Origin of the sequence: Bifidobacterium sp. A11 (genome assembly GCF_000499185.1) — a bacterium.
In the GTDB taxonomy this organism is placed as follows: domain Bacteria; phylum Actinomycetota; class Actinomycetes; order Actinomycetales; family Bifidobacteriaceae; genus Bombiscardovia; species Bombiscardovia mizhiensis.
This window is the reverse complement of the sequence record NZ_AWUO01000010.1, coordinates 1-57671: the sequence shown is the minus strand read 5'-3', so window position 1 is coordinate 57671 and position 57671 is coordinate 1. Positions and strand designations below refer to the sequence as shown.

Genomic DNA, 57671 nt, shown 5'->3' with positions numbered 1-57671 from the left:
CTTCTCGACATCCCCCGCCTTTCACCCTACCACCCAGCCAGCAAAGAACACACGAGATGCAAATGCACGGCGGTGGGCCTTAAGCAACAACTGATCCCATCTTGCCTGGCAGATAGAATGAACAGACAACACGTCACGGCCGCTGATCGGCCGATAAGGAGCATGACTATATGACCGGAAACGTTACCGACACCGTCATCACCCTCAACAATGGGGTCAGCATCCCCCAGCTGGGTCTCGGAGTCTTCCAAACACCTGATGGCGAGGCCACCAGCCAGGCCGTCACCTGGGCCCTGCAGGCGGGCTATCGCCACATCGACACAGCCATGATCTACGGCAACGAGCAGTCCGTGGGGGAGGGGCTGCGCCGCTCCGGGGTTGACCGGCGGGATGTCTTTTTGACCACCAAGCTCTGGAATGACGACATCCGTGCAGGGCGGGCCAAGGAAGCCTTCAAGGAGAGCCTGGACCGGCTGGGAGTGGACTACCTGGACCTCTACCTGATCCACTGGCCCGCCAAGGGCTGGCAGCAGGCCTGGGAGGACATGGAGGAGCTCTACACCCAGCGGCGGGTGCGGGCCATCGGGGTCTGCAACTTCCAGAAGCACCACCTGGACGAGCTGCACACCATCAGCGGCACCAAGCCGGCGGTCGACCAGATCGAGTCCTCGCCCCAGTTCGTCAACGACGACCTGATCGACTACTGCCATGGCACCCTGCGTGTGGACGTGGAGGCCTACAGCCCCCTGGGCGGCACCGGCGGCAACCTGCTGGCCGACCCCAGGCTCAAGGCCATGGCCGAGCGCTACGACCGCTCCCCGGCACAGATCGTGCTGCGCTGGCACCTGCAGCGCGGGGTCATCGTCATCCCCAAGTCCACCCACAAGGAGCGGATCGAGCAGAACGCGCAGGTCTTCGACTTCGAGCTGAGCGATGAGGACATGAAGGCCATCACCGCCATGAACAGGGACGAGCGCACCGGCGCGGATCCCGACAACTTCGACTTCTGAGGGATGGTGGTACAGGAGGAGACCCGACCTTGAAGGCGGGGCCTCCTCCTGGGACCCGGCGGAAGCCCCAACCCTTCCACCTGGCCTGGTCTCTATGGTAAAGGATTTGTGACGATTCAGCTAATCGGCATTGCCGCTGATGGCTTCGTCGTCGGCCTCCTGCTCCTGGGGCGAACCTGAGATGTCGCGGTGGATGGACTGCATCTGCACCTCGATGTTCTGCAGGGAGCGGGCGCAGTCCAGCAGGGTCTGCGAATGCTCGGCCAGGCGGGCGTCGGGCAGGTCGGACTTGTAGCGCAGCTGGTGCTCCAGGGAGGCCCAGTAGTCCATGGCGATGGTGCGGAACTGCACCTCGACCGGCGTGTAGTGGGGGCCCGAGGTCAGGAAGACCGGCACGGCGTAGATGACGTGCAGGCTGCGGTAGCCGTTCATCTTGGGGTTGCGTATGTAGTCCTTGACCCTCAGCACCTGGATGTCCGACTGGTCGGAGAGGTAGCGGGAGACCGAGTAGACGTCGTCCCGGTAGTTGCAGATGACGCGCACGCCGGCCACGTCGAAGATGTGATCGCGCACCGAGGGGATGGTGACGGGCAGGTTCTTGCGGTGCAGCTTGCCGATCAGGGAGTCCACGCTCTTGAGCCGGCGCTCCATGTGGTGGATGGGGTTGTGGCTGAACCGGACCTGGAATTCCGTGTCCAGCACGTCCAGCTTGGTCGAAATCTCGTACATGGCCCCCTCGTAGGTCTGCATGAGATTGACGAATTCCGTTATCTCGTCGATGTCCAGCTTGGGACGGTCCTTTTCGTCCAAGTCCGACAGTCGCTGCTTCATTTCGGATGCGCTCATGGCACTGTTACGGTCGAGTATCACATGAACCTCCCATGCCGCCGTTCGTAACCATGACTCATGGTACGCACAGGCCCCGATGGCCGCGGGACCCGACCTGCGCATACAATCATGGCTTATGGAAGCAGGCGAGGGCATGAGCGCGACCGCTCAGCGTAAGGACAGCAGGGGCGTCTACTATGTGCGGACCCTGGGCTGCCAGATGAACGAGCATGATTCCGAGCGGATCGCCGGGGTGCTCCGGGCCAAGGGCTACCAGCAGGCCACGCCCGAGCAGGTCCGCGCGCGCGAGGTGGACGTGATGGTGCTCAACACCTGCGCCGTGCGCGACAACGCCACCCAGCGCATGTACGGGACCATCGGGCGCTGGCACAGGTTCAAGCAGCACAAGCCCGACACGCGCATCGCTGTGGGCGGCTGCATGGCCCAGAAGGACCGGGAGCGGATTGTGAAGGCGGCGCCCTGGGTGGATGCGGTCTTCGGCACCAGGGACATCGGCTCGCTGCCCGGGCTTTTGGACAAGGCCCGCAAGGACGGGCGGCCCCAGGTGGGGGTTACGCAGGAGCTGCGGGATCTGCCCGGGCGGCTGCCGGCGGTCAGGGCCTCGCGCTCGCAGGCCTGGGTGTCCATATCGGTCGGCTGCAACAACACCTGCACCTTCTGCATCGTGCCCTCGGTGCGCGGACGGGAGCGGGACCGGTCCATGGAAGACATCCTGCAGGAGGTTGAGGACTGCGTGCGCTCCGGGGCCCGCCAGGTGACCCTGCTGGGGCAGAATGTCAACTCCTACGGCTGGTCCACGGGGGACCGCTACGCCTTCGCCCGGCTCCTGCGTGCCTGCGGCCGGGTGCCCGGGCTGGAGCGGATCCGCTTCACCTCGCCCCATCCGGCGGCCTTCACCGACGATGTGATCGCCGCCATGGCCGAGACGCCCACGGTCATGCACCAGCTGCACATGCCCCTGCAGTCGGGCTCCGACCGGATTCTGCGGGCCATGAGGCGCTCCTACCGGTCCCAGCGCTTTCTGCAGATCCTGGACAAGGTGCGGGCCGCCATGCCCGATGCCCTCATTACCACCGACATCATCGTGGGATTCCCCGGGGAGACCGAGGAGGACTTCCAGGCCACCATGGACGTGGTGCGCCGGGCGCGCTTCTCGTCGGCCTTCATCTTTGAGTATTCGCCCAGGCCCGGCACCCCGGCCGCCCGCATGCCCCAGCTGCCCAAGGCCGTGGTCCAGGACCGGTTCGAGCGGCTGCAGGCCCTGCAGGAGTCCATCACCATGGAGCATATGCAGGACTTTCTGGGCAAAGAGGTGGAGGTGCTGATCGGCGACGGGCACGGCCGGCATGACGGCAGCACCCACCGGGTGACCGGGCACGAGCGCACCGGGGTGCTGGTCCACGTGGGTGTGCCCCAGGGGATGCCTGCGCCAAAGCCCGGGGATCTCGTGACCTGCACCGTCACCCAGGCCGGGCCCCACTATTTGATCGCTGACCCGGATCCCCGGGCGGGGCAGGTCTATGACATCCGCTGAACCCCGCATCATCTCCATCGTGGGTCCCACAGCCTCGGGCAAGACCGCCCTGGGCGTGGCCCTGGCACAGGCTCTCCAAGCCCGCGGGCAGGAGGCTCATATCGTCAATGCCGATGCCTACCAGATGTACCGGGGGATGGACGTGGGCACGGCCAAGCCTTCGGCAGGGGAGCGGCAGGCGGTGGTCCACCACCTGATCGACATCATCGAGCCGGAGGAGGCCATGAGCGTGGCCCGCTTCCAGGCCATGGCCCGGTCCCTGATAGCCGACCTGCGGGCGCAGGGAATCCGGCCGATCTTGGTCGGCGGCTCCGGGCTCTATACCCGGGCGGTCATCGACGATCTGTCCTTCCCCGGCACCGACCCGGCGGTCAGGGCCAGGCTGGAGGAGCGGGCCCAGGAGGAGGGACCCGGGCTGCTCTTCCGCCAGCTGCAGGAGCGGGACCCGGAGGCTGCGGCCCGGATGGATCCCCGGAATGTGCGGCGGACCGTGCGGGCTCTGGAGGTCATGGAGATCACCGGACGGCCCTATTCGGCCAGCCTGCCCCGATACCGCTACCTGCTGCCCGCCCTGCAGCTGGGGCTGGACCTGCCCCGGGAGGAGCTGGATCGCAGAATCGACCGACGCACCCAGGCCATGCGCGACCAGGGGTTGGTCGATGAGGTGAGCCGGTTGCGCAACCGCCTGGGGACCACGGCCTCACGCGCCCTGGGCTATCAACAGATTCTGGACTACCTGGACGGCCGCACCGACCTGGATGCCGCCTTCGAACTGATAGCGCAGAAGACCAAGCGCCTGGCCCGCAAGCAGATGGGCTGGTTCGGCCGGGATCCGCGCATCCACTGGCTGAATGCCCTGGCTCCGGACCTGGCCCGGCAGGCCCTGGACCTGGTGGACCAGGCCGACCAAGGCTGCTTCGACCAGGCGGACGCCCAGGCCGACCAGTCGGACCAGGGGAGGGTGACCAGACACCATTTGGGCGCGCTTTGACTTCAAGTACTTGAAGTTCCTAGGCTGGACGGGTATGACCACCATCATGCAGCCCCAGGCTGAAACCCAGACCGACCAAACCCAGACCGCCCAGGAATCCGGGCCCTGGTACACCATCCGCCAGGCCTCGCTCATGTCGGGGATGCCGGAGACCACCCTGCGCTATTACGAGACCATCGGCATCATTCCGCCCATCGCCAGGGACCCCTCGAGCGGCCACCGCTGCTACAGCCAGGAGGATCTGGACCTGCTGGAGACCATCTCCTGCCTGAGCGCCACGGGCATGTCCCTGGAGCACATGCGGGAGTATCTGGGCAACCGTGCCGCGGGAGCCCAGGCCGCCGGACGGCAGATCGAACTCCTGGACGAGCAGGGGCGGCGGCTGGACCAGCGGATGGCCGACCTGCAGGCGCGGAAGCGCTATGTGCAGCTCAAAATACAATACTGGGGTCACGTCCGCGACCACGACCAGGCCGGGGCGACAGAACTGATCAACCAGAGTGCCCAGATCATCGAGGCCGCCAAGCGCAGCGGCAACGAGCGGCTGCTGGGCTGAGGCTGCTGGGCTGAGGGTGTCGGCTCAGTGGGCTGGGCCCTGGTCCCAACCGGCGATCAGAAATATTCGGGTTGGGTTGACCGGGCGGACCATGCCCGCGATCAGGGCCTGCAGGTCGTCGATGTTGCCCCGAAGCGCTTGCTGGAGGACCCGGCGGTGGGCGGTCGGATCAGCCCGTCCCCAGTCCAGGTCCCAGCCGGCATCGTGGGACAGGCGTGACAGGAAGATGCGCAGGGTCATGCCGTCACAGTCGGTAAAGGGATGCAGGTAGGAGAGCTCGTCGTAATAGTGGGCCAGGCGTTCCACGAAGACCGGACGGTCCAGGCTGGCCAGGTTGCGTTCGGCCGCCAGCTCCTGGCCGATGGCTGCCGCTCCCTGCTCCAGCATGGCCGCCGGGTACAGGCTGGCGTCGTCCTCTGGTTGAGGTCGGCGCAGCGCTCGCTCTTCCGGCAGGCTGGGCAGCAGCCGGCGGTGGATGGCCCGCAGCTCTGCAAGATCGCCCTCGGTCGCCCAAGGCCGCTGACAGACCAGGATGGTTCGCAGAAAGAGGGCATCCACATTGGCGTTCGTACTATTGCTCTGGGCTTCCAAGCGTCGGGCTGTGTCGGCCAGTGCCTCAGTCTGCTTCCTGCCGGCCATGAAGTCGCTGGCTGCCTGCAGGGCTGAAGGACCGGGATGACGGTCATCCAGAAGCAGGTTGCGCAAGGCGAAGGCCACAGCGCTCTGACGTTCGGCTGGTGTCATGCCAACGATGCTAGCCCTGGCGGCCCCCCGTCTGAAAGAGTTGTGCACACTGACCCGGCGGGCCCGATGCGGACCGGGGTTCTGGGTAGGCTGAAAGGGTTATGACACGTAAGCAGCAAGCAGACGCACGCGGTCGCGGCCGGACCGCATCCAAGGACAGCCAGGACCCGGAACCTTTCTGGCACAAGGCCTTGCTGGCCCTGCCCCGGGGCCTGGGGTCCCTGGTGCGCGCCGTGGCCGGCAAGAACGGCGACAACTCCGCCTACCGCAAGGACGGGCTCTGCTTTGTGCTGGTCATTCTGGCCGTGCTCTTCTGCGCCAGTGAATGGTTCCGAGTGAACGGCTTCCTGGGACGGGGACTGCATGCCCTGGCTGCGGGCGTTCTGGGCCTCTGCAGCATCATCCTGCCGGTGGTCCTGCTCTTCGCGGCCTTCCGGCTGGTCTGCTACACCGGGCGCGAGGCGGGCAACCTGCCTGTGGTGGGCGGCCTCATGGTGGTGCTCTGGTCGGTCTGCTCCATTCTGGATGTGCTCATGGCTTCGGACCATCGTGGTTTCGACATGAGGGCCATCAGCGGCTCAGGCGGCCTTCTGGGGTTCTTCCTGGGTTCGCCTCTGGCCTGGGGGCTGTCCAAGGTCTTCGCCGTCATCATTTTCGTCCTCGTGGCTATTTTCGGCCTCTTCATCACCTTCAGATTCCATATGAGCGACCTGGTTGCCTTGCTGCGCGGCAAGAGGACCCAAGCCTCGGGCTCGGCTCAGGCGCAGACCGCTCCCAACGAGGTCAGGCTGGGCGATGACACCCTGCCCCTGGCGCCCGGCGTGCCCACCCACGAGGAGCAGGATCAGGAGGATGCCCAGGATTCCGGCCGAGGCGGGGTGGCCGGCTGGTTCAGTCGCTTGCTGCATGGCCGCATCGGCAAGGACACGGACACCCATCTTGAGCGTTACGAGGCTGACGAGCCCTTCTCCCAGGCGGCTTCGCTGGAGGGGGCTGACCAGGCCGACCAGGGTGATCAGGTGTCCACGCAGAACATGCCCGCGGTGGAGGCCCCGGCCACGGCCGCCCTTCTGGATGCCAGGGAGCAGGGGCACCCCAAGGTGGATCCGGCTGCCCTGTCCGGCGTGGGGGCCTCGGATCCTTGGGCCGCTGCCGCTGCTGCGGCCGACACCGTGCAGATGGATGCCCAGCCCGCTCCGGCCGCAGGGAACGAGGCTGCTGGCGCTCAGGCTGCAGAAGCGTCAGGTTCCTCAAACGACCGCCAGGTGGACGAAAGCCGGCCCTACGTGCTGCCCAGCACGGACCTGCTGGTCAAGGGCAAGCCCCATGCGGTCAGGACCTCGGCCAACGACGCGGTCATCAAGGCCCTGCAATCGACCTTCCAGCAGTTCGACGTGGACGCCAAGGTGGTCGGTTTCCTGCGCGGCCCCTCGGTCACCCAGTACGAGGTGGAGCTGGGCCCGGGCGTCAAGGTGGAGAAGGTCACCAACCTTCAGCGCAACATCGCCTACGCGGTGGCCAGCTCGGACGTGCGCATCCTGTCGCCCATCCCGGGCAAGTCGGCCATCGGCATCGAAATTCCCAACGTGGACCGCGAGATCGTCCACCTGGGCGACGTGCTGCGCTCCGACAAGGCCAAGCAGGACGACAACCCCATGATGACCGCCGTGGGCAAGGACGTGGAGGGCCACTATGTGACCGCCGACCTGACCAAGATGCCCCACCTGCTGGTGGCCGGCGCCACGGGTTCGGGCAAGTCCAGCTTCATCAACTCCATGCTGGTTTCGCTGATCATGCGGGCCACGCCGGAACAGGTCCGCCTGATCATGGTGGACCCCAAGCGCGTGGAGCTGAGCGCCTACGCCGGCATTCCCCACCTGCTCACGCCCATCATCACCGAACCCAAGAAGGCCGCCCAGGCCCTGGAATGGGTGGTCAAGGAGATGGACGCCCGCTACGACGACCTGCAGTTCTTCGGATTCCGGCACATCAAGGACTTCAACAAGGCTGTCCGCGAGGGCAAGGTCCACGCCCCCGCCGGCTCCAACCGCAAGGTGGCCCCCTACCCCTACCTGGTCGTGGTGGTCGACGAGATGGCCGACCTGATGATGGTGGCCAAGAATGACGTCGAGAGCTCCATTCAGCGGATCACCCAGCTGGCGCGTGCCGCCGGCGTCCACCTGGTCCTGGCCACCCAGCGGCCCTCGGTGGATGTGGTCACCGGCCTGATCAAGGCCAACATTCCCTCCAGGCTGGCCTTCGCCACATCGTCCTCAACGGATTCCCGGGTCATTCTGGATGCCACCGGCGCCGAGACCCTGATCGGCCAGGGCGACGCCCTCTTCCTGCCCATGGGCCAGGCCAAACCCACCCGCGTTCAGGGAGCCTGGGTTTCCGAGTCCGAGATCCGCAAGGCGGTGGATTATGTGCGCACCCAGCGCAAGCCCCACTACCGTGAGGACATCGAGCAGATGGCCGACAAGGCCGACCACAAGAACGAGATCCAGGAGGAGATCGGCGACGATATGGACGAGCTGCTCCAGGCGGCCGAGCTGGTGGTGACCACCCAGTTCGGATCCACCTCCATGCTCCAGCGCAAGCTGCGTGTGGGCTTCGCCAGGGCGGGGAGGCTGATGGACCTGCTGGAGTCGAGGGGAATCGTAGGGCCATCGGAGGGTTCCAAGGCCCGCGAGGTGCTCATCCAGCCGCCGCAGCTGCAGCAGGCCCTGGCCTTCATCCGAGGCGACGCCCCCTCCATGGATCCCGCCCCGGATGAGCAAGCGCAGGGCTGAACATCGGCCCAAAAAACTGGGCCTGGTCTACCGTTATGATGAAACTGCCGCCCGGCATCTCTTGCTGGACGGCCCGAGCGCACGAGTATCGCGTATAAGGAGTGGCAATGCAGGAGCATGCCGAGTCAGAGACCGGTCGTGAGAGGCGCAGGCTTCTCGAAGGATGGAATTCACCCCCAAACCTGGTCACTTACACCCGTATCCTCCTGGTCCTGGTCTTCATCGCCCTGGATCTGATGGCCGGTCCCTGGGGCGAGCGCAGGCCTGGCATGCGGTGGACCGCCGCTGTGCTCTTCATCCTCGCCGCCTCGACCGACAAGCTGGACGGGTGGCTGGCCCGCCGGTACAACCAGGTGACCGAGCTGGGCAAGCTCATGGATCCCATCGCCGACAAGCTGCTGATCTGTTCGGCGCTGATCGTGGCCTCCGTCTTCGGTGAGCTCTGGTGGTGGGTCACCGTGCTCTTCCTGGTGCGCGAGCTGGGCATCACCCTGCTGCGGGTCCTGGTCATCAACAAGCAAGGGCGGGTCATCGCCGCCTCCCAGGCTGGCAAGTACAAGACCCTGTTTGAATGCATCGGCCTGGGCATGCTCATGATGCCCCTGTCGGCCGTCTGGCCCTGGTACCTGGTGGCCACCCGTGTGGTCATTCTGGTGGCCCTGGCCCTCTGCCTCTACTCGGGAGCGGAATACGTGATGGGGATGCGGCGATGATCGGCAAGAGCGTGCAGGGACGTTGCGACGACCTGGCTGGACGGATCATCGACACCTGCCGTGACTCGGGCCTGCTGCTGGCCGCCGCCGAATCGCTGACCGGTGGGCTGCTGGCCGATGCCTTCGTCAGGATTCCCGGGGCCTCAGACGTCTTTCTTGGGTCGGCCGTCACCTACGACATCGCCGCCAAGGCCGCCATCCTCAAGGTGGACCAGGACCTGCTGGCCACCCAGGGTGCGGTCCATCCACGGGTCGCCCAGGAGATGGCCGAGGGCACGGCCAGGCTCTACACCAGGTCGGGGCACGAGGATACGGTCATTGGCATGGCCACTACAGGCGTGGCCGGCCCGGGCCCTGACGGGGACGATCCTGCCGGGCTGGTCTACATCGGTCTGGCCCTGCCCGTCCGGGTGATGGGTCGACGCATAGAGACCGGCCTGCAGTCCCACGCCTACCGGACCTATGCCTACGAGCTGCACCTGGATGGCGACCGCGAACAGGTGCGCCGGGGCACGGTCATGCGGATTCTGGACCAGCTGGATCGGGCCCTGCACTCGCGCGGCTGACGGCCTGATGTTCACAAGCCGATGCCGGACCTCGTGCATACGTGACCTTGGTCACAAAGCAAGCCTTTCGGGTTCCTCCCCTGGAATAATCCACCGGCTCGTCTGTTGGTCAGTGTGTAAGAAGTTGAACACGATAATGGCGAAAGGGGCTGCTATGGCCAGCACCGAGACCGTGATGACTCGAACCAACGATACCTATGATGTCAAGCCGGCCGCACCCGGAGTGGAGCGCAATGCGCGGGTTCGTGATCTGACGCCCGCCCAGCGTCGTGCCGTCGTCTTCGCCCAGCAGCAGGTGATCCGTGCCAAGGCTGCCAAGAAGGCCAAGGAGGAGCGCCAGGCCAACCTGAACAAGATGTGGATGGAGGAGGACGGCATGGAAGCTAGCCGTCAGCGGGCAGCCTCCAACAATGACGGCCGGGCCGTCACCCATACCGTCTCCCTGCGCGAGGCCCTGGGCCACGTGCTGCGCGAGCTGAGGACCAACGATCACAAGACCCTGCGTGAGGTCAGCGAGAAGGCCGGCGTGTCCCTGGGCTACCTGTCCGAGGTGGAACGCGGCCAGAAGGAGGCCAGCTCCGAACTGCTGAGCTCCATCGCCGACGCACTGGGTCTGGGTGTGCCACAGACCCTGCGGATGGTGGCGGACTACCTGGAGTCCACCCAGGAGTAAGCATGTCAGGTCCGGTCGGCTGACCCGGCGGACCGTTCTTGAGGGCGTCCGGTTCTGAGGAACCAGGCGCCCTCTTCTGCTGACTGTCGGTTGCTACCGTAGAAGGGTTGTGACAGGGTGGGTCTTGGACGAAAGGTGATGTCGGGTGCGTGAACGGGAATTCTGGCAGCTGCTGGAGGAGGTCTTCGGCCGGGTCTACGGACGCAGTCTGGCCCGTGATCAAAGGCTGACCGCCTTGGATGCCATGACCGTAATAGAGGCCCTGGATGCGGGTGTGGAGCCGCGCGTGGTCTGGAATGTGCTCTGCGATCAGATGGAGATTCCCGACTCCCGGCGCTGGGGGAAGGACCACAATGCGCCGCCCCTGCCGGCAGCCTGATCAGCGGGTTTTATCCTCCGCGAATTTATTTTCCATTCCAGGCGATTTTCGAACATTTGTTCGCATGGTCGGGTATACTGATACCCATGGTCCGGTGACCATCGGCACGTTCGACCACATCGGGCGCCGGGACCGCAGACAGGTTCCGACGGCGGATAGGCTGTCAATCGTGAGGTCGTCAATCAGGATGTCGTCATCGTGAGGTCGGTTACGAAGAAGGAGAGCCATATGGCACGTCAGAGCAACAGTGGCAAGGCGAAGAAGGAAGAAGAGGGCGGGATCGACCCCCGTCGCCAGGCAGCCTTGAACACGGCCCTCGCGCAGGTGGAGAAGAGCTTCGGCAAAGGTTCGGCCATGCGTCTGGGCGACAAGCCTGCCCAGGATGTGGAGGTCATTCCCACCGGGTCCCTGGCCTTGGACATGGCCCTGGGCATCGGCGGACTGCCCCGCGGCCGCATCGTCGAGATCTATGGTCCCGAATCCTCGGGCAAGACCACCCTGGCCCTGCACGCGGTGGCCAATGCACAGGCCGGCGGTGGAGTGGCGGCCTTCATCGATGCCGAGCACGCTCTGGATCCCGAGTACGCCAAGAAGCTGGGCGTGGACACGGACTCCCTGATCGTTTCCCAGCCGGACAACGGCGAGCAGGCGCTGGAGATCGCCGACATGCTGATCCGGTCGGGCGCCCTGGATGTCATCGTCATCGACTCGGTGGCCGCCCTGGTGCCCAAGGCCGAGATCGAGGGCGACATGGGCGACAGCCATGTGGGTCTGCAGGCCAGGCTGATGAGCCAGGCCCTGCGCAAGATGACCGGCGCCCTGTCCCAGGCCAACACCACAGCCATCTTCATCAACCAGCTCAGGGAGAAGATCGGCGTCTTCTTCGGCAGCCCGGAGACCACCACTGGCGGCAAGGCCCTGAAGTTCTACGCCTCGGTCCGCCTGGACATCCGCCGCATCCAGACGCTGAAGAACGGCGACGAGGCAGTGGGCAACCGCACCAAGGTCAAGGTGGTCAAGAACAAGATGGCCCCGCCCTTCAAGGTGGCCGAATTCGACATTCTCTACGGAGAGGGCATCTCCAAGGAGGGTTCGGTTCTGGACATGGCCCTGCAGACCAACATCGTCAAGAAGTCGGGATCCTGGTTCACCTACGAGGGCGATCAGCTGGGTCAGGGCAGGGAGAACGTCCGTCAGTTCCTCAAGGACAACCCCGGCCTGACCAAGGAGATCGAAGATAAGGTCAAGGTCGCCTTCGGCCTTATTCCTGCTCCTTCCGAGGACGACAAGGCCGATCAGGCTGATGCTGACCAAGGCAGCAAGGAAGACGATTCTGCTCCTGTCGACGTCAACACCACTGTGCCCACGGCCCAGGCTGCATGACCCGATGATCTCGGCCGAGGACTTCCTCAAGGAAAATCCGGTCCGACTGGCGCAGACCGAGGATCCTGCCGACTCCAGCACAGAGTCGAAGAATCCTCGGTCGGACCAGTTGCAGCCAGACCCCGCAGCTGCGCCTGCTTCATCAGATTCGGTGTCAGTCCTCGATCCTGCTCCTGAGCAGAAAGATGACAGCTTCAAGGAGGACAGCCGCCCAGTGCAGTCTCCTGTCCTGGGTCTTGGGCATGGCGCCCGATTCGGAGGCAGTCTGGAAGATGCAGACAGTGCTGCCAATGCCGATATGGGTGATGAATCCCTGGCAGGTCGCCATTCTCGTGGTCACCGTTCTGCTCGTGGTTCCGATAGAAGAACCCGCCGCCGTAGCCGTCGCCCACGTGCCGGCGGCTTTGGCGGCGGGTCCGCGCCTGCAGCTCCGCGAGCAGATGCCGATGATGCGGATGCTTGCCGGGAGGCTGCTCTGACCCTTTTGGATGCGGCAGCGCGTTCAAGCGGGGCTCTGGCCCGTCGCCTGGTCGACAAGGGGTTTGATACGAACGTGGTCGATCAAGTGATCGACAGGCTGACCAAGTTGGGTCTGGTGGATGACCGGGCCTATGCCCAGGATCTTCTGCGTTCCTGTCTGCATCGCACCATGGGGGAGCGGGGTGTGCTCTCGGAGATGACCCGCAAGGGTTTGGATCGGGGGCTGGCTGCGCAGGTGGTGGCCCAGGCCTCCCGTGAGGGGTTCTTCGTCGACTCCGCCTACGAGCTCGGTCGCAAGGTGGCCCGCAAAACAGCGGGACTTGATCTTAAAGTGCGCAAACGGCGATTCTGGAGTGCTGGATCCCGCAAGGGCCACTCTCCCGGCCTCCTCAACCAGGTGGCAGCCGACCTTTTCGTCTCTGACGACCCTCTCGATTGAGGTGTGTCATGGACTTATCGGTATCCAGAATGAAAGCATGCAAGGCAATATGCGGCTATGGCTGTTTCCCTGAACTGCTGCTCTTGTTCTAGATCTGTTAGAAGGTGAAAGTGTCGGATGCTCAAAAAGAGTGAACTTCTGCAGGAAAATGCAGCACTGATAGCCCTTCTTAGAACCATTGGCAAATCTCATGACACCTGGAGCTCCATCGCTGAAAAGGTTGCACGTCAGGGTAGTGCTATCCAGGTCTTTGAACATGAGCTTGACCCGCAGCATCATCGGCTGGATGACCCCGACGAGGATGACGAATATGGCGACCGCACTCAGATGATGCTGTTGGGAGAGGATGACGTACCGGTTACCACGCAACGTCGTGTACAGCTCCTGCAGGCCCACAAAGAGGCAGAAGCCTTGGTTCACAACTGGGAAAAGCATGGTTTGGATATGGTGTCGGTCCTCGACGAACGGTATCCGTTGAGCCTGCGTGAAGTCGTCGATATGCCTCCGTTTCTGTTTTCCAAGGGGCGTTTCCTCAGCCCCAATCAACAGGATTTAGGTGTCAGCGTCGTCGGTTCGCGCAATGCAGGACCGGAGGCCTTGCACTTCGCTTCTGATGTCGCAACAATGCTCGTGAGTAAAGGTCTGACTGTCATCGCCGGCCTGGCCCTGGGTGTGGATGCTGAGGCCCATCATCGTGCTCTGCAGGAGCATGGCCGTACGGTGGCTTTCATCGGTACGGGCATAGGGAAGTACTATCCTGCAAAAAATCGCCAATTGCAGGATCTTATCGGACGTAAAGGGCAGGTGTTTTCGCAATTTTGGCCTTGGCAGGAGCCTGCAAAGTGGACCTTTCCTGCGCGTAATGCCACTATGAGCGGCTACGGTATCGCTACGGTCATTGTTGAAGCCCATGAGTATTCCGGCACCCGTGTTCAGGCTCGGCAGGCTCAGCATCATGGCCGGCCGATCATAATTCGCGACGTTGTAGTTGACCATACGGAATGGGGCAATCGTTTGGCCCATAAGCCCAATGTTTATGTCGTATCCAACGTTGATGATGTGGCCAGGGCCATCAACTCGATACAGAGGGTCAATGGTGAGTTACGAGACGCAATCAAAGGTCTAATTGCCCAAGCCAGTGACTATGCCAAACGTGTCTTATTGGTCTGACTACAGCCGACCTTTAATAATCGCAAGCATCAAAGCAGCTGAGGGGAAGAAGATGAGACCTCTCATATACCCCGGGTTCTGTCATCGGCCGGATGAAAATCCGGACGACGGATGGCCATCCATCTCGACCTGACGTTGCCGCCAGGCTCTAGCGGCCTACCCGAAGGCGGGACGAGCAGCCCCTGAATGCCTTCTGCTTGGCCTTGCTCCCGATGAGGCTTGCCATGCGGTCGGCGTTACCGTCGACCCGGTGGTCTCTTACACCGCCGTTTCACCCTTGCCCGCCTTTAGAAGGCGAGCGGTCTGTTCTCTGTTGCGCTATCTCTCAGGTCGCCCTGGGCGGACGTTATCCGCCATCGTGCTCTGTGGAGCCCGGAAGTTCCTCAGCCCTTCCCAGGAGGAGGGGCCGCGGCCATCCGAGAGGTCTCGGGGATTCAGCATAGCGGAACTGAACGACCTGACCAACGGCCAGGATCCCGCTCTGGCCTCAAGCTCAATCAGTGAGTCAGCCCCGCTCTTCGGATACAATCGGAAGCACAGTCGATGGTGACCAAGTCCGCCATCGCACCAGCGGTTCGTCCGCTCACAAGTGCAAGGAGATTCCCATGGAGATCGTCATTACCGGTCGACATACCCAAATCAAGCAGCGGTTCCGCGATGTTGTGGACAGCAAGATGAACAGGGTGACGGCCATCGCCCCCGATGCCCAGCGCATCCAGGTCGTTCTGACACATGAAGGCAATCCCCGCCAGGCTGACAGCGCCAAGAGGGTGGAGCTCACGGTTCAGGCCGGCAAGACCGTGATTCGCGCCGAGGCCTCCAGCGCCGACGAGTTCAGCGCACTGGACATGGCCCTGGACAAGCTGACCCAGCGTCTGCGCCGGGTTCGCGACCGCCGCAAGGACCACCGCCGCGGACTGGAGCATCCGCCCCTGCCCGCCGATCTGCCCGTGGATGACCAGCCAGGCGATGAGGGCGATCAGGGAGACCAGGGCCAGGAGTCCAATCCCGACAACAGCGCCCAGAGCGCCGTGGCCTCGGACCTGGCTCCGGGCCAGTCGGTCGAGGTGCAGGTGGGGGACACCCCCATCGTCATCCGCCGCAAGCTGCACATCGCCGAGCCCATGAGCATCGACGAGGCCCTCTACGAGATGGAGCTGATCGGCCACGACTTCTTCCTCTTCGTCAACAAGGAGACCCAGCGGCCGTCGGTGGTCTATCGCCGGCACGGATGGAGCTACGGCGTCTTCGAGATCGATACGCCTGAGCATGTAGGCCAGAAGAAGTAACAGCAAAACGGATAGACGAGCGGATATTGAACTGTGGGGCGATTCCCCGGCGGCAAATTGGCCTGACGCGCGGAGAATCGCCCTTCTTCAATGCCCTGTCCGGCTGCCAAGGCCGCAGTTGGGTTTATGGAATAATCGGTTTCGAGAAAATCGGTGCATTCGCGTAAGATAATCAAGGTCTGGGCCTACGTCAGCTGAGGGCGTGCGAAGGCCATAAAAGAACGGTAGGGAGCGCAACGTGGTAGCAGTCTTGGACAAGGTCCTCCGTATGGGCGAGGGTCGTCAGATTCGCAAGCTTCAGGGGGTGGCCAAGGCGACCAACGCCTTCGAGGATCAGATCTCGGCCATGTCCGATGAGGAGCTCAAGGCGCAGACGCCTAAGTTCAAGCAGCGACTGGAGAACGGCGAATCCCTCGATTCCCTGATGCCCGAAGCCTTCGCCACGGTTCGCGAGGTTTCCAAGCGCACTCTGGGCCAGCGGCACTTCGACGTCCAGCTGATGGGCGGCGCGGCCCTGCACTGGGGCAACATCGCCGAGATGAAGACCGGCGAGGGCAAGACCCTGGTGGCCACCCTGCCCAGCTATCTGAATGCCCTGGAGGGCAAGGGCGTGCACGTGGTCACGGTCAACGACTACCTGGCCTCCTACCAGAGCGAGCTCATGGGGCGCATCTTCCGCTTCCTGGGCATGAGCGTGGGCTGCATCATCACCGACCAGCGCCCCAACGAGCGTCGCAAGCAGTACCAGGCGGACATCACCTACGGCACCAACAACGAATTCGGCTTCGACTACCTGCGCGACAACATGGCCTGGGACAAGGACGAGCTGGTCCAGCGCGGCCACCATTTCGCCATCGTGGACGAGGTGGATTCCATCCTGATCGACGAGGCACGAACTCCTCTGATCATCTCCGGACCCGCCGAGGGCGATGTGACCCGATGGTACCGGCAGTTCGCCAAGCTGGTTCCCAAGCTGACCCGGGACGAGGACTACGAGGTCGACGAGAAGAAGAAGGTCGTCGGCATTCTGGACCCCGGCATCACCAAGGTGGAGGACTACCTGGGCATCGACAACCTCTACGAGCCCGCCAACACCGCCCTGATCGGGTACCTGAACAACGCCATCAAGGCCAAGGAGCTCTTCCTGCGCGACCGCGACTACGTGGTCCAGAACGGCGAGGTCCTGATCGTGGACGAGCACACCGGCCGTCTGCTCAAGGGCCGCCGCTACAACGAGGGCCTCCACCAGGCCATCGAGGCCAAGGAGGGTGTGGAGGTCAAGGCCGAGAACCAGACCTTCGCCACCATCACCCTGCAGAACTACTTCCGCATGTACGACAAGCTGGCGGGCATGACCGGAACGGCCGAGACCGAGGCCGCCGAGTTCATGAACACCTACAAGCTGGGCGTGCTGCCCATCCCCACCAACAAGCCCATGATCCGCAAGGATCAGGACGATCTGATCTACCGCTCCAAGAAGGAGAAGCTGGCCGCCATCGTCCGGGATGTAGCCAAGCGGCATGCCAAGGGCCAGCCCATCCTGCTGGGCACCGCATCCGTGGAGTCCTCCGAGGTGGTCTCCTCCCTGCTGGACGTGGCCGGCATCGACCACCAGGTGCTCAACGCCAAGCAGCATGCGCGCGAGGCTGCGGTCGTAGCCGTGGCAGGGCGCAAGGGCGCCGTGACCGTGGCCACCAACATGGCCGGGCGCGGCACTGACATCATGCTGGGCGGGAACGTGGAGTTCCTTGCCGATCAGAAGCTCAAGGAGCAGGGCTACTCGCCCGACGACACCCCCGAGGAGTATGAGAAGCGCTGGCCCAAGATGCTGGATTCCGTCAAGGAACAGGTCAAGGATGAGCACGAGGAAGTCGTCAAGCTGGGCGGCCTCTACGTGCTGGGCACCGAACGGCACGAGTCCCGCCGCATCGACAACCAGCTGCGCGGCCGTTCCGGCCGTCAGGGCGACCCCGGTGAGTCCAGGTTCTACCTGAGCCTGGAGGATGACCTGATGCGCCTGTTCAACACCCAGCTGGTGGCTCGCATGATGTCCTCCAAGAGCCTGCCCGAAGGTCAACCCATCGGTACCAAGAGCGTCTCCAAGGGTGTGCGCAATGCGCAGAAGTCCGTTGAATCCCGCAACTACGAGATCCGCAAGAACGTGCTCAAGTACGACGATGTGATGAACAAGCAGCGTCAGGTCATCTACGGCGAGCGTCAGGCCGTGCTCAAGGGCGAGGACATCCACCAGGACATCCTCCGCTTCATCCGTGAGACCGTGACTTCATACATCCATGGGGCGCAGAACGGCTCGGACAAGCCTCAGGAATGGGATGCCGACGGGCTCTGGAAGGCGCTGGCCTCCGTCTATCCGATCAGTCTCGACCAGGATGAGAGCATGGACTCCCTGGAGGGTCTGAAGGGTGACAAGGCCGTCAAGGCCCTGGCGGACAAGATCGTGGAGGATGCTGAGTCCATCTACCAGAAGCGCGAGGATGAACTGGGCGAGAAGGGCTCAAGGCAGCTGGAGCGCCAGGTGGTCCTCTCCGTCCTGGACAGCAAGTGGCGCGAGCACCTCTACGAGATGGACTACCTCAAGGACGGCATCGGCCTGCGCGGCATGGGTCAGCGCGACCCCCTGGTCGAGTACCAGCGCGAGGGCTACCAGATGTACAACTCCATGATCGACGCCATCAAGGAGCAGACCGTGCAGCTGCTCTTCAACGTGGACCTCAAGCAAATTGCAGCCAGCCAGGAGAACGAGCGGCGGGCCCGCGAAGAACGCGAGGAAAACGAGGGGAGCCAGTCCGAAGAGGTCAACTACCAGGCGCCTGAAGAGCCTGATGCCGAGGATGAGACCACCGATATCGACGAGACGGCCGAGGAGCGTGATGAGGATGCCCCGGCGGGCAGCGTCCAGGAGGACTCGGACGAGGATGTCGCTGACGCGCAGTCGGGTCTGAGCACGTCCGCCGAGGACTCGGAGGCTCCTGACGCTTCGACCCCGGCTCCGGTCGGGCCTGCGCCCATCAGCCATGCCGAGGGCAAGGTTCCTGCCAATAAGAGGCCCAAGGCCGTAGAGGATCACTCGCCTTGGGCCGATGGCCGCACCTTCCCGGGCACACCTCGCAACGCCCCTTGCCCCTGCGGTTCCGGACGCAAGTACAAGATGTGCCACGGTCAGAACGAGAAGAAATGACAGGTACGCGTAAGCATTAGCGGCTTCTGCAGATAGGGTTGCTGATCTGGTTGACGGCCATCGCTCGCAAGGGCGGTGGCCGCTTTCATATATTGGATTGCCAATTTCCATATATTGGTAGCAAAGTGACCAAAATATGGGATGGCCTTGTGCAGGGGAGGGGCAGGGCAGTAAACCTAGAGCAAACAGCGGGGCATCCGGCCCCGCTTCTTCAAAGGGAAAAGAGTCATCATGCGGCCACTTAGCTGGAAATCCGTCCTGAACTCCTTGGTGTCCGGTCGACACCTGAGCGCGGATGAGGCCGAGTGGTGCATGAACGACCTGATGGACGGCAATGCCGACCCGGTGCAGGTGGGCGCTGCCCTGTCCATGCAGTCCACCTTGGGGCTGACCAGCCCTGAGGTCGAAGGGGCCGCCAAGGCCATGGTGGGCCATGCGGTGCCGCTGAAGGTCAGGGGTGACGTGACCGACATCGTCGGCACCGGCGGCGATGGGGCAGCGACGGTCAACCTGTCGACCATGGGCGCCATTGTGGCTGCCGCAGCAGGGGTCAGAATCGTCAAGCACGGCAACCGGGCCGCATCCAGCAAGAGCGGCACCGCCGACTGCCTGGAGCAGCTGGGTCTGCCCTTGGATCTGCCGCCGCAGGAGGTGGCTGCCATGGCTGACCGCTACGGCATCACCTTCGTCTTCGCCAAGACCTTCCACCCTGCCATGCGGTTTGCTGGGCCTGTTCGCTCGTCGCTGGGCATCCCGACCGTCTTCAACCTGCTGGGTCCCCTGACCAACCCGGTCAACCCGCGCTATGTGGCCATCGGATGTGCGCAACGTCAGCTGAGCCCCATGATGGCCCAGGTCTATGCCTCACGCGGCCAGGAGGGCATGGTCTACACCTCGGTCGAGGGCCTGGACGAGATGGCCCCGACCGGTCCGGTCTCCATCTGGGAGATTCACCAGGGCAAGGTGGAGGAACGCTCCTTCGACCCGACTCGTGAACTGGGCCTCGACCCGGTGGACTTGGATGACCTGCGCGGCGGCGATCCGGCCTTCAACGCCAGTGTCGTCAGGGACTTCCTGGCTGGAAAGTCGGTTCCTTCGCGTTCCACGGCCCTGCTCAATGCGGCCTCGGCCATCGTGGCTGACGGCACGCAGATCGACGCCGGTCCCGAGGCCGACCTGAACGTGCGGTTTGCCCAGGCCTATCAACTGGCCACCGAGGTTGTGGACCAGGGCAGGGCCGCCGACCTGCTGGCAGCCTGGATCCACGGAGCCCAGGAAGCGCAGTCCCGCTGCCAGCAAGAGAATCGGGCATCCCGTCCGGTCTTAGTCTAGGTTCGCGGCTGCCAAGCCTGTTCGGGCCTCGCCGGCTGATCTCTCTGCCAGCGAGGCCCGAACTGTTTTGGAGGCTTGTATACGGCGGCACACGGCATTATCGCCGGTAGTGCCGTTGGTCGTCATCGAAGAGCCCGCTTGAATCGTCGCGGAAATTCTTCCGGTCGATGATCAGTCCTGCGATGCCTATCAGCAGGAGCAGGCCCGCCAGCAGGCCGGTCAATCCGGACCAGCGGGGGATGAAGATGGTCAGGAAGAAGCAGACCAGGCCCAGCGCCGTCATGATCATGAAGGCCACCCGCCTTCTGCCCAGGTCGCTCAGGTCGGGGTTGGGCGGCACAAAGTTCGACGACTGATCCATGACCTCGTCGGTGTCCAGCCAGCTCCTGCCTTGGAAATCGCGCGGTCCTGAGCCGCCGACGAAGGAGTCGCGCTTCAGGTCCTCTGCCCTCAGTGCCGCCTTCTTCTCGGACTTTCGAGCCTTCTTTTCAAATTCCTTGGCCGTCCTGGACGATTCCAGGGAACCCAGCTCGTCAGCGTGCGAGTTCAGGAAGTCCGCCCACTCTTCGTCCCCCTGTGGGGAGCCGGTTCCCGCCTCGCTGTTATACTGTTTCCCGGCGTCGTTATGCTTGTGCTCGGTCATAGAACCATCGTAACCTCGGCCACACGCATTCGCTACCAAGGAGTCTCTGTGCTGTACTGGTTCTTCGTCAAACTGCTCGGTCCGTTGGCGCGTACCTGGTTCAAACCGACCGTTGAGGGCACGGAGAACATTCCCAAGCAGGGGGCTGCCATCATCGCCTCCAACCATCTGGCCGTCATCGACGACGCCCTCCTGCCCATCACCTGCCCTCGGATGATCCACTTTATGGGCAAGGCCGAGTATTTCAACGGCAAGGGGATAAAGGGCAAGTTCAAGAAGTGGTGGTTCAGCTCGGTCGGAGTCTTCCCCGTGGACAGATCAGGCGGCTCCAAGTCGCTGGGAGCCATGGAAACGGCGCGTTCCATCCTTGAGCACGGGCACATCTTCGGCATCCATCCGGAGGGGACGCGCAGCCCGGACGGCAGGCTCTATAGGGGGCACACCGGGGCGGCGCGGCTGGCCTTTGAGACCGGGACGACGGTGGTGCCGGCAGCCATCATCGGCACCAGGCAGCTTCAGGAGCCCGGCCATGTGCTTCCGCATAAGGGTAGAACCAAGGTCATCTACGGCAAGCCCATCACGGTGCCCTATGTGCCGGTCAACAGCCTCACCCATGAGGAGATCCGCAACCTGACCGACCGGATCATGCAGGAGATCCAGGAGATGAGCGGGCAACGATACGTGGACGTGTATGCCCAGGTCATCAAGGCGCATGACAACCACGAGAACACTCAGGAGCTGGACTGACTTCCCAAGGGTTCAGACCACGGTCAGGGTCACGACGGCCGGCGAGCCGTCATCGTTGAGCACCTTGACCTGACTGCCGGGATTGGGGTCCTGGATGCGCACCGTATGGGTCAGGTTGCCCAGCGGAGCGGAAATGTTGACCTTGAGCCCGTATCCCTCCAGAATCCGGGTGGCCTCGTCCTGGCTCTTGCCTTTCACATCGGGCATGGTGATGGACTGTGGACCCTTGGAGATCACCACATTGACAGCATCGCCCCAATGGAGCTGCTCCTGGGCCTGGTGGGAAGCGGAGATCACCTGGTTGCGTGGCACCTTGTCGGACCAGTCCTCACTGTAGCTGACCTTGAGCCGGAGGGCTTCCAGGGCCGCCTTGGCCTCATCCCTGGCCTTGCCGACGATATCGGGCATGGCCACAGGCATCCGACCCTTGGACAGGACCAGGCTGACCTTGGCATCGTGACGGGTCTTGGTTCCCGGGGCCGGGTCCACTGAAATGGCCGCTCCTTCGGGGATGTCCATGGAGTATTGGTCCCTGGACGTGTCGTGGTCGATCCTGTCGAACCCGGCTGCCTTCAGAGCCTGCACCGGATCCTTGCCGTTGGATGTTTCCGGCATGAGGATGTCCTTGGGCACCGTGGCCTGACGCACTCCCTTGGAGACGGTCAATTTGAGCCTACCGCCCCTCTTGCTGATATGGGCTCCGACAGTATCGGGATCCGCGGCCATGACGGCTCCCTTGGTCACCTGGTCGCTGAAGTCGTAGGCGGTGTCGACCTCGATGCCGGCGACCTTGAGTGTGCGGGCGTACTTGGCGAAGTCGGCGCCGACGACCTTGCACTCCTGGTTCTTGGAGCAGGAGACGTCATCCGGCTTGGGCAGGGCAACATAGCTGCCCGGGCCCAGGAAGTACCACCAGGCGCCACCGCCGCCTCCGGCCAGGGCCAGCACCAGCAGGACTACAAGCGTGATGATCAAGCCCCGATGCCTGTGCTTGGGTTGAGCCGCTTCTGCGCCTTCCTGCACGGTCTTTGCATCGGCTGAAAGTGCTGTCGGATTCTGAGGCTGCAGAACGGTCGTGGTCTCGGCTCGGGAGGGGGTGTCCACGTCGTTGAGCCGATAGCGTCTGGTCGCTGCGTCCGCATCGGTTTCGGGCGGGGCGGGCACAGACGGAACCGTGTCCGAATTCTCCGGGCCTGTTGCTGCAGCTTCGTCGTCGCTGGGTGCCGTAGTCTCCTGCTCAGAGGTTCCGGCGATGGCGGACGCGGGCTGTTCGCTTGCTGCAGGCAGCACGTAGTCCAAGGCTTGCCGGTCCAGTCCCTTGACCACCTTCCTCAGGCTTTCCAGGGCCTTACCGGCGTCATCCGGGCGATTTTCGGGGGAGCGGTCGGTCATCGCGGAGACCAGGGCGGCCACAGATGGATCGATTCCGGGGCAGACCCTGGCCAGGGAGGGGACATCCTCGTGGACGTGCTTGAAGACGATGGTCACCGGATTGTCACTGGCGAAGGGGACCGTGCCGGTCAGCATCTCGTAGGCGATAATCCCCACGGCGTAGAGGTCGCTCTGGGGTGAGGCCTCATTGTTTTCGATGGTCTCGGGGGCCAGGTAGGCGGCCGTGCCCATGAGCATGCCCGTCGAGGACAGGGTGGCCTGGGCGGCGGCGCGGGCCAGACCGAAGTCGGTGATCTCCACATGGCCGCGGTCGTTGATGAGGATGTTTTCCGGTTTGATGTCGCGGTGGATGACGCCGGCTCGGTGGGCGGAGGCCAGGCCGTCCAGGATCTCGCCCAAGATGCGCAGGGTCTCCTTCAGGGGGTAGACGCCCTGCCGGGCCATGTCCCGTCTCAGGCTGATGCCGTGGACATACTCCATGACCAGGTAATCCAGCCCCTGATCGACACCCGTGTCGTAGACCTGGACGATGTGGGGGTTGGCGATGGCGGCCGCGGATCTGGCCTCCCGACGGAAACGCTCCTCGAACTGGGCCCTGTGCGGTCCCTGGGCCAGCATGGTGTGCATGATCTTGACCGCCACGTGCCTGGACAGCCGCTGGTCCAGGGCCTCGTAGACCGTGGCCATGCCACCCTGTGCGATCTCACGCAGAATGCGGTAGCGCCCGTCGATGATCCGGTCGCTGGTCCTCTCGTCCGCTTCACTCATGCTCGTCTTGTCCGGCCCTCTACACCTCGGAGGCCTGACCGGCCTCGGCATCAATGGAAGATACACGTTCATGATACCCGGCGGTGGTGGCAAGCGGCAGGAAGCGTCGGCAGGCCTCGAGGAATATGGTTCGGCCACTTGCCGGCAGATGCAGATCATCGGCCAGGGCCTGGGCTCGGGCCTGGGCTCGGACGGACAGGTCGGCCATGCGTTGACGGCTGGCCTCTACGGCTCCACAGGACTGCATCAGATCACGGACCATATTCACCTGGCTATCCTTGCGGCGTTCGGCCGGGGAATCGTAGATTCGACGAACCTCTTTGGCCTGATCAGGAGCGGCCATGGCCAGGGTGTCGGCCAGGAGGACGGTCCGCTTGCCCTCGCGGATATCGCCACCCACAGGTTTGCCGGTGCGTCGGTCGTCGCCTGTGACATCCAGCAGATCGTCCGCCAGCTGGTAGGCCAGCCCCAGGTCCAGCCCCAGGGCGCACACCGACTCTTTGTGCTCCTCCATGTCTGCTCCGGCGGCCAGCAGGCCCAGAGCCAGCGGGGTCAGGGTGGTGTAGGAGGCGGTCTTCCAGGCCATGGTGTGCAGGGCCTGGCGGCGCAGGCGTTCCGGATCGTCCAGACAGGCCTCCTCCATGCCCATGTCCAGGACCTGGCCGGTGACCACAGCCGTCTGCATGGCTTGGAAGGTTCTTCCGATGGCCGGTCCCTGAGGCAGGGCGGCAGCCGCCTGGAGGGCCATGTCCGTGCTCAGCGATGCCAGCAGGTCACCGAGCAGGATGCCCAGACCGATGCCGCGGGCATCAGGTCTTGCGGGTGCCCGGCTACTCGAATCGTTTCCGGCAACCGACCGGCTCAGGGCCAGGTGGGCGGCAGGGCGGCCGCGACGACGGGGGGAACCGTCGATGATGTCGTCATGGATCAGCGCGCTGGTCTGATAGACCTCCAAGGCGCAGGCAAGGTCCACCACCGCCTGTTCACGGTCAGGATTCTGCTCGGAATCCAGAGCCCGCCAGACGTCGCAGAGCAGCAGGGCGCGCAGGCGTTTGCCGCCGCGGCCGGCCTCGATTGCCTGGAGGATGACCTCATGCAAAGCCTCCTGGGAGGGGTCCTGGTCCCGGGGGTGGTCCGGTCCGGGTTCTGGAGCAATCAGGTGGTCGCAACGGCGCTGGAGCAGTTCCTCCATGCGCTGTTCGACCCGTGCTGCAGTCACGCTTTCCATGCCTTAGAGCCTATCCGCATATCTGCCCAGCGGACAGGCTGCCGGGACCGTGGTGGATGGATGACATCACTTGACCACATGATCGGTTGCGGCCTTCCTCGCGGTGCCAACTGGATCAGGATGGTGCCAAGGCTCCCGGTTCCCATACCGGGAGCGGATGGGAGGTGCTGCAGGCATGGACGATGCACATGAAAAAGGTATGAAGGAACTGGTAGAGAACTACCGAGAGGGCCGACGACGATGGGGTGTGGAAGAAGCCGACAGACGATGGCTCCAGCAACCGTTGACAGACTGGATCGCTGGTTTGAAAGGGCCGCAGGCGCGCCAGCAGTTGGACTCCGACTCGGCCGACTGCCTGGCCGTGGCCATCAAGGAGACTCTGGCCATACGCGACGGGCTTATTTTGTCAATGCTGGCGCCTGAGCCTGGTCTGGACAGCGATCGGTTGATGGACCTGTGTGTTCGTCCCAACGATCCGTCTAATGTGACGGCGCTCTGCAGCATCCTGGATGCGGTCTTCAAGGACACTGCGACACGGCCGGACCAGCCCCGCTGCCGTGCCGGGCTTGCCATGCTTGAAGCCATGGCGGATCAGGTTCCGCCGGGGTTTCGGTCCCAGCCACTGGCGGTCGCGGCCTATGTCGACTGGTGGAGCGGGGGATCCCGAGCATCGGGGTTTGCAGAAAAAGCCCTGGCAGACGACCGTTCCTGCAGCCTTGCCGCCATCGTCCTGGCCTTGATAGGCCGTGGCATCGATCCGGCTTGGAGGCAATTGAGCTGAATCGGGAATAATCGTCCCCCTGGGGTGGTTCACTGTAATGAGTCTACGATTTGACCTTGCCATAGCTGTGCCCTAAAAGCAGTGTCGGCGGGTGGGATGATCCAGGAGGAGAATTTGGCCACGAAGGACACCAAGTCAGCCAAGACAGCCGCAGTGGATACCGCAAAGGGCCGGAGCAGTTCAACTGCCGGCAGGACCAAGACCACCACCAGGTCCAAGTCCAGCAGCAAGGCGTCCCGCAAGACCACGTCCCGCAAGAGCGCCGCTACTAGCACCTCGGCGACCAAGAGGAACCGCCGTCCGGCCTCCAAGACCACCAAGAAGGTCGAAGAGAAGCCCATCCTGCAGCAGGAGGAGCAGGAGCCCGACGAGGATCTGCTCGAGGATCAGGAGGAGGACGACCAGCTGGAGGACGAGCCCGACGAGGACGACCAGGAGGAGGATGAGGCCTCCCAGGTTCATGATGAGGCCGAGGAGGACCGCAAGGCCGCCCATGCCCTCGCCGCCAAGGTCAAAGGCGCTTTCGTCGTCGACGATTCCGATGACGATGAGAATGTCACCCCCTCTGGCAATCCCAAGCGTCGCGTGGTCACCGCCGGCGCCACTGCCGATCCCGTCAAGGACTACCTCAAGCAGATCGGCCGCGTCAGCCTGCTGAACGCCGAGCAGGAGGTGGATCTCTCGGAGCGTATCGAGGCCGGCCTCTATGCCCAGCATCTGCTGGATACCGAGGGCGAGGGCATGGACTTCAAGCGCCGCCGCGAGCTCAAGTGGGCCGCCAACGACGGGAAGAAGGCCAAGGACCATCTGCTGGAGGCCAACCTGCGACTGGTGGTCTCCCTGGCCAAGCGCTACACGGGCAGGGGCATGCTCTTCCTGGACCTGATCCAGGAAGGCAATCTGGGTCTGATCCGTGCCGTGGAGAAGTTCGACTACACCAAGGGCTACAAGTTCTCCACCTATGCCACCTGGTGGATTCGTCAGGCCATCACCCGCGCCATGGCCGACCAGGCCCGCACCATCCGCGTGCCCGTCCACATGGTCGAGGTCATCAACAAGCTTTCCCGCGTCCAGCGTCAGATGCTGCAGGATCTGGGCCGTGAGCCCACCCCCGACGAGCTGGCCAGGGAGCTGGACATGCCCGTCGAGAAGGTCCAGGAGGTTCAGAAGTACGGACGTGAGCCCATCTCCCTGCACACCCCTCTGGGTGAGGACGGCGACTCGGAGTTCGGCGACCTGATCGAGGACACCGACGCCATCGCCCCCTCGGATGCTGTGGCCTTCTCTCTGCTGCAGGAACAGTTCCAGCAGGTTCTTGAGACCCTGAGCCCCCGTGAGGCCGGCGTCATCAAGATGCGCTATGGCCTGGAGGATGGGCAGCCCAAGACCCTGGACGACATCGGCCGAGTCTACGGGGTCACCCGTGAACGCATCCGCCAGATCGAGTCCAAGACCATGTCCAAGCTGCGGCATCCCTCGCGCTCGCAGACCCTGCGTGACTTCCTGGATCAGTGACCTCTGCGCCCGACGGGGAGGCCCTGACACTGTCGAGGCCTCCTTGCTAGAAATGGTCATCGGTGCGTAAGCGACCGCCCATGTGGGGACTCCTGTCCTCCTGGGCGCCATGAGGTGAACGGCGAGGTAAATGGTGGCGAAAAAGCCTGATAAGGAAAAGTCCTATGGTGCCGGCAGTCTGACGGTTCTGGATGGCTTGGACGCAGTGCGCAAGCGTCCGGGTATGTACATCGGGACCACGGACAGCCAGGGGCTCATGCACTGCCTTTGGGAGATCATCGACAACGCCGTGGACGAGGCCCTGGCCGGCCAGTGCGACCACATCAAGGTCATCCTGCACAGGGACGGCTCCATCGAGGTGGACGACAACGGCCGAGGCATCCCCGTTGATATTGAGCCTCGGACAGGGCTGACCGGCGTGGAGGTGGTTCTGACCAAGCTTCACGCGGGCGCCAAGTTCGGCAACTCTTCATACACGGCTGTTGGCGGCCTGCACGGCGTGGGCTCTTCGGTGGTCAACGCCCTGAGCTCCCGACTGGACGTGGAGGTGGACAGGGACGGCAAGACCCACCGGATGCGCTTCCATCAGGGCCATCCCGGCACCTACCAGGACCCTGATCCGGAGCATCCCTCGCCTGACTCGCCCTTCAAACGCACCAGGAAGAACCGGCCTACGCCCCTGGAGGTGGTGGGCAGTGTGCCCAAGTCCCGGACGGGTACCAGGGTGCGCTACTGGGCCGACCCAGAAATCTTCAACCCCACGGCCCGGTTCAGCTACGCCCAGCTGATCGACCGGGTGCGTCAGACCAGCTTCCTGGTGCCCGGCCTCAAAATCACCGTGATTGACGACCGCATCCCCGCCACAGGAAGTGCCGAGCAGGACCTGCGCCTGGAGGTTGACGGCGAACCTTCCGCGGAGCCGGACAATCAGGACGTTCAGGAGAACCTTCGTGAATCGCCTGACAGCGACGACATCTCTGAAGAAGGTGCCGAAGGCGAACGTGACGAAGACGCGCAGATAGATGATGACGACCTTTCGGCCACCGAGCGGGCCGACCGGGCCATGCTGCAGCCGGAGGACGAATCCGGCCATCAACGGGTGGAGGAGTTCCTGCACACCGGCGGGGTGACGGACTTTGTGGACTTCCTGTCCAAGGGCGAGCCGGTCAGCGACATCTGGCGGATCAGCGGCCAGGACACCTACCAGGAGGAGACCCAGCGGGTGGGCCCCGATGGCGAGCTGCACGCCGAGCAGGTGGAACGTGTCTGCGGGGTGGATATCGCCCTGCGCTGGGTCAATGACTACGATTCAGTCGTCCGCAGCTTCGTCAATGTGGTGGAGACGCCCGGCGGGGGCATGCACGTGGACGGGTTCATGAACGCCATGACCCGTCAGGTGCGCAAGGCCGTGGAGGCCAACGCCCGCCGCCTGAAGGTCAACCTCAAGGACTCCCACACCAAGGTTGAGCGCGACGACGTTCTGGCCGGGCTGGTGGCCGTGGTCACCGTGCGCATCGCCGAGCCGCAGTTCCAGGGCCAGACCAAGGACGTGCTGGGTACGGCCCAGGTCAAGCCCATCGTCACCCGGATGACCGACGACCAGTTCGGCCAGATGATCAGCGGTTCCAAGCGCGGCTTCAAGGAGCAGTCCGGCCAGGTGCTGGAAAAGATCGTGGGCGAGATGCACGCCCGCGTCCAGGCACGCAAGACCAAGGAGGTCACCAGGCGCAAGAACGCCCTGGAATCGGCCTCCATGCCCTCCAAGCTCTCGGATTCCATGCCCGGCAACGACGACATCGCCGAGCTGTTCATCGTCGAGGGCGACTCCGCTCTGGGCACGGCCAAGGCGGCCCGAAACTCCATGTTCCAGGCCCTGCTGCCCATCCGAGGCAAGATCCTCAACGTGCAGAAGGCCTCCCTGTCCCAGATGCTGACCAACAAGGAGTGCGCCTCCATCATCCAGGTGGTCGGCGCGGGCTCGGGAGCCAGCTTCGACATCGACCAGGCCCGCTACAACAAGGTCATCATGATGACCGATGCCGACGTGGACGGTGCCCACATCCGCATCCTGCTGCTGACCCTCTTCTACCGCTACATGCGGCCCCTGATCGAGAACGGGCGGGTCTACGCAGCCGTGCCGCCCCTGCATCGAATCGCCCTGGCAGGCAAGAACAAGGGGAAGTTCATCTACACCTATTCGGACGATGAGCTGGAGGGCAAGCTGGCCGACCTGCAGGCCAAGCACATCGACTACAATCCCGATGTGCAGCGCTACAAGGGTCTGGGCGAGATGGATGCCGACCAGCTGGCCGACACCACCATGGATCCCAGGACCCGCATGCTGCGCCGCATCCGCATGGAGGATGCCGCTCAGGCGGCCGGCATCTTCCCCCTGCTCATGGGGGACGACGTGCCGCCCCGCAAGCAGTTCATCGTGGATAATGCCGACGACTTCGACCGGAGCAAGATCGACACCTGATCTGTCTTCAGCAAGGCCCAAAAGGGTGGGGAGAGGAGCGTAACGCAGATGAGCAGCGATCCCTTGGGTAATTTCTCCCCACAAACGGCCGGCTGGTTTCGTCAGGCCTTCCCCGAGGGTCCCACGCCGACCCAGGTGCAGGCCTGGCCGGCCATCCGTTCAGGCGGCGATGCGCTGATCATTTCGCCCACCGGCTCAGGCAAGACCCTGGCCGCCTTTCTCTGGGCCATCGACGAGCTCATGACTAGACCTCGGAGTTCCAGGAAACCTGGGGTCGCCGTGCTCTACATCTCGCCCATGAAGGCCCTGGGGACGGATGTGGCCCGCAACCTGCAGGCTCCGCTGGAGGGCATCGCCGAGCGCTTTGTACAGCAGGGACGCAAAGCGCCCAAGGTCCGAACGGGCATCCGTACCGGAGACACCGACGCCCGCGGCCGCAGAGCCCTGGCCGCCCATCCGCCGGATATTCTGGTCACCACACCTGAGTCCCTCTATCTGATGCTGACCTCCAAGACGGCCAGCACGCTGAAGAACGTGCAGACCGTTATTGTGGACGAAATCCACGTTTTGGCGGGCAATAAGCGCGGGGCCCATCTGGCCCTGAGCCTGGAGCGCCTGGACGACCTGGTCGGAGGGCCTGTGCAGCGGATCGGCCTGTCGGCGACGGTCCGTCCACCCGAGCAGGTGGCCCGTTTTCTGGGAGGCAGCCGTCCGGTCAGTCTGATTCAGCCCAAGTCGTCCACAGCCATGGACCTGCGCCTGATCGAACCCTTGGAGGACATGGGGGATCTGGCTGCGCCGCCTGGCGAGTCCAGCCAGGAAGGGCAGGAGGGGGACCAAAGAAGCGGATCCATCTGGCCTGCCGTCGAGCGGGCCATCCTGGATCAGATCCTGTCCCACCGCACCACCCTGGTCTTCGTCAACTCCCGAGGGCTCGCGGAGCGCCTGACCGCCCGGCTGAATGACTTGCACCAGTCTGATCTGCAGGCGTCCGGCCACGGCCGGCCAGGTTCATCCGATGAAACAGCTGAGTCCAGGGAGCCCGCCCACTACGATTCGGCCACCGGGTCCACTTCCGAGAGAACCTCCGGCCAGAGCGTCGACCAGCCCATCGCCATGGCCCACCATGGTTCGGTGTCCAAGGAACGCCGCCGCCAGGTGGAGGACGATCTCAAGGCCGGCAGACTGCGGTGCGTGGTCGCCACCTCCAGCCTGGAGCTGGGTATCGATATGGGTTCGGTCGATCTGGTCATCCAGGTCAATGCCCCGCTGTCGACCGCCTCGGGACTGCAGCGGGTGGGCCGGGCCGACCATCAGGTGGGTCGGGTATCACAGGCCAGGCTTTTCCCCCTGACCCGCGAGCAGATCCTGGAGTGCACGGCCAGCATGGAGAGCATGGTCCAGGGTGATATCGAACCCACTATCATGCCCAGCAGTCCCTTGGATGTTCTGGCCCAGCAGACGGTGGCCGCGGCCGCCATGGGCCCGCTCAAGGAGGAGAACTGGCTGGCCACGGTCAGACGGGCCGCGCCCTTCGCCCACCTGGACCAGCAGGTCTACCGGGCGGTGCTGGGCATGCTCAGTGGTGCCTACACCTCCCAGGATTTCACCGCCTTCCGCCCCATTCTGGTCTGGGACCACCAGACCGGTATGCTGACGGCCCGGCCCGGCGCGCAACGACTGGCGGTGACCTCCGGAGGCACTATTCCCGACCGTGGCTCCTACAGTGTGGTCATGCCCTCCGAGGCCGCCGGCGGCAAGCCTCGCCGAGTGGGGGAGCTGGATGAGGAGATGGTCTACGAGTCCCGCAAGGGGGACGTGATCACCCTGGGCACCACCTCCTGGAGGATCCAGCAGATCACCCGCGACCGTGTGGTGGTGGTACCCGCTCCGGGGCGCTCCGCCAGGCTACCCTTCTGGCACGGGGAGGGCACCGGCCGCGACCCTGCCTTTGGCCGTCGCCTGGGCAGGCTCGCCAGGGAACTGACACAGGGGCTGATACCGGAGGTCCAGACTGCCTCCGGCCGGCCGGGTTTCACTCAATCAGTAAGCACTCGTCTGCTGAAGGACGGCCTGGACCGTCCTGCTATCAACAATCTGGCCGCTTTTCTGGCCGAGCAGCAGGCCTCCACCGGCCGGGTGCCCGACGACCGGCATCTGGTGGTCGAGCGCTGCCCCAACGAGGAGGGCGACCTGAGGCTGATCCTCCATTCGCCATACGGCCGCAGGGTCAACGAGCCCTGGGCCCTGGCCATCGCCGCCCGGCTCTCCCGTGAGCGCGGATACGACGGATCCGTCTGGGCGGGGGAGGACGGCATCGTCGTGCAGATTCCGGGCACTGATGCCTTCCTGGAAGATCAGCGAATATTCGGATTCACCCCTGATCAGGTGGAGCGCGAGGTCCGACGGCATCTGGTGGGCTCCGCGCTCTTCCAGGCCCGCTTCCGCCAGTGCGCAGCCCGCTCGCTCTACATGCCCAGGATGGAGCCGGGTCGCAGGGTTCCGCTTTGGCAGCAGCGTCTGCGGGCCTCCCGTCTGCTGGATGCGGCTCTGAAGGAGGATGACTTCCCCCTGGTTCTGGAGACCATGCGCGAGTGCCTGCAGGACGTCTACGACATGCCTGCCCTGCGCGAGCTGATGGCCGACCTGGAGCAGGGGAGCGTTCGTCTGGTCCCGGCCTCCACCAAGGCCCCCTCGCCCATGGCCTCAGGGCTGCTCTTCGGCTACCTGGGGACCTTCATGTACCAGTACGACATGCCCAAGGCCGAGCGCGACGCCGCCATGCTGGCCATCGACTCTGACCTGCTGGAGCAGATGGTCGGCCAGGTGGACATGGCTGACCTTCTGGATCAGGAGACCGTCGACCAGGTGACTGCTGATCTGCAGCGGCTTTCGCCCAGGACCCGGGCCAGGGGAGCCGAAGGGCTGGCCGACCTGTTGCGCACCCTGGGCCCCATGGATTTGGCTGGGATTCGTCGGCGCATGCGCGGGCAGGAGGAAGCACCGGTTACGGAGGCACAGGTCCGGGCCATGCTGGAGGAGCTGCATGCGCAGGACAGGGTGGTCCAGGTCAGACTGGGTACACGCGACTGCTGGGTATGGGCCGGTCAGGCAGGGCGGCTGACGGCGGTTCTGGGACCTGGCATCATCCAGCCATCCGCTCAGTCAATACAGGAATCGGAATCAGACAGTGAAGCCTTTGACCAGCTGGTCAGGCAATATGCCGAAGTGCATGGGCCGTTCACCACCGAGGACCTGGCCGGTCACCTGGGTCTGGGCAGCGCTCTCTTGGAGGACCGACTGCGTTCCCTGGCCTCACGCGAGCTGCTCATGACCGGGGTCTTTCCCAGGCCTGACCTGAGTGCCTATGGCGAGTCTGGATTTGAGGGAGGCGAACCCCGCCGAGGGTGGCTGGATCCCGAGGTCTTCCGTCGGCTGCGCTCGCGGTCCCTGGCCAAGGCCAGCAAGGCCGCCAGTCCCGTCCCCGGCCATGTCTACAGCGACTTTCTTCTTCACCGGCAGGGTCTGGCACCCCTCGGCCAGGAGCCCTTGATGGGCACCGAAGGATTGCTGGAGGTGGTCGGGCAGTTGGAGGGGCTGGCTCTGCCGCCCGAACTCTGGGAGTCGGCCATCTTCCCGGCCAGGGTGCGTGATTACGGACCGGCCTTGATGGACGATCTGCTGGCTTCGGGCCAGGTGATCTGGGTGGGGTCCGACCAGGGGGAGGGCCCGCTGGGCGCCATGACCTTTTATCTGGCCGAGGACCTGGATGATGAGCTTCCAGCACAATCCGCTGGTTCTTCATCGGTCACGGATGTGGCCGGCAAGTCGAGCAAGGCGGGCGACGCGGGCGATCTGGAAGAGACCATGCTGGATGTTCTAGCCGACGGGGGAGCCTACCGCTTCGATCGGCTTCTTCGCGCCTGCGCCGGCCGAGGCGGGAATGACATTGAGTCTCCTGGTTTTGAAGCCCCCGATCAGGAGGCCGTGGCACGGTCGCTCTGGGATTTGGTCAGGCGTGGACTGGTCACCAACGCCTCCCTGGCTCCGGTTCGGCGCCTGATCCGAGGATCAGGTTCTCAGTCCTCGGGGAGGACCCGACGCCTGCCCCACGGCCTGCGTGGACACGGCAGGCCCAGGGGTCGTGCAGCCATGATGCGGGCGGCCAGCTCAACAGCGCTGTCAGCAGCGGCGGAGGGGTTCTGGACCCTGGTTGTCGATGAGCGCGGGGCAGCAGGAGGCTCAGCGGGGACTGGCATGGCCGGTTCACGCGATGAACCTAGAGGCAGCCAGGACGATGATCGACAGCGGACCGTCCGCCTGGTCCACGAGGAGCAGGCCATCCTGGACCGCTATGGGCTCCTGGCTCCGGTGCTGCCTGAGGTGCGCTCCCTGCCGGGCGGATTCTCGGCCCTCTATCAGGTCTGTAGACGGATGGAGGAGGCCGGTCAGCTGACGCGTGGGGTCATCGTCGACGGTTTCGGCGGTGCCCAGTTCGCCCCCCGAGAGGTGATCAACCAGCTCAGGGATTTCCAAGAGGATGAGCGCCGGAGCGATGATGAAGGCGGATCGGGGCAGCGACCTCCCGAACCCGTGGTCATGGATGTGACCGATCCCGCCAACCTCTATGGCACGGCTCTTGCTTGGCCGACTACATCAGGGGATGCCGGCGGTCGGCCCATTCGGCGGATGGGGAACCTCTTGGTGCAGCATCGAGGCCGTGCCCTGGTTTACGCGGCGCCCAAGGGGCATCATCTGCTGGTCTTCGGTGAGCCCGAGCGTGGATTGCTGGAGGCGGCTTTCGCCCAGCTGGCTTCATGGCTGAGGCGGGGCGGGCAGGGACGCATCCTCTTTAGTGATGCCAATGGCCGGCCCCTGACCATGCGTGAACCGGTGGGCATGGCCCTGGCTGCCGCCGGATTCACGGCCGGACCAGGTGGCATGGCCCTCTACTGAGCTTTGTTCGAATGCTTCCTCAGGCTACGAAGGCGATGGGCGCTGCCAGCTCCTGACCGGAGGCATCCCGGCGCATGTCCACGTCAGGCAGGTCGACCGGAGAACCGGCAGCCGTGCTGGCGTGCAGGGGCCAGGCACCCACCCGGGCCAGCAGCAGGGTGTCCTGTCCCTTGAGGAAGCGCTGGGAGCGCACACCCCTGGTGCCACGGCCCTTGACCGGATACATCTCCAGTGGAGTCAGCTTGGCCGACCCGTTCTCGGTGCCGGGCAGAGCCTCAGAGTCGCCGGCCACGGTCAGGACCACGGCCCCGGCCTGGGTGCTCATGCCATCCTCGCCGGTCTCCTGGTAAGTCCAGCCGATCTCTCCGGCCGGCACGACCGCGAAGGTGGCGACCTGGCAGCCCTGGACCAGTCGGATGCCCACCATGCCGGCCGCATTGCGACCCTGGGGGCGAACCTTGTCACCGGTGAAGGTCAACAGGCTGGCATCCGAGGAGATGAGCACCATGCGGTCCCCGTCCTGGCAGGGGGCTGCGAAGACCACCTGATCCTCATTCTTCAGGTCGATGACCGTCCAGGAGTCCATGGTGGTCGGTGACTCACGGTTCCAACGCTTGACCGTGCCAAGCCGGGTGCCCAGGGCCAGGGGCCGGGTGTCGGCCATGTCGATGACGGTGACGGCGTGCTCGTCGGGCTGGGGCTCCGTGCTGGCGGTCCCGCCCAGAAGCTCGTCAGCCACGATGCCCCCGCTCAGGTTGGGGTTGGCGGTGCCGGGGATCAGCGGCAGGTCGGCCACCGGAGCGGTGATCAGCCGTCCAGCCGTGGTGACCAGGCCGTAGGTGGCCAGGGTGGTGGTGGCGAATATGGCGATGATCTGGTCGTCATGCCCCCGGTCCTGGTTGCGCGGCCGGGACCGCCAAGCGTCCAAGGCTCCTGGGGTGCTGCGTGCCAGCAGGCCGGTGGCGCTCATCATGACCGTGCAGGGCTTGTCCTCCATGTGCAGGTCGCCGCCGTCCCCGCCGCGGCTGGTTCCTCCGCTGGCCATCAGTGCGGCCTGTGGTCCGGCACCGGCCTTGCTGGGGGTTTGCTGGTCGCCGGCTGCTGCTGACTGCACGGGGGCCAGGTCGCCGGAGGGCTCCTGGTCCAGGATGACCGTGCGCCTGGGCGTACCCCACTGGGCTACCGCCTGGTCCATCTCCTGGATGACCACCCGGTCCAGCTCGGCTGAGGAACCCAGAATCCGCTCCAGTTCCTCCAGCTGCTTGTTGAGGTCGTCGCGTTCGCCCTCCAGCTCGATCCTGCTCATCTTGGTCAGCCGACGCAGCCGCAGGTCAAGAATGTACTGGGCCTGGGTCTGGTCCAGATCGAAGACCGCCATCAGTCTGGTCTTGGCCGCATCCGCATCGTCCGAGCTGCGGATGACCTGGATGACCTCGTCGATGTCGACCAGGGCCAGCAGGAGTCCCTCGACCAAGTGCAGGCGCTCCAGGGCTTTCTTACGGCGGAACTCGCTGCGCCGATGGATGACCGTACGCCGGTGCTCCACCCAGACCTCCAGCAGCTCCTTGAGCCCCATGGTTCTGGGCCGTCCGTGGACCAGGGCCACGTTATTGATGGTGAAGGAGTCCTCCAGGGGTGTGTACTTGAAGAGCTTGCCCAGGACCTTGCCCGGGTCGAATCCCGTCTTGATCTCGATGACCAGGCGGGTCCCGTTGTGCCGGTCGGTCAGGTCGATGGCGCTGGAGATGCCCTCCAGCTTGTGGTTGCGCACCCCATCCGAGATGCGTTCCAGCACCCGTTCGGGGCCCACCATGAAGGGCAGCTCGGTGACCACGATGGCCTTCTTGCGGGCGGTCACGTTCTCCAGGTGGGTGACGGACCTGGTTACGAAGGCACCCCGGCCGTGCTCGTAGGCCTTGCGGATGCCGTCCCGACCCACGATGACTCCGCCGCCGGGCAGATCCGGGCCGGGCACGTAGCGCATGAGTTCGTCCAGGCTTGCGTCCGGGTGGGCCATCAGGTACTTGGCAGCGGCCACCACCTCGCCCAGGTTGTGGGTGATCATGTTGGTGGCCATGCCCACGGCGATTCCCGAGGCCCCGTTGACCAGCAGGTTGGGAATGGCCGAGGGCAGGACCTGGGGCTCCTTGAGCTTGTTGTCGTAGTTGGGGGAGAAGTCCACCGTGTCCTGGTCGATGTCGGCGTTCATGCCCAGGGCCGCCGGAGCCAGCCTGGCCTCGGTGTAGCGGGAGGCCGCCGGGCCGTCGTCCAGGGATCCAAAGTTGCCGTGGCCGTCGACCAGGGGCAGACGCATGGCAAAGGGCTGGGCCAGCCTGACCATGGCCTCGTAGATGGATGAGTCGCCATGAGGGTGCAGCTTGCCCATGACCTCACCCACGGCTCTGGCGGACTTCATGTAGGGGCGGTCGGGGTTGAGGTTCATCTGGCCCATCTGGTAGATGATCCGCCGCTGGACCGGCTTGAGTCCGTCACGGGCGTCGGGCAGGGCCCTGGCGTAGATGACCGAGTAGGCGTATTCCAGGAAGGACTTGCTCATCTCCTCGTTCAGAGGGGTTTCGACGATATGCTCCTTGACCTGCCTGGGGTCGTACCCCGCCGCCTTGCTCCTGCGATGAGTTGCCATGCTCCAGCTCCTGCTCCTTCACGTTCCGCCTTATGATAACCGGACGGTCCGCCAAAGCCTTCACCGCAGGGATGCGGTGTCGGCCTGGGGCCTGACCGTGCTTGAATGGAAGGCATGGGTCTGGATACACCTGACATGAAGGAACTGCTGCAGCCGAGTCCGCCTATCCAATACGGGGACCGGGCGGGGGCCAACCATGTTGGCGGGGCCAGGCATCTGTCCGCCGTCCTGCCCGCCCTGAGCGCATGCCTGGGAACGCCTGTGGCCACCGACGTCCATCCGTCTGCCAAGGCCCTCCAGGAGGCCCTGGGACTGCCGGAGGCCCGGTCGGCGGTCGTCGTCCTGGTGGATGGGCTGGGATTCTGGAATCTGGTCAGCCGCCAAGGCCATGTGCCCTACCTGCGCTCGCTGCTGTCCGAGCCCATCAACCAGCGCCCCCTCTACACCAGCCTGCCCTCGACGACCGTGGCGGCCATGGGGGTCTTCGGCACCGGAACCAGCCCCGGGCTGACCGGCATGACCGGCTACACCCAGCTGAACCCGGACACCGGCCAGCTGGGTCAGATGATCCAATTCAGGGGGGCTCAGGATCCCGAGCACCTGCAACGCCGTCCCACGGTCTTCGAGACCCTCCAGGCGCAAGGGGTCCGTGTGACCTCCTCGGGCCTGCCGCGTTTTCGCGATTCAGCCCTGACCCGCGCGGCTCTGCGTGGCGGGGAGTACCTGGCCCACAACCACTCCAGTCAGCGTCTCCTGGCCACCTGCGAGGCTGCCCGCCAGCCGGGGCTGACCTATCTCTACATCCGCGATGTGGACAAGGTGGGCCACCACAGCGGCTGGGAGGGCGAGGAGTGGGTGGCCGCTCTTGAAGCCACCGATGCACAGCTGGCCGAGCTTCATCGCCGCCTGCCCGCCGGGACACTGACGGTGATCGTAGCTGATCACGGCATGGTTGAGTCCGATCCGAACCAGCGCATTGACATTGCCCAGGAACCGGAGCTGAACCGGGATGTGCGACTGGTGGGCGGCGAGCCCAGGGCGGTCATGCTCTATCTGGACCAGGGGGCGGACCCCCAGGTCGTGGCTACACGCTGGCGTGAGCATCTGGGGGAGCGGGCCTGGGTGTTGACCCGGGACCAGGCCATCAAAGAGGGAATCTTCGGCCCTGTAGACGCCCGAATTCGCCCCATGATCGGCGACCTTCTGGTGCTGGCCGGTGACCGGATCACCCTGGTGAATTCTGCAGATCAGACGGATGCCGCAACCAGGCTGCCCGGTGTGCATGGTTCATGGACCCGTCTGGAGACGCAGATTCCCTGCCTGATCGACCTGGTCTGACTACTTGCCGAAGAGGATCTCATCCCAGCTGGGCACGGCCGACCGCCCGGAGTGCTTTTTGGCCCGCTTGCTGCGGCGGCCCTCCTTGGGCTGATCCTCTTGCTCGTCCTGCACGGCATCATCGCCTGGATCCTCTTGCCGGGGCTGCTCTTGGTCCGCCTGGCCCTGCCCATGGTTCTGCACGGGCAGGACCATGGTGGATTCGTTGTCCCTGATGGGAGGGTGCTCGGCCGTGTCGGGGTCCTCGGTCAGTTCTGCACTGGGGTGGCTGGGCTCCCGCTCGGCTGTCCGCTCCTGGCTTTCCTTGGGCTTGCCATAGAGCCAGGCCGTGAGTGCCGCCTGACGTTCACCGCTCTCCTGGCCCTCCGAACCGGCGTCCTCTTCTTCGATTTGGGTAAAGGTATCCTTCTGGCTTGGAGGCCGCCTGTCGGTCTGATCGTCAATCGCTTCAGCAGGCCGATCCTGGCCATGATCGTCTGCGGAATCATCCAGCAGCATCCTTGCCGCCCCGTTCAGACAGGTCACGGTATTGTCATGCATGTTCCAGGCCCAGCGGGCGTTGAAAATCCGCTTGTCCAAGGTAAACACGCCGTTGATGTTCCAGGGTTCGTACCCTCGTCTGGTGGCCTGCCAGGACACCTGTGACAGGCTGACCCCTGCACGGGCCAGCACCTTGCCTATCAGTTCCTGGTAGTTTCGCCCACCCGACCCCTTGGGCGCCGGCATGGTCAGGAACTGCTCGATGGCGTACTTCTTTTCGGTCTCTACCGGGGCCGCGAAACGCCGTACCAGCGCTTCGTTGACAGCGTATTGCTGAGCCACCTGCTCGGGGCGGGCGCCGGCGCGCACAGCCGCCTGAATGGCCGAGACAGGCAGGGGCTTGGACTTGCCGGTCTGGGGGTCAACGTCCTCTTCCTCCTTGACCTGCTTGGCCTCAAGAATGGCGCGATCAAGCGCATCGTCGACCCTTACGGCGAAGTGCCGGTGGTCACAGACGAAGACCAGATCGCCCCTGTCGTCGACATGGTCAAAGCTGGCCACCCGGGTCCCATTCTCAGACATGCACGCCCCTATCCTCTTACGGTTCCTTTACACGGCCTTAGGTATTTCCATTGTGCCCTACGGTTGGTATTTTACGTGCTTTTGAAATCGTGTATCCTATGCGCAGTACATATCGTGTGAAATGACCGGCATACGAGGTGGCCGGCCGAACAAGGAAAGGGTACACGATGGCACAGGATTACGATACCCCGCGCGACAAGGACGAAGACGAGGAATCCCTGCAGGAGCTGGGCAAAAGCGGCCAGGATGCCGGGGCCGACCTGGACGACGACGAGAACGCCATCGCCGAGGACTACGAGCTGCCTGGCGCCGACCTGAGCAATGAGGACTCTTCGGTGACCGTCATCCCCATGCAGGGCGATGAATTCATCTGCTCCAACTGCTTCCTGGTCAAGCACCGGAGCCAGCTGGCCTACACCACCCCCGACGGCAAGCCCGTCTGCAAGGAGTGCGCCGCCTGATGGCCTACGACGAGTCCTACAACGAGCCAGAAACGGTCGAGGTCCTGTTCAAATCCTTGGATGGGGCCAAGGTGCCGGAATACGCCATGCCCGGCGATGCAGGGGCCGATCTGCGAGCCAGGGTGGCCGTGGATCTGGCCCCCTTCCAGCGGGCGCTGGTTCCCACCGGTGTCGCTCTGGCTCTGCCCAACGGGTACGTCGGCCTGGTTCACCCGCGCTCGGGACTGGCAGTCAAGATGGGGGTGACCGTGCTCAACGCGCCCGGAACCATCGATGCCGGGTACAGGGGCGAGATCAAGGTGCCGCTGATCAACTTGGATCCGCACGAGTCGGTTCATTTCGAGCCCGGGGAGCGCATTGCCCAGCTGATCATTCAGCGCTACGTACAGGCCCGTTTCGTGCCCGCGGAACGTCTGCCCGGCTCGGCGCGTTCGGATGCCGGATTCGGCTCGACGGGCCGCTGAGGCATCCTTCGGACACGGACGGCCTGAATGGGTCAGGCGCAAGTGTAGGATTGGTGCATTATATCAGGACATGGGAGGCTTGAATGGTCACTCCGGAGGGCAGCGTCTGCAGCAATGATGTCGGCGAGCAGGCCCCTTCCGGCCTGTCCTCCAGAGCCTTGGGCTGCGAGATCAGCGACGATCCGCTCAACCCCCTGATGCCCATCCGGGAGATCTGCGCCGCCCACCATCCCGGCGAGGATCTGTCCATGCTCCAGCGCGCCTATGATCGGGCTGTGGTCCAGCATGCCGACCAGAGGCGCAAGTCCGGCGAGCCCTACATCATTCATCCACTGGCTGTGGCCCAGATTCTGGCCGACCTGGGCATGGGTCCCACGGTGGTTTCGGCCGGCCTGCTGCACGACACCGTGGAGGACACCGACTACACCCTGGAGCAATGCCGGAATGAGTTCGGCGACACGGTGGCCGGCCTGGTGGATGGGGTCACCAAAATATCCAAGATGGACTACGGCGATTCGGCCCAGGCCGAGACCATCCGCAAGATGATCGTGGCTATGAGCCGGGATGTCCGCGTCCTGGTGGTCAAGCTGGCCGATCGGGTCCACAACGCTCGCACCTGGCGTTACGTCAAGGCTTCATCGGCCCAGCGCAAGGCCCGTGAGACCCTGGATGTCTATGCGCCCCTTGCCAACCGTCTGGGCATGAACGCCATCAAGACCGAGCTGGAGGAGCTCAGCTTCAAGACCCTCTATCCCAAGATCTACAACGAGATCGTGGTCCTGGTCTCCCGCAGGGCGGGCCAGCGGGAGGTCTACCTGAAGCAGATCCTGGACGAGATCCACGAGGATCTGGATGCCCAGGGCATCAAGGCTCAGGTGACCGGACGGCCCAAGGATTACTTCAGCATCTACCAGAAGATGATTGTGCGAGGGCACGATTTCGCCAATATCTACGATCTGGTCGGGGTGCGCATCATCGTGGACACCATCCGCGACTGCTATGCGGCCCTGGGTGCTGTGCATGCCCGCTGGAGTCCTGTGCCTGGGCGGTTCAAGGACTACATCGCCATGCCCAAGACCAACCGCTACCAGTCCCTGCACACCACAGTGGTGGGCCCGGGTGGCAAGCCGGTGGAGATCCAGATCCGCACCTGGCAGATGCACCGTCGCGCCGAGTTCGGCATCGCCGCCCACTGGAAGTACAAGGAGAACGGGTCCGCCGGCCGCGAGCTCTCCCAGCCGGACAAGTCCGATGTCAAGCGTGAGCGCCAGGAGGGGGAGCTGAGCCAGGAGGACAACCTGACCTGGATCCAGCAGCTGGCCGACTGGACCAGCGAGACCCCCGACTCCAACGAGTTCCTGGGCTCCCTCAAGGACGATCTGGGCTCGGCCGAGGTCTATGTGTTCACCCCCAAGGGCAAGATCATCTCCCTGCCGGCCGACTCCACACCCGTGGACTTCGCCTATGCCGTCCACACCGAGGTGGGACACAGAACCATGGGCGCCAGGGTCAACGGTCGTCTGGTCCCCCTGGACACCAAGCTGCGCAACGGTGATACGGTGGAGATTCTGACCAGCAAGTCGGACACCGATGGGCCCTCGCGCGACTGGCTCAGTTTCGCCAAGAGCCCCCGTGCCCGCAGCAAGATCCGTCAGTGGTTCAGCAAGGAGCGCCGTTCGGAGACCATCGAGGAGGGCAAGGACGAGCTCATCCGCGCCATGCGCAAGCGGAACCTGCCCGTGGCCACCCTGCTCACCCCCGAAGCCATGGTGGGGGCCGCCGACGAGCTCAACTATCCCAATGAGAAGGCGGTCTACGCCGCCATTGGCGACGGACAGGTCTCCACCCAGAACGTGATTTCGCGTCTGGTCCATGACGCCGGCCGGTCGGCCCTTGAGGACGAGGTGGAGCAGGAGGCCATTCCCCTGCAGCGGGTCACCAAGTCCAGCCGGCCGGAGACCTCCCAGGGGATCTCGGTCAAGGGTGTGGACGATGTCTGGGTCAAGCTGGCCCGTTGCTGCACCCCGGTGCCGGGAGACCCCATCACCGGGTTCATCACCCGCAACCAGGGCGTTTCGGTTCATCGGTCCGACTGTCAGAACCTCCTGGACCTGCGCAAGAAGCAACCCGAACGGATCATCGAGGTCTCATGGACAGGCAAGCAGGGCACCTTCATGGTACAGATCCAGGTGGAGGCCCTGGACCGGCCCCACCTGCTCTCTGACATCACCCAGGTGCTGTCCGACCACGGCGTCAACATCCTGTCTGGCAGCCAGTCCACTGGCCGTGACCGGGTGGCGGTCAGCCAGTTCGTCTTCGAAATGGGCGACCCCCAGCATCTGAACACCCTCTTGTCTGCCGTCAGGAAGATCGACGGGGTCTTCGATGCCTACCGTCTGACCGGAGCCAAGGGTTCGGCCAGCCCCCATATGCGGGCCATCTGACCTTCCCTCTCAACCACTACCATGTACGCTTTTCCTCTACACTCTTGCGACGGCATGGTCACTTGCTTTCGGTCCTGAACTGAAAGACGTTTATCAACGGTGGTTACGGAAGGGCCCCCGGTGGTCGATGACCAGACTGGGGGCCCTGAAGCAGTCAGATGCGATCAGCGCACGGCGTTCATCCACTGCTCCTTGGTGGCCTTTTCGGCCTCAAGCTCCTGCTTCTTTGCCGGATCCTGCTCGGCGGCGATCCGACGATCCAGGTCCTCAAGCTGGGCGGCCAGCTGCTGCTCGAAGCTGGAGACGCGGGCATCGGCCTCGGGATCCGACTGGTTCCAGGCCGCATCCTCCACGGCCTTGATCTGCCGATCTACGGCATCCATCCTGCCCTCGATCCGGCGCACGTCGTCACGGGGGACAAAGCCGATGCCGTCCCATTCCTCCTGGATCTTGGCCAGCTCCTGCCGGGCCTGCTTGGCGGCCTTGGCATCCTTGACGGGCAGCAGAGCCTCGGCCTTGGCCACCAGGGCTTCTTTCTTGGTCAGGTTCTCGCGCTCGTTGACCGAGGTCTTATCCCGGTCTGCCTGACGGGCGTTGAAGAAGACATCCGCGGCCTGACGGAACCGGGCCCAGAGGGCATCGTCATCCTGACGTCCTGCCCGTCCGGCCTGCTTCCAACGGTCCATAAGTTCGTTGAACTGGTGGGAGGTGGGTCCCCAGTCGGTGGAGTCCTTGATCTGGTCGGCCTCGGCGATGATCTCCTCCTTGATCCGCTTGGTCTCTGACCGTTGGGCATCACGCTGCTGGGCCCACTTGCGCCGGGCCTGGTTGAAGGTGGTGCGGGCGGAGGAGAAGCGCTTCCAGAGCGCGTCCGCGTCGGCCTTGTCGATGCGGATGGTGGTGCGCTGGTGGTGCTGCCACTGCTCGAAGAGGGAACGGAACTTGTCCGCTGTGGAACGCCAGTTGGTGGAGTCGCCCAAGGAGGCAGCCAGTTCTTCGGCCTTCTCCACGATGGCGGTCCGCTCCTTGATGGCCTTGGCCATGGCATCCTTGCGTGCCTGCGCCAGCTCGGCCTTGCGTGCCTGCCCCTGTTCGGCCAACTTGTCCAACTGCGTGCGGAGGGCTGCGAGGTCGCCGACGGCCTCGGGCTGGCTGGTCTCCTCCTTGAGCGAGGTTATGGACTCGTCAATCTCGTGGGCCTTGATTTTAGGGCTGCGCAGCCTGGAGGCGAAGAGATTCAGCTTCTCCTTGAGGTCCAGGTAGCGGCGCGCGTAGAGGTTCAGGGCCTCCTTGGCATCAGCGTTGGGGAACTGGCCCACCTGACGCTCCTGGTCGCCCTCGCGGACGAAGACATTGCCCTGCTCGTCCACCCGGCCGAAGGCTTCGGCCTTGTCGATCTCCTCCTGGCTGTAGGTGGGAGCGGCCGGAGCGGCCTTGACATGAGGGGCCTTGTGGGCTAAAGCCGCAGGGGAGGGGACTGCCTTGGGCTTTGCCGGCTTAGGCTCGGCCGGTACCGATGCGCTCTGGGTCTGTCCGGCTTCGGGTGTCGTGGCAGCGGCGACCTGGCCCGCCGCATCCGCGGTGTGCTCCTCCTGCGGTGTCGAGGTGTTCTCGGGTGTGATGGCGGTGTTGTCGGCCATGGCCAGCTCCTTAGGCTTGTGTGTTGGAGAGATCGCAAAATATGGCAGTACCATTTTCCTTGACCTCCTATAGTATAGGTTCTTATGGCAAAAGGCACATCTCTATCCGGTTTCCCTGAATGGCTTCCTTCACAACGAGTGGTGGAGCAGCGCATTATCGACACGCTCCGCAAGGTCTTCGAGTTGAACGGCTACATCGGCATTGAGACCCGGGCCGTAGAAGAGGGCTCCAGCCTGCTCAAGAAGGGGGAGACCAGCAAGGAGATCTACCTGCTCTCCCGGCTGCAGGATCTGGGCCAGGAAAAGGATGTGCCGGTGGAGCGTCGGCTGGGCCTGCATTTTGACCTGACCGTGCCGCTGAGCCGCTACGTGGTGGAACACAGCAACGACTTGACCTTCCCCTTCAAGCGCTGGCAGATTCAGAAGGTCTGGCGGGGGGAGCGCCCCCAGGAGGGACGGTTCAGAGAGTTCGTCCAGGCTGATATTGATGTGATCGGCAACGGGGAGCTGCCCGACCACTACGAGGTCGAGGTGCCCCTGGTCATGCTGAGCGCCCTGGAGGAGCTGCGGGCCTTCGGACTGCCCAAGCCCACCGTGCATGCCAACAACCGCAAGCTTTCCGAGGGATTCTACCGGGGTCTGGGCCTGGAGGATGTCGAGGGCGTGCTGCGCGAGATCGACAAGCTGGACAAGATCGGCCCTGACGAGGTGGCCAGCCTGCTGGTCAGTGAGTGCGGTGCCAACCAGGACCAGGCCAGGGCCTGCTTGGATCTGGCCGAGCTGACTGCCGACGATGGCGAGCAGCTGCGCCAGCGGTTCGACGCCCTGGTCGACAAGGTTGGCATCGACAAGCAGTCTTCTTCATACGCCTTGGCCATTGAGGGGCTGGAGACGCTGGCCATGATCATCGACGAGGCCGCACGCATCCGGCCGGGCTCGGTCATCGCCGATCTGAAGATCGCCCGCGGCTTGGACTACTACACCGGCTCTGTTTATGAGACTTTCCTTGAGGGGGCGCAGTCCCTGGGATCCATCTGCTCCGGCGGCCGTTATGACAACCTGGCCAGCCAGGGCAATCGCACCTACCCGGGTGTGGGGCTGTCCATCGGGCTTTCGCGCCTGCTCTCCTACCTGTTGGCCCAGGGGGTTCAGGCCTCTCGGGTCTCCCCGGCGGCGGTCATGGTCGCTGTTTGGGACGAGGAGGATCGCACCGTCAGCAACCACATCGCCCAGGACCTACGTGCCAGGGGGATCGCCGCTGACGTGGCACCCACCGCAGCCAAGATCGGCAAGCAGATCCGCTATGCCGACCACCTGGGCATCCCCTATGTCTGGTTCCCCGCCAAGGAGGGCCAGCAGGAGGGCGACCAGGTCAAGAACATCATTACCGGCGAACAGATTCCGGCTGACCTGGTGTCGTGGACGCCGGATAGCCTGTATGCCCGGCAGAGTGTGGAATACCAGGCCTGACGCAGGGGCAGGCCGAGCATTATGGAGGTACAGGAAAGCATGGGCCAGTCGGCTTACAGAACCAGCTACGCCACGGATGTCACTGAAGATATGGTCGGTCGCCAGGTCACGGTGGCCGGGTGGGTGGATCGCCGCCGGGATCACGGAGGCGTGGCCTTCATCGACCTGCGTGACCGCTCCGGTCTGGTGCAGATCGTCATCTATGACGAGGAAGAGGCCCGGCCCCTGCGCAGCGAGTACGTGATCCAGGTCACCGGCAAGGTTCGCGAACGTCCCGAGGGCAATGACAACGAGCACCTGTCCACCGGGCACATCGAGATCGTGGCCGACAAGATCGAGGTACTGGCCAAGTCTGCCGCCCTGCCCTTCCAGGTGTCCACAGCCCTGGAGAACGAGGCCGAGAACAAGCTGCCCGGCGAGGATGTGCGGCTGCGCTACCGTTATCTGGACCTGCGCCGCCCCTCCATGCAGCGCAACATCCGCCTGAGGGCCGCCATGAATCGTGCCGCCCGTGCCGCCTTGGACAAGATGGACTTCTGTGAGATCGAGACACCGACCCTGATCAAGTCCACGCCCGAGGGTGCCCGCGACTTCCTGGTGCCGGCCCGTCTGGTGCCCGGATCCTGGTATGCCCTGCCGCAGTCCCCCCAGCTACTCAAGCAGCTGCTGATGGTGGGTGGCTTCGAGCGTTACTACCAGATCGCCCGCTGCTACCGCGACGAGGACTTCCGCGCCGACAGGCAGCCCGAGTTCACCCAGCTGGACATCGAGATGAGCTTCGCCTCCCAGGAGGATGTTATGGCCATGGCCGAGCAGGTCATTGCCGAGGTCTGGAAGGCTGCAGGATTCGAGGTCACCCTGCCCATTCCCAGGATCAGCTGGCAGGAGGCCATGGACAAGTACGGCTCCGACAAGCCCGACCTGCGCTTCGGCAACCCCATCGTCGAACTGACCGACTACTTCAAGGACACCCCCTTCCGGGTCTTCCAGGCCCCCTACGTGGGCGCCGTGGTCTACCAGGGTGCGGCCAACCTGCCCCGCAGGCAGTTCGATGCCTGGCAGGAATGGGCCCGCCAGCGGGGTGCCAAGGGTCTTGCTTACGTCCAGTTCACCGGCGAGGGCACCCTCAAGGGACCCGTGGCCAAGAACCTGTCTGATGCCGAGCGTCAGGGCCTCAAGGAGGCTGTGGGTGCTTCGGATGGCGATGCCGTCTTCTTCGCAGCCGGTCCCCGCGAGGCCTCGCAGACCCTGCTGGGTGCGGCCCGTGTGGAGATCGCCCGCCGCCAGGGACTGCTCAAGCCCGACGAATTCGCTCTGACCTGGGTGGTGGACTTCCCGCTCTTCAAGCCTACCGACGACCCCGATGACGACGATGTGGCCGTGGGCCATTCCAAGTGGACCTCCATGCACCACCCCTTCACCATGCCCTCGGCCGACTGGATCGACCGATTCGACAAGGATCCCGAGCACGCCATGAGCGACTCCTACGACATCGTCTGCAACGGTGAGGAGATGGGTGGCGGCTCGGTGCGTATCCACCGCGACGACATCCAGGACCGAATCTTCAAGGTGCTGGGTATCGGCCCCGAGGAGGCCCAGGAGAAGTTCGGCTTCCTGCTGGATGCCTTCAAGTACGGTGCTCCGCCCCACGCGGGTATCGCCTTCGGCTGGGACAGGACCGCCCAGATCCTGACGGGAGCCGACTCCATCCGCGATGTCATCGCCTTCCCCAAGTCCGGTGGCGGCCAGGATCCCATGACCGGTGCCCCTGCACCCATTTCCGACCAGCAACGCGCCGAGACCGGCGTGGACTGGGAGCCGGATCAGGAGGATGCCGACTGAGCGCACTTGGTCACTGATCGACGAGAGACTATAAGGGCTGGAATCCTGCGGGAGACCGGCCCTTATTGTTTCTGCCCCTCTATGCATTGGCGGGTCAATCGGTCGCGCTTGGCCAAGGGCTCCGCTGTTCATGAGAACCGTTTCTATGGCCGTTCTGCAACAAAGGATGAGTAAACTGCCCAATATGAGCGAAACAACCAAACAGCCGTCGGAGCGGATTCTGCCGGAGAAACCGGCCTCGGATCGCCCCGTCAAGGACAAGTCCGGGCCGCTGGTCGAGCTGGCCCACGTCGAGAAGCATTTTGGCAGCCTGCACGTCCTCAAGGACATTAACCTGCAGGTCGACACCGGCGAGGTGCTAGTGGTGGTCGGGCCTTCAGGTTCCGGCAAGTCCACCATGTGCCGGACCATCAATCGTCTGGAGTCCATCGACTCCGGTGTCATCAGGATCGAGGGGGAGCCCCTGCCCCAGGAGGGACGCGACCTGGCTCGGCTCAGGGCCGAGGTGGGCATGGTCTTCCAGTCCTTCAACCTCTTCGCCAACAAGACCATCCTGGAGAACATGACCCTGGCGCCCATCAAGGTGCGCCACATGCCCAAGAAGGATGCCGAGGACCTGGCCATGGACCTCCTGGCCCGGGTGGGCGTGGAATCCCAGGCCTCCAAGATGCCCTCCCAGCTCTCCGGCGGCCAGCAGCAGCGTGTGGCCATCGCCCGCGCCCTGGCCATGCAGCCCAAGATCATGCTCTTCGACGAGCCCACATCAGCGCTGGACCCGGAGATGGTCAACGAGGTGCTGGATGTCATGATCCAACTGGCCCAGGAGGGCATGACCATGATCTGCGTGACCCATGAGATGGGCTTTGCCCGTCAGGCGGCCGACCATATCGTCTTCATGGCCGACGGACGAATCCTGGAAAAGGACGACCCCGACGACTTCTTCGACCACCCCAAGACCCAGCGGGCCGCCGACTTCCTGTCCAAGATTCTGACCCACTGAAGCAGGAGGGAAGCGTATCCGCATGAATGCAAGCATGCATGGCATGGGCCGGCCGTTGAAACGGCTGGCCAGGAATCTGACCGCAATCCTGTGCGCACTGGGTTGCCTGGTCTCTCTGGCGGCTTGCGGCTCCGACAAGGAGGCAGGCAAGATCCGGGTGGGCATCAAGTTCGACCAGCCTGGTCTGGGCTTCAAGAAGGCCGGGACCTATGTGGGCTTCGACGTGGACGTGGCCACCTACATCGCCGACAAGCTGGGGTACAGCGCCGACGACATCGTCTGGAAGGAGGCCCCCTCCAAGCAGCGGGAGGCCATGCTCCAGAACGGCGACGTGGACATGATCCTGGCCTCCTACTCCATAACGGATGAACGCAAGCGGGCGGTCTCCTTCGCCGGACCATACATCGTGGCCGGCCAGGACCTGCTGGTGCGCAAGGAGGACCATCAGATCCGCGGCCCCGAGGACCTCAACGGCAAGCGTCTGTGCTCGGTGACCGGATCCACCTCGGCCGTCACTGTCAAGAAAAAGTTTGCTCAGGAGGTCCAGCTGATGGAGCAGCCCGGCTATGCCGAATGCGCCACGGCCCTCTTCTCCGGCATCGTCGATGCGGTCACCACTGACGACATCATCCTGGCCGGGCTGGCCTCCGCCTCCCGTGGAAGGCTGCGGTTGGTGGGCAAACCCTTCACCCAGGAGTACTACGGCGTAGGCATCAAGAAGGGTAATACCAAGCTGGCCCACAAGATCAACGCGGCCCTGGCCGACATGGAGGCCAACGGCTCCTGGCAGCGGGCGCTGGAGAACAACACCCGGGGCACCCACTACAAACCCGACCCACGCTACAACCCGCCCAAGCCAACGGAAGGAGAGTGAGATGTCAACCATCATCGAACTGTTTTCCGACTACGACATCCCGGCAGCCTTCTGGGTCAACATTCAATTGACCCTCTGGTCGGCCCTCTTCTCGCTGATTCTGGGCATCATCCTGGTGATCATGCGCATCTCGCCCATCTCCTCCCTGAGGGCCGTCGGTCGAGGGTATGTGGAGTTCTTCCAGAACATGCCTCTGACCATCATCATGGTCTTCATGGTTCTGGGGGCCTTCGCTCAGTTGAAGATCAGCTTCTCGCCGGAATTCTCCGTCAACTTCTTCTGGCTGGCGGTGACGGGCCTGTCCCTGTATACGGCGGCCTTCGTCTGCGAATCCCTGCGCTCGGGCATCAACACGGTGCCCCTGGGTCAGGCCGAGGCGGCCCGTGCCCTGGGGCTGAGTTTCTTCCAGTCGGCCTCGCAGATCATTCTGCCCCAGGCCTTCCGCGGGTCGGTGGCGCCCCTGGGCAACACCTTCATCGCCCTGCTGAAGAACTCCACCGTGGCTGCAGCCGCTTCCGTGGCTTCCGAGAGCTCCTCCCTGATGAGCGAGATGATCGAGTTCCACGCCAACGCCATTGTGGCCATCTTCCTGATTTTCGCCCTGGGATATGTGATTCTGGTTCTGCCCATCGGAGCCTTGACCACGTACCTGTCCAACAAGCTGGCAGTGAGGAGGTGAGCGGCCATGGCACAGGACAATGAGAGCTCGCTGCTCTTCGATCAACCCGGTCCCAAGGGCCGGCGCACCATACGAATCGCCAACTGGATAGCCGCCGTCATCTTCGCCATCGTGGTCATCCTGGTGTTGATGAGGCTGCACAACCCTCCGGACGGTGAGAACCAGCTGAGCTGGGAGCTCTGGCGCCCGGCCCTGGACTACGAAGCCTGGTCGGACTTCTACCTGCCCGGGCTCTGGCTGACCATCAAGGCCTCGGTTGTTGCCGTGATAGGCTCGGTCATCTTCGGATTCGTCTTCGGCATCGGCCGTCTGCTGCCCAACGGGCTGGTAAGGGCAGTCTCAGGTGTCATAGTGGAGTTCTGCAGGGCCGTCCCGGTGCTGATGATGATGATCTTCTTCTGGCGCTGGTTCGCCTTTGCCGGAATCAGCCAGGCCTCCTACTGGGCCGTCGTGCTGGGCCTGATCCTCTACAACGGCTCCGTGGTGGCTGAACTGATTCGTTCTGGCGTGGGCAACCTGCCCAATGGCCAGCGCGAGGCCTCTCTGGCCCTGGGGTTGACCAGGACCCAGTCCCTGATGCAGATTGAGGTTCCCCAGGCCGTCTATGCCATGTTGCCGGCGGCCGTGACCCAGCTGGTCGTGGTCCTCAAGGATACGGCTCTGGGCTCCATCATCATGTACACGGATCTGCTGCAGGAGTCCCGTCGCCTGGGCTCCATGTACTTCAACATCCTGCAGACCCTGGTGGTGGCCTCGGTGGTCTACTTCTTCGTCTGCTTCCTGCTGTCCCACTTCGCCCGCTGGCTGCCCAAGAAGATGCAGGAGCGCACCGCCGCCCCCGCCGACTTCGTGGAACCGGCCGCGCCTGTGGCCATCATGGATCCCTCCAATGTCAACCAGATAGCCGTGGCCAAGGAGGTGGATGAGGACCGGTACGGCGGCGCGCCGCTGCAGTACCATGCCCACCACCGTGGATCAAACGCCTCCATCCAGCACTGGAGGAAGACCCGCTACATCCAGGGCTATGACAGGACCCAGCCCGACACGCTGGTCGATCCGCACAAGGCGAGCCTGGAGATTCCGGACTTCCTCAAGCCTGGACGCGGCAGCCGCTCCGACGACGATCAGAAGGACGAGGGCAAGAATCAAGAGGGCAGAGACAAGGACTGACTAGTCTTCAGCTCCCATGATCCGAAGCCAGTCTCCGGCCGGACTTGTGTGCCTGGCCGGATAGACTGGTGGACATGGTCCAAGAACATGCTGATTCCTCAACCGCCCCAACCGGCCAGCCTCCATCCCTAGGTGACCTGGTTCCCGAGGCGGGAGGCCCTCGCAACCTGACCGAGGATCAGATCTACGACCGCTTTTTCTCCTGGGTGGCTTCCCGGGGCATCACCCCCTGGCCGCATCAGGAGGAGGCTGTGCTTTCCCTGGTTTCAGGTGACCATGTGATTCTGTCGACCCCGACCGGCTCGGGCAAGTCCATGGTGGCCCTGGCCATGCATTTCATCGCCCTATGCACAGGACGGCGCTCCTACTACACGGCCCCCATCAAGGCCCTGGTCTCAGAGAAATTCTTCGACCTGGTTTCGGTTCTGGGTCGCGACCGGGTGGGTATGATCACCGGCGACACCCACATCAACACGGATGCCCCGGTCATCTGCTGCACGGCCGAGATCCTGGCCAACCAGGCCTTGAGGGAGGGCAGGCATGCCGATATCGGGTGCGTGGCCATGGATGAGTTCCACTATTACGGGGACCCGGACCGAGGCTGGGCCTGGCAGGTGCCCCTGCTGACCCTGCCAGATGTGCAGTTCCTGCTCATGTCGGCCACCCTTGGCGACGTGGATCAGATTGCCCAGGACCTGGAGCGCAAAACCGGTGTGGGTGTGGACATCGTGGCCGATGCCCCCCGGCCGGTGCCACTGGATTACCGTTACGTGGACACCCCCCTGCCTAGCACCGTGGAGTCCCTGCTGGCCGATGGGGATTCGCCGGTCTACATCGTTCATTTCTCCCAGGATGCCGCCCTGGAGACGGCTCAGGCCCTGTCCAGCACGGGGGTCTCCGACCGGGACCAGCGCGACCGGATCAAGGAGGCCATGGCTGGCACCCGCTTCACCACGGCCTTCGGCAGGATTCTGCAGCGGCTGCTGCGCACCGGGGTCGGGGTCCATCATGCGGGCATGCTGCCACGATACCGGCGCCTGGTTGAGCAGTTGGCCCAGGATGGCCTTCTGCCGGTCATCTGCGGCACAGATACCCTGGGGGTGGGCATCAACGTGCCCATTCATACGGTCCTGCTGACCGGACTGACCAAGTTCGACGGCTACAAGATGCGTCGTCTGCGGGCCCGGGAATTCCACCAGATCGCCGGTAGGGCCGGGCGCATGGGCTTCGACACCAGCGGACTGGTCGTGGCCGAGGCACCTGAATACGAGATAGAGAACGCCAGGGCCGTGGCCAAGGCGGGCAACGATCCCAAGAAGCTCAAGCGGATCAAACGCAAGAAGCCTCAGGAGGGGTTCGTCACCTGGGGCAAGGGAACCTTCGACAAGCTGATTGAGGCCCGTCCTGAGACCCTGACGCCGCACCTGAAGATCACCCACGCCATGGTCCTCAACGAGGTTGATCAGGGCGGGGATGCCAGGAGGCGGGTGGAGGACCTGATCGAGGACTCCCGTCAGACCCCGCAGCAGAAGGAGCACCTGCAGGACCGGGCTGACGAAATCTTCCAGACCTTGACCGACACCGGAGTCATCGAAACTGAACGGAACCCGGACGGCGGCCTGGACTACTTCACGACCGTGGATCTGCCCGAGGACTTCGCCCTGGACCAGCCCCTTTCGCCCTTCCTGCTGGCCGCCCTGGAACTGCTGGATCCCGAGGATGCTGACTATGACATGAATCTGCTCTCCATGGTCGAGGCCACACTGGAGGATCCTCGGCAGATACTCAAGGCCCAGCAGCGGCAGGCCCGCGACGTGGCCATCCAGCAGATGAAGGAGGATGGCCTGGAGTATGAGGAACGGATGGAGCGCCTGCAGGAGGTGACTTGGCCCAAGCCCCTGGAGGAGCTGCTGGGGGAGGCCTTCGACCGCTACCGCCGGGACGTTCCCTGGGCCAACGACTATGAGATCCATCCCAAATCCGTGCTGCGGGACATGATCGAGACGGCCTCGGACTTCAACGGCTACATCGCCCGCTACGGAATATCCCGGTCGGAGGGGACCCTGCTGCGATACCTGTCCGATGCCTATCGGGCTTTGAGCAGGACGGTTCCCGAAGAGTTCATGGATGAGCGGCTGGAGGATATCCTGGCCTGGCTGGGACTGATCGTGCGCTCGGTGGACTCCAGCCTGGTGGATGAGTGGGAGGCCGCAGGCAGGGCTGAAAATGGCGAAGTCCCGAGTGGGCTAGATGCCGCCCCGCCCAAGGTGGAAAACCAGGTGGTGACGGACCGGCGGGGGCTGACCCTGCTGGTGCGCAACGCCATGTTCCAGCGGGTGGAGCTGGTGGCCGCCGACCGGCCGGAGGCCCTGGCCGACCTGGATGCAGACTGGGGCTACGGCCTGCGGGCCTGGAGCGACGCGCTGGACGACCTCTACGAGGACCATGAGCAGATCCTGACCGATGCCCAGGCCCGGTCCTCGGACTTCTTCAGCCTGGATGACCGGGACGAGCGTCAGGGCCACACCTGGCGGGTCCAGCAGATCTTCGACGATGTCGAGGGCGAACGCGACTGGGGCATCGCCGGCATCGTGGATCTGGATGCCACTCAGGAGAGCGGTCAGGTGGTCTTCAAGGAATACCGAGTGGGTCCCATCGAGGAGTTGATGGAGCTCTAGGCCGGGGTCTTTTACAGGACCTTGGAGAGGAAGGACTGCAGCCGAGGGCTCTGCGGGTGGCCGAAGATCTGCTCGGGCGTGCCCTCCTCCTCAATGATCCCGGCATCGGTGAAGATCACCCTGGAGGAGACCTCCCGGGCGAAGGCCATCTCGTGGGTGACCAGGATCATGGTCATGCCACCCTCGGCCAGGGAGCGGATGACTTGGAGCACGTCGCCCACCATCTCCGGATCCAGGGCCGAAGTGGCCTCATCGAAGAGCATGATGTCCGGGTGCATGGCCAGTGCCCGGGCGATGGCGACACGCTGCTGCTGACCGCCGGACAGGTCCGTGGGTCGTGCGTCCGCCTTCTCCTGCAGACCTACGGTCTCCAGCAGGTCCAGGGCCTGCTGCCGGGCGTCCTCCTTAGGCGTCTTGTGCAGCATGTGCGGGGCCAGCATGATGTTGTCGGCCACGCTCATGTTGGGGAAGAGGTTGAAGTGCTGGAAGACCATGCCCACGTGCTCGCGCAGCTTGTCGATGTTGGTCTTTGGATCGGAAATGTCGATTCCATAGACGCTGATGGTGCCCGAGGTCGGCGTCTCCAGGGCGTTGATGCAGCGCAACAGGGTGGACTTGCCCGCGCCCGAGGGGCCGATGATGGAGATGACCTCGCCCGGTTTGACCTCCATGTCGATCCCCTTGAGGACCTCGGTGTCGCCGTAGCGCTTGTGCAGGTCGCGGATGGATACGGCCATCTGGGACTTTCCCTGGCTGAGGTGACTTTGGTTCTGACGGATGCGACGTGTCAGTCGTCCGGTGTCCATGTCCGGGTCCTCGAAGTTCATCGATGCAGCCTCCTATCGAGCATATTGGCCATCCAGGTCAGGGCGCTGATGGCGACGAAGTAGATGACGCCCACCATGAAGAGGGTCTCGGTCACGCGGAAGTTGGCCGCGTAGATCTGCTGGGCCTGGTAGAGCAGTTCGCCGAAGCCGATGGCCAGCAGCAGGGAGGAATCCTTGAGCATGATGACCAGCTGGTTGATGATGGAGGGAGTGGCGATTCTGACGGCCTGGGGCAGGATGACCCGGCGCAGGGCCATGCGACGGGTCAGGCCCAGGCTGCGTGCCCCCTCCATCTGCCCGACGTCCACCGAGTCGATGGCCCCGCGCACGATCTCGACCAGGTAGGCTCCGGAGTTCAGGGACAGGGTCAGCGCGCCGGCCAGCCAGATGCTGATGCGGTGGCCGATCAGCTGGGGAACGCCCAGGTAGAAGAAGAAGGCCCAGACCAGGACGGGTGTGCCCCTGAAGACCGCCACGTAGATCCGGGCAATCCAGGACAGGATACGGTTGGGGCTGATCCGCCACAGTCCCAGGATGATGCCGATGGCCAGGGCGATGACGAAGGATATGGCCGTGATGGCCAGGGTGTTGCGCAGGCCCAGCATCAGGGAGGGGAAGGCCTGACGGACCAGCTCGAAGAATCCTGGCCGGGAGGCGGAGTCATTCTTGCCGGAATGGCTGCTGCCCACATAGGAGTCGACCAGTTTCTTATAGCTGCCGTCAGCCTTCATCTTGGCCAGACCCTCGTTGAAGGCGGCCACAAATTCCTTGTTCTCGCCCTTGCGGACGGCCGCCCCGTAGGAGGCGCCGGGCTCCTTCTTGGTCACGGTCTTCAGCCCGTTGCCCTGGGCGATGCCGTAGGCCAGGACCGGGTAGTCGTCAATGACCGCCTGGGCGTTGCCGGACTTGACCATCTCGTACATGGTGGAGGACTGGTCCACCGCCTTGACGCTAAAGCCGTACTGGGCCGCCCGCTGCTTGGCGAAAGCCTCGCCCTCGCTGCCGGTCTTGACGGCCACCACGCTGCCTCGCAGATCCTTGTAGCTGTGGATCTGCTCGTTATCCTTGGCAATGGCCATTTGCACGCCGGAGTCGAAATAGGGGTCGGTGAAGTCGTAGACCTGCTTGCGCTGGTCGGTGATGGTCATGCCGGCTATGACCACATCGGCCTGCTGGGAGTTCAAGGCCTGCAGGGCGGCGTTGAATCCCAGGGATTGGATCTGCACCGAGAAGCCCTCGATGTCGGCGATCTTGCGGATCAGATCCATGTCGATGCCGACCAACTTGCCGGAGGAGTCGCGGAACTCGAAGGGGGCAAAGGTGGTGTCGGTGGCGACGCGGAAGGTGCGTCCGTGGACCGCCTGTGCGGCGGGTGAGTCCTGGGCCGCCTGCGCCGGGGTGGCCAGGGGGGCGACGATCAGGGCTGAGAGCCCCAGGATCAGGGCAAGCAGGCCCATGGCCCACCTGCCCGGACCGGATGTCCATCCCTGGCGAACATGCTTGGCGATCACTGGCGATTCTCCTTATTGTTCCGACCTGTGCCGGTCCCGGTTTTTTCATGGGCCTTCCTGAAGATATTCAGGCGGATGACCAGTAAACTGTACACACACCGGGTTTCCGGAGCCCAACTACGCGCTGGGCGATACGGCTATATGGGTTCCCAGTCTAGCGCGTTCGTCCTGCTGTTTGCGGCAGACGCAGGCCTATGCTGGTGAGGTCGGGGAGCCATAGGGGCCCCGAGGAATGAGGTAGTGCAGATGGTTGATGATCTCTTCCAGGCAGCGGATCCCCCCGAGGAGCACACCCTGCCTCTGGCGGTCAGGATGCGACCCAGGAGCCTGGACGAGGTGGTCGGCCAGGATAAGGTCACGGCTCCGGGAACCCCCTTGGAACGGCTGGCCCGGTCGGATCCGAACAACCGTCTGACGGCTCCCAGCTCGGTCATTCTTTTCGGCCCTCCTGGAGTGGGCAAGACCACCCTGGCCTACATTGTGGCTCGACAGTCCGGGCGGCATTTCGAGGAGCTTTCGGCCGTCACCTCGGGTGTCAAGGAGGTGCGGCAGGTTCTCGCCCAGGCTCGGGAGCGGCTGGTCAGCCAGGGTCAGGAGACGGTCCTTTTCATCGATGAGGTCCACCGCTTTTCCAAGTCCCAGCAGGATGCCCTGCTGCCCAGCGTAGAGAACCGGGATGTGACCTTTATCGCAGCCACCACGGAGAATCCAAGCTTTTCAGTCATTGCGCCATTGCTTTCGCGTTCGGTGGTGGTCAAGCTGGAGGCCTTGGACGACCAGGACCTGGCCAAGCTGATCCGCCGGGCTGTCAAGGACCAGCGAGGGCTCAAGGATCAGGTACGGCTGGATCCAGCGGCTTTAGACCAGATAGTGCGTTTTTCGGGGGGCGACGCCCGCCGGGCCCTGACCATTTTGGAGGCTGCAGCCGGGGCCGTCACCGAGGACGGGCCTCGTGCCAA

The 57671-nt window shown here is 64.0% G+C and carries 42 protein-coding genes and 1 other RNA gene; 32 read left to right on the top strand and 11 right to left on the bottom strand.

The genetic code is table 11. The annotated features are described in order from the left end of the window. Positions 1 to 170: 170 nt before the first annotated feature. Positions 171 to 1010 carry an aldo/keto reductase gene (locus P273_RS0107585; RefSeq protein WP_024627855.1) on the top strand — a complete coding sequence of 280 codons (840 nt, stop codon included), beginning with the start codon at positions 171 to 173 and terminating at the stop codon, positions 1008 to 1010. Between the two features lie 120 nt (positions 1011 to 1130). On the opposite strand, the gene P273_RS0107580 is transcribed toward P273_RS0107585, so the two are convergent. Then, on the bottom strand, positions 1131 to 1841 hold the full coding sequence (locus P273_RS0107580) for a GTP pyrophosphokinase family protein (protein ID WP_045924161.1): 711 nt from the start codon (positions 1839 to 1841) through the stop codon (positions 1131 to 1133). A 151-nt stretch (positions 1842 to 1992) separates the two neighbouring features. On the opposite strand from P273_RS0107580, the gene miaB reads away from it, so the two are divergent. Genes miaB through P273_RS0107565 form a run of 3 tightly spaced genes read left to right on the top strand, consistent with a single transcriptional unit; the run spans position 1993 to position 4940 of the window. After that, the gene (miaB, locus tag P273_RS0107575; protein ID WP_367379021.1) at positions 1993 to 3393 is read left to right on the top strand and encodes a tRNA (N6-isopentenyl adenosine(37)-C2)-methylthiotransferase MiaB; all 1401 of its coding nucleotides are present in this window, start codon (positions 1993 to 1995) and stop codon (positions 3391 to 3393) included. Beyond that, positions 3380 to 4384, top strand: a complete 1005-nt coding sequence (gene miaA / locus P273_RS0107570) for a tRNA (adenosine(37)-N6)-dimethylallyltransferase MiaA (RefSeq protein WP_024627852.1) — start codon at positions 3380 to 3382, stop codon at positions 4382 to 4384. The genes miaB and miaA overlap by 14 nt, the downstream gene beginning before the upstream one ends. Before the next feature lie 34 nt (positions 4385 to 4418). After that, on the top strand, positions 4419 to 4940 hold the full coding sequence (locus tag P273_RS0107565; RefSeq protein WP_024627851.1) for a MerR family transcriptional regulator: 522 nt from the start codon (positions 4419 to 4421) through the stop codon (positions 4938 to 4940). Positions 4941 to 4964: 24 nt separating this feature from the next. On the opposite strand, the gene P273_RS0107560 is transcribed toward P273_RS0107565, so the two are convergent. Beyond that, a complete protein-coding gene (locus P273_RS0107560) occupies positions 4965 to 5684 on the bottom strand; it encodes a Fic family protein (protein WP_024627850.1) in 720 nt (239 codons plus the stop codon). A gap of 101 nt (positions 5685 to 5785) precedes the next feature. On the opposite strand from P273_RS0107560, the gene P273_RS0107555 reads away from it, so the two are divergent. The 8 genes from P273_RS0107555 to P273_RS0107520 all read left to right on the top strand — a co-directional run bounded on the left by P273_RS0107555 (position 5786) and on the right by P273_RS0107520 (position 14279). Then, positions 5786 to 8476, top strand: coding sequence for a DNA translocase FtsK (locus tag P273_RS0107555; RefSeq protein ID WP_024627849.1), 2691 nt, complete (start codon positions 5786 to 5788; stop codon positions 8474 to 8476). Positions 8477 to 8583: 107 nt separating this feature from the next. After that, positions 8584 to 9189: a CDP-diacylglycerol--glycerol-3-phosphate 3-phosphatidyltransferase gene (gene pgsA, locus P273_RS0107550; protein WP_024627848.1), complete on the top strand. Its 606-nt coding sequence runs from the start codon at positions 8584 to 8586 to the stop codon at positions 9187 to 9189. Next, complete coding sequence (locus tag P273_RS0107545) at positions 9186 to 9755, top strand: CinA family protein (RefSeq protein WP_081709319.1); 570 nt, start codon at positions 9186 to 9188, stop codon at positions 9753 to 9755. The genes pgsA and P273_RS0107545 overlap by 4 nt, the downstream gene beginning before the upstream one ends. Before the next feature lie 175 nt (positions 9756 to 9930). Next, positions 9931 to 10428 (top strand): helix-turn-helix domain-containing protein, encoded by a 498-nt coding sequence (locus P273_RS0107540; RefSeq protein ID WP_024627846.1) that lies wholly within the window; start codon positions 9931 to 9933, stop codon positions 10426 to 10428. A 145-nt stretch (positions 10429 to 10573) separates the two neighbouring features. Then, positions 10574 to 10807, top strand: a complete 234-nt coding sequence (locus tag P273_RS0107535) for a DUF3046 domain-containing protein (RefSeq protein ID WP_024627845.1) — start codon at positions 10574 to 10576, stop codon at positions 10805 to 10807. A 228-nt stretch (positions 10808 to 11035) separates the two neighbouring features. Then, positions 11036 to 12190: a recombinase RecA gene (gene recA / locus P273_RS0107530; protein WP_024627844.1), complete on the top strand. Its 1155-nt coding sequence runs from the start codon at positions 11036 to 11038 to the stop codon at positions 12188 to 12190. After that, positions 12111 to 13109: a regulatory protein RecX gene (locus tag P273_RS10175; protein WP_253269595.1), complete on the top strand. Its 999-nt coding sequence runs from the start codon at positions 12111 to 12113 to the stop codon at positions 13107 to 13109. Before recA ends, P273_RS10175 begins: the two co-directional genes overlap by 80 nt. Before the next feature lie 117 nt (positions 13110 to 13226). Beyond that, positions 13227 to 14279, top strand: coding sequence for a DNA-processing protein DprA (locus tag P273_RS0107520; RefSeq protein WP_024627842.1), 1053 nt, complete (start codon positions 13227 to 13229; stop codon positions 14277 to 14279). A 50-nt stretch (positions 14280 to 14329) separates the two neighbouring features. Here P273_RS0107520 and rnpB read toward each other — a convergent pair. After that, an RNA gene (rnpB, locus tag P273_RS09595) (RNase P RNA component class A) lies at positions 14330 to 14707 on the bottom strand. A gap of 177 nt (positions 14708 to 14884) precedes the next feature. Between rnpB and raiA the strand changes: the two genes are divergently transcribed. The 3 genes from raiA (at position 14885) to trpD (ending at position 20099) form a co-directional block, all read left to right on the top strand. Continuing rightward, positions 14885 to 15568 (top strand): ribosome hibernation-promoting factor, HPF/YfiA family, encoded by a 684-nt coding sequence (gene raiA / locus P273_RS0107515; RefSeq protein WP_024627841.1) that lies wholly within the window; start codon positions 14885 to 14887, stop codon positions 15566 to 15568. 238 nt (positions 15569 to 15806) lie between these two features. Beyond that, positions 15807 to 18767, top strand: coding sequence for a preprotein translocase subunit SecA (secA, locus tag P273_RS0107510; RefSeq protein ID WP_024627840.1), 2961 nt, complete (start codon positions 15807 to 15809; stop codon positions 18765 to 18767). Positions 18768 to 18998: 231 nt separating this feature from the next. Then, the gene (gene trpD / locus P273_RS0107505) at positions 18999 to 20099 is read left to right on the top strand and encodes an anthranilate phosphoribosyltransferase (RefSeq protein WP_024627839.1); all 1101 of its coding nucleotides are present in this window, start codon (positions 18999 to 19001) and stop codon (positions 20097 to 20099) included. Between the two features lie 97 nt (positions 20100 to 20196). On the opposite strand, the gene P273_RS09320 is transcribed toward trpD, so the two are convergent. Then, positions 20197 to 20742 (bottom strand): hypothetical protein, encoded by a 546-nt coding sequence (locus P273_RS09320; RefSeq protein ID WP_024627838.1) that lies wholly within the window; start codon positions 20740 to 20742, stop codon positions 20197 to 20199. Positions 20743 to 20790: 48 nt separating this feature from the next. Here P273_RS09320 and P273_RS0107495 point away from each other — a divergent pair, with 48 nt between their 5' ends. After that, a complete protein-coding gene (locus P273_RS0107495; RefSeq protein ID WP_024627837.1) occupies positions 20791 to 21489 on the top strand; it encodes a 1-acyl-sn-glycerol-3-phosphate acyltransferase in 699 nt (232 codons plus the stop codon). 12 nt (positions 21490 to 21501) lie between these two features. Here the strand turns inward: P273_RS0107495 and P273_RS0107490 are convergent, their stop codons facing one another. Continuing rightward, positions 21502 to 23649, bottom strand: a complete 2148-nt coding sequence (locus P273_RS0107490; RefSeq protein ID WP_024627836.1) for a Stk1 family PASTA domain-containing Ser/Thr kinase — start codon at positions 23647 to 23649, stop codon at positions 21502 to 21504. A 19-nt stretch (positions 23650 to 23668) separates the two neighbouring features. Continuing rightward, the gene (locus P273_RS0107485; protein ID WP_172637260.1) at positions 23669 to 24868 is read right to left on the bottom strand and encodes a polyprenyl synthetase family protein; all 1200 of its coding nucleotides are present in this window, start codon (positions 24866 to 24868) and stop codon (positions 23669 to 23671) included. Between the two features lie 184 nt (positions 24869 to 25052). Between P273_RS0107485 and P273_RS0107480 the strand changes: the two genes are divergently transcribed. The 4 genes from P273_RS0107480 (at position 25053) to P273_RS0107465 (ending at position 34608) form a co-directional block, all read left to right on the top strand. Then, positions 25053 to 25658: a DUF4192 family protein gene (locus P273_RS0107480; protein ID WP_172637259.1), complete on the top strand. Its 606-nt coding sequence runs from the start codon at positions 25053 to 25055 to the stop codon at positions 25656 to 25658. A 96-nt stretch (positions 25659 to 25754) separates the two neighbouring features. Further along, positions 25755 to 27173 carry an RNA polymerase sigma factor gene (locus tag P273_RS0107475; RefSeq protein ID WP_024627833.1) on the top strand — a complete coding sequence of 473 codons (1419 nt, stop codon included), beginning with the start codon at positions 25755 to 25757 and terminating at the stop codon, positions 27171 to 27173. A 130-nt stretch (positions 27174 to 27303) separates the two neighbouring features. After that, a complete protein-coding gene (locus P273_RS0107470) occupies positions 27304 to 29652 on the top strand; it encodes a type IIA DNA topoisomerase subunit B (RefSeq protein WP_024627832.1) in 2349 nt (782 codons plus the stop codon). Between the two features lie 48 nt (positions 29653 to 29700). Next, positions 29701 to 34608 (top strand): ATP-dependent helicase, encoded by a 4908-nt coding sequence (locus tag P273_RS0107465; protein WP_024627831.1) that lies wholly within the window; start codon positions 29701 to 29703, stop codon positions 34606 to 34608. Between the two features lie 19 nt (positions 34609 to 34627). Here the strand turns inward: P273_RS0107465 and P273_RS0107460 are convergent, their stop codons facing one another. Then, a complete protein-coding gene (locus P273_RS0107460; protein WP_024627830.1) occupies positions 34628 to 37252 on the bottom strand; it encodes a DNA topoisomerase (ATP-hydrolyzing) subunit A in 2625 nt (874 codons plus the stop codon). 114 nt (positions 37253 to 37366) lie between these two features. Here P273_RS0107460 and P273_RS0107455 point away from each other — a divergent pair, with 114 nt between their 5' ends. Then, positions 37367 to 38590, top strand: a complete 1224-nt coding sequence (locus P273_RS0107455; protein WP_024627829.1) for an alkaline phosphatase family protein — start codon at positions 37367 to 37369, stop codon at positions 38588 to 38590. On the opposite strand, the gene sepH is transcribed toward P273_RS0107455, so the two are convergent. Beyond that, positions 38591 to 39652 (bottom strand): septation protein SepH, encoded by a 1062-nt coding sequence (sepH, locus tag P273_RS0107450; RefSeq protein WP_024627828.1) that lies wholly within the window; start codon positions 39650 to 39652, stop codon positions 38591 to 38593. A gap of 167 nt (positions 39653 to 39819) precedes the next feature. Between sepH and P273_RS0107445 the strand changes: the two genes are divergently transcribed. The 3 genes from P273_RS0107445 to P273_RS0107435 all read left to right on the top strand — a co-directional run bounded on the left by P273_RS0107445 (position 39820) and on the right by P273_RS0107435 (position 43021). Continuing rightward, positions 39820 to 40113, top strand: a complete 294-nt coding sequence (locus tag P273_RS0107445; protein WP_024627827.1) for a DUF4193 domain-containing protein — start codon at positions 39820 to 39822, stop codon at positions 40111 to 40113. Further along, positions 40113 to 40577 (top strand): dUTP diphosphatase, encoded by a 465-nt coding sequence (gene dut, locus P273_RS0107440; RefSeq protein WP_024627826.1) that lies wholly within the window; start codon positions 40113 to 40115, stop codon positions 40575 to 40577. The genes P273_RS0107445 and dut overlap by 1 nt, the downstream gene beginning before the upstream one ends. A gap of 83 nt (positions 40578 to 40660) precedes the next feature. Beyond that, positions 40661 to 43021, top strand: a complete 2361-nt coding sequence (locus P273_RS0107435; protein ID WP_024627825.1) for a bifunctional (p)ppGpp synthetase/guanosine-3',5'-bis(diphosphate) 3'-pyrophosphohydrolase — start codon at positions 40661 to 40663, stop codon at positions 43019 to 43021. A 164-nt stretch (positions 43022 to 43185) separates the two neighbouring features. Here P273_RS0107435 and P273_RS0107430 read toward each other — a convergent pair whose 3' ends face one another. After that, positions 43186 to 44661 carry a DUF349 domain-containing protein gene (locus P273_RS0107430; protein WP_024627824.1) on the bottom strand — a complete coding sequence of 492 codons (1476 nt, stop codon included), beginning with the start codon at positions 44659 to 44661 and terminating at the stop codon, positions 43186 to 43188. An 84-nt stretch (positions 44662 to 44745) separates the two neighbouring features. Here P273_RS0107430 and hisS point away from each other — a divergent pair, with 84 nt between their 5' ends. The 7 genes from hisS to P273_RS0107395 all read left to right on the top strand — a co-directional run bounded on the left by hisS (position 44746) and on the right by P273_RS0107395 (position 54374). Next, positions 44746 to 46131: a histidine--tRNA ligase gene (gene hisS / locus P273_RS0107425; protein ID WP_024627823.1), complete on the top strand. Its 1386-nt coding sequence runs from the start codon at positions 44746 to 44748 to the stop codon at positions 46129 to 46131. Positions 46132 to 46170: 39 nt separating this feature from the next. After that, the gene (aspS, locus tag P273_RS0107420) at positions 46171 to 47973 is read left to right on the top strand and encodes an aspartate--tRNA ligase (protein ID WP_024627822.1); all 1803 of its coding nucleotides are present in this window, start codon (positions 46171 to 46173) and stop codon (positions 47971 to 47973) included. Positions 47974 to 48157: 184 nt separating this feature from the next. After that, a complete protein-coding gene (locus P273_RS0107415) occupies positions 48158 to 48973 on the top strand; it encodes an amino acid ABC transporter ATP-binding protein (RefSeq protein ID WP_301280166.1) in 816 nt (271 codons plus the stop codon). Between the two features lie 43 nt (positions 48974 to 49016). Then, on the top strand, positions 49017 to 49847 hold the full coding sequence (locus P273_RS0107410) for a glutamate ABC transporter substrate-binding protein (protein WP_029676295.1): 831 nt from the start codon (positions 49017 to 49019) through the stop codon (positions 49845 to 49847). A gap of 1 nt (position 49848) precedes the next feature. Then, complete coding sequence (locus P273_RS0107405) at positions 49849 to 50526, top strand: amino acid ABC transporter permease (RefSeq protein ID WP_024627819.1); 678 nt, start codon at positions 49849 to 49851, stop codon at positions 50524 to 50526. A gap of 6 nt (positions 50527 to 50532) precedes the next feature. Beyond that, positions 50533 to 51696 (top strand): amino acid ABC transporter permease, encoded by a 1164-nt coding sequence (locus tag P273_RS0107400; RefSeq protein WP_024627818.1) that lies wholly within the window; start codon positions 50533 to 50535, stop codon positions 51694 to 51696. A gap of 74 nt (positions 51697 to 51770) precedes the next feature. After that, positions 51771 to 54374, top strand: coding sequence for an RNA helicase (locus P273_RS0107395; protein ID WP_024627817.1), 2604 nt, complete (start codon positions 51771 to 51773; stop codon positions 54372 to 54374). An 11-nt stretch (positions 54375 to 54385) separates the two neighbouring features. On the opposite strand, the gene P273_RS0107390 is transcribed toward P273_RS0107395, so the two are convergent. Together P273_RS0107390 and P273_RS0107385 are read right to left on the bottom strand one after the other, a co-directional pair. Then, complete coding sequence (locus P273_RS0107390) at positions 54386 to 55111, bottom strand: amino acid ABC transporter ATP-binding protein (protein WP_029676294.1); 726 nt, start codon at positions 55109 to 55111, stop codon at positions 54386 to 54388. Positions 55112 to 55197: 86 nt separating this feature from the next. Beyond that, complete coding sequence (locus P273_RS0107385; protein ID WP_024627815.1) at positions 55198 to 56712, bottom strand: amino acid ABC transporter substrate-binding protein/permease; 1515 nt, start codon at positions 56710 to 56712, stop codon at positions 55198 to 55200. Positions 56713 to 56958: 246 nt separating this feature from the next. Between P273_RS0107385 and P273_RS0107380 the strand changes: the two genes are divergently transcribed. Beyond that, positions 56959 to 57671 (top strand): AAA family ATPase (locus P273_RS0107380; RefSeq protein WP_024627814.1); only part of this gene is annotated, 713 nt, incomplete at its 3' end.

Coding starts and splice junctions, on each gene's coding strand:
- P273_RS0107545 (WP_081709319.1), top strand. CDS start 9,186: ATGATCGGCAAGAGCGTGCAGGGACGTTGCGACGACCTGGCTGGACGG.
- miaA (WP_024627852.1), top strand. CDS start 3,380: ATGACATCCGCTGAACCCCGCATCATCTCCATCGTGGGTCCCACAGCC.
- P273_RS0107480 (WP_172637259.1), top strand. CDS start 25,053: ATGGACGATGCACATGAAAAAGGTATGAAGGAACTGGTAGAGAACTAC.
- raiA (WP_024627841.1), top strand. CDS start 14,885: ATGGAGATCGTCATTACCGGTCGACATACCCAAATCAAGCAGCGGTTC.
- P273_RS0107405 (WP_024627819.1), top strand. CDS start 49,849: ATGTCAACCATCATCGAACTGTTTTCCGACTACGACATCCCGGCAGCC.
- P273_RS0107455 (WP_024627829.1), top strand. CDS start 37,367: ATGGGTCTGGATACACCTGACATGAAGGAACTGCTGCAGCCGAGTCCG.
- P273_RS0107445 (WP_024627827.1), top strand. CDS start 39,820: ATGGCACAGGATTACGATACCCCGCGCGACAAGGACGAAGACGAGGAA.
- P273_RS0107465 (WP_024627831.1), top strand. CDS start 29,701: ATGAGCAGCGATCCCTTGGGTAATTTCTCCCCACAAACGGCCGGCTGG.
- P273_RS0107400 (WP_024627818.1), top strand. CDS start 50,533: ATGGCACAGGACAATGAGAGCTCGCTGCTCTTCGATCAACCCGGTCCC.
- P273_RS0107520 (WP_024627842.1), top strand. CDS start 13,227: ATGCTCAAAAAGAGTGAACTTCTGCAGGAAAATGCAGCACTGATAGCC.
- P273_RS0107460 (WP_024627830.1), bottom strand. CDS start 37,252: ATGGCAACTCATCGCAGGAGCAAGGCGGCGGGGTACGACCCCAGGCAG.
- P273_RS0107555 (WP_024627849.1), top strand. CDS start 5,786: ATGACACGTAAGCAGCAAGCAGACGCACGCGGTCGCGGCCGGACCGCA.
- P273_RS0107430 (WP_024627824.1), bottom strand. CDS start 44,661: ATGGCCGACAACACCGCCATCACACCCGAGAACACCTCGACACCGCAG.
- P273_RS0107410 (WP_029676295.1), top strand. CDS start 49,017: ATGGGCCGGCCGTTGAAACGGCTGGCCAGGAATCTGACCGCAATCCTG.
- P273_RS0107395 (WP_024627817.1), top strand. CDS start 51,771: ATGGTCCAAGAACATGCTGATTCCTCAACCGCCCCAACCGGCCAGCCT.
- hisS (WP_024627823.1), top strand. CDS start 44,746: ATGGCAAAAGGCACATCTCTATCCGGTTTCCCTGAATGGCTTCCTTCA.
- recA (WP_024627844.1), top strand. CDS start 11,036: ATGGCACGTCAGAGCAACAGTGGCAAGGCGAAGAAGGAAGAAGAGGGC.
- P273_RS0107415 (WP_301280166.1), top strand. CDS start 48,158: ATGAGCGAAACAACCAAACAGCCGTCGGAGCGGATTCTGCCGGAGAAA.
- aspS (WP_024627822.1), top strand. CDS start 46,171: ATGGGCCAGTCGGCTTACAGAACCAGCTACGCCACGGATGTCACTGAA.
- P273_RS0107540 (WP_024627846.1), top strand. CDS start 9,931: ATGACTCGAACCAACGATACCTATGATGTCAAGCCGGCCGCACCCGGA.
- P273_RS09320 (WP_024627838.1), bottom strand. CDS start 20,742: ATGACCGAGCACAAGCATAACGACGCCGGGAAACAGTATAACAGCGAG.
- pgsA (WP_024627848.1), top strand. CDS start 8,584: ATGCAGGAGCATGCCGAGTCAGAGACCGGTCGTGAGAGGCGCAGGCTT.
- dut (WP_024627826.1), top strand. CDS start 40,113: ATGGCCTACGACGAGTCCTACAACGAGCCAGAAACGGTCGAGGTCCTG.
- trpD (WP_024627839.1), top strand. CDS start 18,999: ATGCGGCCACTTAGCTGGAAATCCGTCCTGAACTCCTTGGTGTCCGGT.
- P273_RS0107475 (WP_024627833.1), top strand. CDS start 25,755: ATGATCCAGGAGGAGAATTTGGCCACGAAGGACACCAAGTCAGCCAAG.
- P273_RS0107470 (WP_024627832.1), top strand. CDS start 27,304: ATGGTGGCGAAAAAGCCTGATAAGGAAAAGTCCTATGGTGCCGGCAGT.
- P273_RS10175 (WP_253269595.1), top strand. CDS start 12,111: ATGCTGACCAAGGCAGCAAGGAAGACGATTCTGCTCCTGTCGACGTCA.
- P273_RS0107565 (WP_024627851.1), top strand. CDS start 4,419: ATGACCACCATCATGCAGCCCCAGGCTGAAACCCAGACCGACCAAACC.
- sepH (WP_024627828.1), bottom strand. CDS start 39,652: ATGTCTGAGAATGGGACCCGGGTGGCCAGCTTTGACCATGTCGACGAC.
- P273_RS0107390 (WP_029676294.1), bottom strand. CDS start 55,111: ATGGCCGTATCCATCCGCGACCTGCACAAGCGCTACGGCGACACCGAG.
- miaB (WP_367379021.1), top strand. CDS start 1,993: ATGAGCGCGACCGCTCAGCGTAAGGACAGCAGGGGCGTCTACTATGTG.
- P273_RS0107435 (WP_024627825.1), top strand. CDS start 40,661: ATGGTCACTCCGGAGGGCAGCGTCTGCAGCAATGATGTCGGCGAGCAG.
- P273_RS0107490 (WP_024627836.1), bottom strand. CDS start 23,649: ATGAGTGAAGCGGACGAGAGGACCAGCGACCGGATCATCGACGGGCGC.
- P273_RS0107585 (WP_024627855.1), top strand. CDS start 171: ATGACCGGAAACGTTACCGACACCGTCATCACCCTCAACAATGGGGTC.
- P273_RS0107560 (WP_024627850.1), bottom strand. CDS start 5,684: ATGACACCAGCCGAACGTCAGAGCGCTGTGGCCTTCGCCTTGCGCAAC.
- P273_RS0107580 (WP_045924161.1), bottom strand. CDS start 1,841: ATGAAGCAGCGACTGTCGGACTTGGACGAAAAGGACCGTCCCAAGCTG.